The 57,671-nt window shown below is 36.5% G+C and carries 51 protein-coding genes, 1 pseudogene and 2 riboswitches (1 of these 54 running past the window's edge); of the genes and pseudogenes, 22 read left to right on the top strand and 30 right to left on the bottom strand.

What is annotated here, in order from left to right; genetic code table 11:
- The 3 genes from thiB to rluD form a co-directional block, all read right to left on the bottom strand.
- Positions 1-785 carry the 5' portion of a thiamine ABC transporter substrate binding subunit gene (thiB, locus tag ACYIAJ_RS07845; protein WP_483559001.1) on the bottom strand. 172 nt of this gene lie to the left of the window's left edge, so 785 of the gene's 957 nt are visible here — the first part of the coding sequence; it begins with the start codon at positions 783-785; its stop codon lies off the left edge, out of view.
- A gap of 88 nt (positions 786-873) precedes the next feature.
- A riboswitch (TPP riboswitch) is annotated at positions 874-982 on the bottom strand.
- A 558-nt stretch (positions 983-1,540) separates the two neighbouring features.
- Complete coding sequence (gene pgeF / locus ACYIAJ_RS07840; protein ID WP_483559003.1) at positions 1,541-2,305, bottom strand: peptidoglycan editing factor PgeF; 765 nt, start codon at positions 2,303-2,305, stop codon at positions 1,541-1,543.
- Positions 2,306-2,313: 8 nt separating this feature from the next.
- Positions 2,314-3,288, bottom strand: a complete 975-nt coding sequence (gene rluD, locus ACYIAJ_RS07835; protein WP_483558833.1) for a 23S rRNA pseudouridine(1911/1915/1917) synthase RluD — start codon at positions 3,286-3,288, stop codon at positions 2,314-2,316.
- A gap of 92 nt (positions 3,289-3,380) precedes the next feature.
- Here rluD and bamD point away from each other — a divergent pair, with 92 nt between their 5' ends.
- The 6 genes from bamD (at position 3,381) to infA (ending at position 9,700) form a co-directional block, all read left to right on the top strand.
- Positions 3,381-4,175 carry an outer membrane protein assembly factor BamD gene (gene bamD / locus ACYIAJ_RS07830; RefSeq protein ID WP_483558834.1) on the top strand — a complete coding sequence of 265 codons (795 nt, stop codon included), beginning with the start codon at positions 3,381-3,383 and terminating at the stop codon, positions 4,173-4,175.
- Between the two features lie 309 nt (positions 4,176-4,484).
- On the top strand, positions 4,485-7,067 hold the full coding sequence (leuS, locus tag ACYIAJ_RS07825; RefSeq protein WP_483558836.1) for a leucine--tRNA ligase: 2,583 nt from the start codon (positions 4,485-4,487) through the stop codon (positions 7,065-7,067).
- A gap of 35 nt (positions 7,068-7,102) precedes the next feature.
- Entirely contained in the window at positions 7,103-7,594 is a 492-nt protein-coding gene (gene lptE / locus ACYIAJ_RS07820; RefSeq protein WP_483558838.1) for an LPS assembly lipoprotein LptE, read from the top strand.
- A gap of 7 nt (positions 7,595-7,601) precedes the next feature.
- Positions 7,602-8,606 carry a DNA polymerase III subunit delta gene (gene holA, locus ACYIAJ_RS07815; protein ID WP_483558840.1) on the top strand — a complete coding sequence of 335 codons (1,005 nt, stop codon included), beginning with the start codon at positions 7,602-7,604 and terminating at the stop codon, positions 8,604-8,606.
- On the top strand, positions 8,600-9,253 hold the full coding sequence (gene nadD / locus ACYIAJ_RS07810) for a nicotinate-nucleotide adenylyltransferase (RefSeq protein WP_483558841.1): 654 nt from the start codon (positions 8,600-8,602) through the stop codon (positions 9,251-9,253). Before holA ends, nadD begins: the two co-directional genes overlap by 7 nt.
- Before the next feature lie 228 nt (positions 9,254-9,481).
- Positions 9,482-9,700 (top strand): translation initiation factor IF-1, encoded by a 219-nt coding sequence (infA, locus tag ACYIAJ_RS07805; RefSeq protein WP_025315083.1) that lies wholly within the window; start codon positions 9,482-9,484, stop codon positions 9,698-9,700.
- A 119-nt stretch (positions 9,701-9,819) separates the two neighbouring features.
- Here the strand turns inward: infA and ACYIAJ_RS07800 are convergent, their stop codons facing one another.
- Together ACYIAJ_RS07800 and ACYIAJ_RS07795 are read right to left on the bottom strand one after the other, a co-directional pair.
- Complete coding sequence (locus ACYIAJ_RS07800) at positions 9,820-11,268, bottom strand: amino acid permease (protein WP_483559005.1); 1,449 nt, start codon at positions 11,266-11,268, stop codon at positions 9,820-9,822.
- Positions 11,269-11,478: 210 nt separating this feature from the next.
- The gene (locus ACYIAJ_RS07795) at positions 11,479-11,745 is read right to left on the bottom strand and encodes a YkgJ family cysteine cluster protein (protein ID WP_483558843.1); all 267 of its coding nucleotides are present in this window, start codon (positions 11,743-11,745) and stop codon (positions 11,479-11,481) included.
- Between the two features lie 114 nt (positions 11,746-11,859).
- On the opposite strand from ACYIAJ_RS07795, the gene yeiP reads away from it, so the two are divergent.
- The 4 genes from yeiP to ACYIAJ_RS07775 all read left to right on the top strand — a co-directional run bounded on the left by yeiP (position 11,860) and on the right by ACYIAJ_RS07775 (position 15,662).
- Positions 11,860-12,432 (top strand): elongation factor P-like protein YeiP, encoded by a 573-nt coding sequence (yeiP, locus tag ACYIAJ_RS07790; RefSeq protein ID WP_085246635.1) that lies wholly within the window; start codon positions 11,860-11,862, stop codon positions 12,430-12,432.
- Positions 12,433-12,446: 14 nt separating this feature from the next.
- Positions 12,447-13,343 (top strand): tRNA 2-thiocytidine(32) synthetase TtcA, encoded by an 897-nt coding sequence (gene ttcA, locus ACYIAJ_RS07785; protein ID WP_483558845.1) that lies wholly within the window; start codon positions 12,447-12,449, stop codon positions 13,341-13,343.
- Positions 13,344-13,600: 257 nt separating this feature from the next.
- Positions 13,601-14,428 carry an MBL fold metallo-hydrolase gene (locus ACYIAJ_RS07780; RefSeq protein WP_483558847.1) on the top strand — a complete coding sequence of 276 codons (828 nt, stop codon included), beginning with the start codon at positions 13,601-13,603 and terminating at the stop codon, positions 14,426-14,428.
- 13 nt (positions 14,429-14,441) lie between these two features.
- A complete protein-coding gene (locus tag ACYIAJ_RS07775; RefSeq protein WP_483558849.1) occupies positions 14,442-15,662 on the top strand; it encodes an MFS transporter in 1,221 nt (406 codons plus the stop codon).
- Positions 15,663-15,728: 66 nt separating this feature from the next.
- Here ACYIAJ_RS07775 and ACYIAJ_RS07770 read toward each other — a convergent pair whose 3' ends face one another.
- From ACYIAJ_RS07770 to coaA, 10 genes are all read right to left on the bottom strand, one after another.
- Positions 15,729-17,891: an extracellular solute-binding protein gene (locus tag ACYIAJ_RS07770; protein WP_483558851.1), complete on the bottom strand. Its 2,163-nt coding sequence runs from the start codon at positions 17,889-17,891 to the stop codon at positions 15,729-15,731.
- A gap of 61 nt (positions 17,892-17,952) precedes the next feature.
- Positions 17,953-20,796, bottom strand: coding sequence for a bifunctional [glutamate--ammonia ligase]-adenylyl-L-tyrosine phosphorylase/[glutamate--ammonia-ligase] adenylyltransferase (gene glnE / locus ACYIAJ_RS07765; protein ID WP_483558853.1), 2,844 nt, complete (start codon positions 20,794-20,796; stop codon positions 17,953-17,955).
- A 91-nt stretch (positions 20,797-20,887) separates the two neighbouring features.
- Positions 20,888-21,832 carry a CYTH domain-containing protein gene (locus tag ACYIAJ_RS07760; protein ID WP_483558855.1) on the bottom strand — a complete coding sequence of 315 codons (945 nt, stop codon included), beginning with the start codon at positions 21,830-21,832 and terminating at the stop codon, positions 20,888-20,890.
- A 735-nt stretch (positions 21,833-22,567) separates the two neighbouring features.
- Positions 22,568-24,262 carry a hypothetical protein gene (locus tag ACYIAJ_RS07755; RefSeq protein ID WP_483564606.1) on the bottom strand — a complete coding sequence of 565 codons (1,695 nt, stop codon included), beginning with the start codon at positions 24,260-24,262 and terminating at the stop codon, positions 22,568-22,570.
- A 374-nt stretch (positions 24,263-24,636) separates the two neighbouring features.
- Complete coding sequence (locus ACYIAJ_RS07750) at positions 24,637-26,262, bottom strand: hypothetical protein (RefSeq protein WP_483564605.1); 1,626 nt, start codon at positions 26,260-26,262, stop codon at positions 24,637-24,639.
- Between the two features lie 312 nt (positions 26,263-26,574).
- Positions 26,575-27,261 carry a 7-cyano-7-deazaguanine/7-aminomethyl-7-deazaguanine transporter gene (locus ACYIAJ_RS07745; protein WP_483558860.1) on the bottom strand — a complete coding sequence of 229 codons (687 nt, stop codon included), beginning with the start codon at positions 27,259-27,261 and terminating at the stop codon, positions 26,575-26,577.
- 46 nt (positions 27,262-27,307) lie between these two features.
- Positions 27,308-27,964, bottom strand: coding sequence for a 7-cyano-7-deazaguanine synthase QueC (gene queC, locus ACYIAJ_RS07740; protein WP_483558862.1), 657 nt, complete (start codon positions 27,962-27,964; stop codon positions 27,308-27,310).
- Between the two features lie 29 nt (positions 27,965-27,993).
- Positions 27,994-28,467, bottom strand: coding sequence for a preQ(1) synthase (gene queF, locus ACYIAJ_RS07735; protein ID WP_483558864.1), 474 nt, complete (start codon positions 28,465-28,467; stop codon positions 27,994-27,996).
- A 3-nt stretch (positions 28,468-28,470) separates the two neighbouring features.
- Positions 28,471-28,515, bottom strand: a riboswitch (PreQ1 riboswitch).
- 156 nt (positions 28,516-28,671) lie between these two features.
- Positions 28,672-29,100 carry a DUF1090 domain-containing protein gene (locus ACYIAJ_RS07730; protein ID WP_483558866.1) on the bottom strand — a complete coding sequence of 143 codons (429 nt, stop codon included), beginning with the start codon at positions 29,098-29,100 and terminating at the stop codon, positions 28,672-28,674.
- Between the two features lie 18 nt (positions 29,101-29,118).
- Positions 29,119-30,054, bottom strand: a complete 936-nt coding sequence (gene coaA, locus ACYIAJ_RS07725; RefSeq protein WP_483558868.1) for a type I pantothenate kinase — start codon at positions 30,052-30,054, stop codon at positions 29,119-29,121.
- 170 nt (positions 30,055-30,224) lie between these two features.
- On the opposite strand from coaA, the gene yihI reads away from it, so the two are divergent.
- The 3 genes from yihI to ACYIAJ_RS07710 all read left to right on the top strand — a co-directional run bounded on the left by yihI (position 30,225) and on the right by ACYIAJ_RS07710 (position 33,419).
- Positions 30,225-30,719, top strand: a complete 495-nt coding sequence (gene yihI, locus ACYIAJ_RS07720; RefSeq protein WP_483558869.1) for a Der GTPase-activating protein YihI — start codon at positions 30,225-30,227, stop codon at positions 30,717-30,719.
- A 322-nt stretch (positions 30,720-31,041) separates the two neighbouring features.
- The gene (gene hemN / locus ACYIAJ_RS07715; protein ID WP_483564604.1) at positions 31,042-32,412 is read left to right on the top strand and encodes an oxygen-independent coproporphyrinogen III oxidase; all 1,371 of its coding nucleotides are present in this window, start codon (positions 31,042-31,044) and stop codon (positions 32,410-32,412) included.
- A gap of 197 nt (positions 32,413-32,609) precedes the next feature.
- Positions 32,610-33,419 carry a hypothetical protein gene (locus ACYIAJ_RS07710; RefSeq protein WP_483558873.1) on the top strand — a complete coding sequence of 270 codons (810 nt, stop codon included), beginning with the start codon at positions 32,610-32,612 and terminating at the stop codon, positions 33,417-33,419.
- A 114-nt stretch (positions 33,420-33,533) separates the two neighbouring features.
- On the opposite strand, the gene rsmC is transcribed toward ACYIAJ_RS07710, so the two are convergent.
- Positions 33,534-34,574 carry a 16S rRNA (guanine(1207)-N(2))-methyltransferase RsmC gene (gene rsmC / locus ACYIAJ_RS07705; RefSeq protein WP_483558874.1) on the bottom strand — a complete coding sequence of 347 codons (1,041 nt, stop codon included), beginning with the start codon at positions 34,572-34,574 and terminating at the stop codon, positions 33,534-33,536.
- An 88-nt stretch (positions 34,575-34,662) separates the two neighbouring features.
- Between rsmC and ACYIAJ_RS07700 the strand changes: the two genes are divergently transcribed.
- The 6 genes from ACYIAJ_RS07700 (at position 34,663) to cyaY (ending at position 37,978) form a co-directional block, all read left to right on the top strand.
- Positions 34,663-35,070, top strand: coding sequence for a DNA polymerase III subunit psi (locus ACYIAJ_RS07700; protein ID WP_483558875.1), 408 nt, complete (start codon positions 34,663-34,665; stop codon positions 35,068-35,070).
- Entirely contained in the window at positions 35,039-35,500 is a 462-nt protein-coding gene (rimI, locus tag ACYIAJ_RS07695; RefSeq protein ID WP_483558877.1) for a ribosomal protein S18-alanine N-acetyltransferase, read from the top strand. Before ACYIAJ_RS07700 ends, rimI begins: the two co-directional genes overlap by 32 nt.
- A gap of 34 nt (positions 35,501-35,534) precedes the next feature.
- Positions 35,535-36,170 carry a thiamine diphosphokinase gene (locus tag ACYIAJ_RS07690; protein ID WP_483558879.1) on the top strand — a complete coding sequence of 212 codons (636 nt, stop codon included), beginning with the start codon at positions 35,535-35,537 and terminating at the stop codon, positions 36,168-36,170.
- Between the two features lie 79 nt (positions 36,171-36,249).
- Positions 36,250-37,053, top strand: a complete 804-nt coding sequence (locus ACYIAJ_RS07685; protein WP_483558881.1) for a hypothetical protein — start codon at positions 36,250-36,252, stop codon at positions 37,051-37,053.
- A complete protein-coding gene (locus ACYIAJ_RS07680) occupies positions 37,054-37,563 on the top strand; it encodes a surface-adhesin E family protein (RefSeq protein ID WP_483558883.1) in 510 nt (169 codons plus the stop codon). It abuts the gene before it with no gap.
- A 103-nt stretch (positions 37,564-37,666) separates the two neighbouring features.
- A complete protein-coding gene (gene cyaY, locus ACYIAJ_RS07675; RefSeq protein ID WP_483558885.1) occupies positions 37,667-37,978 on the top strand; it encodes an iron donor protein CyaY in 312 nt (103 codons plus the stop codon).
- A gap of 78 nt (positions 37,979-38,056) precedes the next feature.
- On the opposite strand, the gene uvrD is transcribed toward cyaY, so the two are convergent.
- From uvrD to pmbA, 12 genes are all read right to left on the bottom strand, one after another.
- Positions 38,057-40,255, bottom strand: a complete 2,199-nt coding sequence (uvrD, locus tag ACYIAJ_RS07670; RefSeq protein WP_483559007.1) for a DNA helicase II — start codon at positions 40,253-40,255, stop codon at positions 38,057-38,059.
- A 225-nt stretch (positions 40,256-40,480) separates the two neighbouring features.
- The gene (gene yigB, locus ACYIAJ_RS07665; protein WP_483558887.1) at positions 40,481-41,194 is read right to left on the bottom strand and encodes a 5-amino-6-(5-phospho-D-ribitylamino)uracil phosphatase YigB; all 714 of its coding nucleotides are present in this window, start codon (positions 41,192-41,194) and stop codon (positions 40,481-40,483) included.
- Positions 41,195-41,196: 2 nt separating this feature from the next.
- Positions 41,197-42,117, bottom strand: a complete 921-nt coding sequence (xerC, locus tag ACYIAJ_RS07660; protein WP_483558889.1) for a tyrosine recombinase XerC — start codon at positions 42,115-42,117, stop codon at positions 41,197-41,199.
- Positions 42,118-42,126: 9 nt separating this feature from the next.
- Positions 42,127-42,861 (bottom strand): DUF484 family protein, encoded by a 735-nt coding sequence (locus ACYIAJ_RS07655; protein ID WP_483558890.1) that lies wholly within the window; start codon positions 42,859-42,861, stop codon positions 42,127-42,129.
- A gap of 169 nt (positions 42,862-43,030) precedes the next feature.
- Entirely contained in the window at positions 43,031-43,855 is an 825-nt protein-coding gene (gene dapF, locus ACYIAJ_RS07650; RefSeq protein WP_483564603.1) for a diaminopimelate epimerase, read from the bottom strand.
- A gap of 135 nt (positions 43,856-43,990) precedes the next feature.
- Entirely contained in the window at positions 43,991-45,244 is a 1,254-nt protein-coding gene (gene lysA, locus ACYIAJ_RS07645; protein ID WP_483564602.1) for a diaminopimelate decarboxylase, read from the bottom strand.
- Between the two features lie 12 nt (positions 45,245-45,256).
- Positions 45,257-45,424: an LPS translocon maturation chaperone LptM gene (gene lptM, locus ACYIAJ_RS07640; protein WP_483558896.1), complete on the bottom strand. Its 168-nt coding sequence runs from the start codon at positions 45,422-45,424 to the stop codon at positions 45,257-45,259.
- A gap of 235 nt (positions 45,425-45,659) precedes the next feature.
- Positions 45,660-47,753 carry an ATP-dependent DNA helicase RecG gene (gene recG, locus ACYIAJ_RS07635; protein ID WP_483558897.1) on the bottom strand — a complete coding sequence of 698 codons (2,094 nt, stop codon included), beginning with the start codon at positions 47,751-47,753 and terminating at the stop codon, positions 45,660-45,662.
- Between the two features lie 5 nt (positions 47,754-47,758).
- Positions 47,759-49,867: a bifunctional GTP diphosphokinase/guanosine-3',5'-bis pyrophosphate 3'-pyrophosphohydrolase gene (gene spoT, locus ACYIAJ_RS07630; protein ID WP_483558899.1), complete on the bottom strand. Its 2,109-nt coding sequence runs from the start codon at positions 49,865-49,867 to the stop codon at positions 47,759-47,761.
- 23 nt (positions 49,868-49,890) lie between these two features.
- Complete coding sequence (gene rpoZ / locus ACYIAJ_RS07625; RefSeq protein ID WP_091345929.1) at positions 49,891-50,181, bottom strand: DNA-directed RNA polymerase subunit omega; 291 nt, start codon at positions 50,179-50,181, stop codon at positions 49,891-49,893.
- A 159-nt stretch (positions 50,182-50,340) separates the two neighbouring features.
- Positions 50,341-52,083: a SulP family inorganic anion transporter gene (locus ACYIAJ_RS07620; protein WP_483558900.1), complete on the bottom strand. Its 1,743-nt coding sequence runs from the start codon at positions 52,081-52,083 to the stop codon at positions 50,341-50,343.
- An 8-nt stretch (positions 52,084-52,091) separates the two neighbouring features.
- The gene (gene pmbA, locus ACYIAJ_RS07615; protein WP_483558902.1) at positions 52,092-53,444 is read right to left on the bottom strand and encodes a metalloprotease PmbA; all 1,353 of its coding nucleotides are present in this window, start codon (positions 53,442-53,444) and stop codon (positions 52,092-52,094) included.
- 77 nt (positions 53,445-53,521) lie between these two features.
- Here pmbA and yjgA point away from each other — a divergent pair, with 77 nt between their 5' ends.
- The 3 genes from yjgA to cspE all read left to right on the top strand — a co-directional run bounded on the left by yjgA (position 53,522) and on the right by cspE (position 55,381).
- Complete coding sequence (gene yjgA / locus ACYIAJ_RS07610; protein WP_483558904.1) at positions 53,522-54,058, top strand: ribosome biogenesis factor YjgA; 537 nt, start codon at positions 53,522-53,524, stop codon at positions 54,056-54,058.
- A gap of 64 nt (positions 54,059-54,122) precedes the next feature.
- Positions 54,123-54,653: an inorganic diphosphatase gene (gene ppa, locus ACYIAJ_RS07605; RefSeq protein WP_483564601.1), complete on the top strand. Its 531-nt coding sequence runs from the start codon at positions 54,123-54,125 to the stop codon at positions 54,651-54,653.
- A 518-nt stretch (positions 54,654-55,171) separates the two neighbouring features.
- Positions 55,172-55,381, top strand: coding sequence for a transcription antiterminator/RNA stability regulator CspE (gene cspE, locus ACYIAJ_RS07600; RefSeq protein WP_025315032.1), 210 nt, complete (start codon positions 55,172-55,174; stop codon positions 55,379-55,381).
- 137 nt (positions 55,382-55,518) lie between these two features.
- On the opposite strand, the gene gapA is transcribed toward cspE, so the two are convergent.
- Positions 55,519-56,517, bottom strand: a complete 999-nt coding sequence (gene gapA / locus ACYIAJ_RS07595; RefSeq protein ID WP_091345936.1) for a glyceraldehyde-3-phosphate dehydrogenase — start codon at positions 56,515-56,517, stop codon at positions 55,519-55,521.
- 690 nt (positions 56,518-57,207) lie between these two features.
- Positions 57,208-57,671: pseudogene (locus tag ACYIAJ_RS07590) on the bottom strand (hypothetical protein); the annotation flags it as partial.

The raw sequence follows: 57,671 nt of genomic DNA, 5'->3' as shown, positions 1-57,671 counted from the left end.
ATTTCAGGGGTTAATAGATATCGCAAAAATGAACGTGCAAGTTCTGGTTGTTGACTATACTTAGTAATGCCCACAACTTCAACTTGGCGGTAATGGCCTTCATCAAAAATAGCCGCCGCATAACGATGATCATTATCATTCATAATATGCGCAACAGGTGAAGTGCTATAACTAAGCACAAAATCGGCCTCTCCTTTCAAAAATAGACCATAAGCTTCGCTCCAACCTTTGGTCACTGTCACGGTATTATTAGCTATTTTTTGCCAAGCAGATGCAGCATCATCACCGTATATCTTCTTCACCCAAAATAATAAACCTAACCCTGGTGTACTGGTTCTTGGATCTTGATAAATAATATTCCAGTTGGCTTGATTATCAACTAGCTCGTGCATACTCCTTGGTGGATGATTAATTTTTTGTTGATTATAAATAAATGCAAAATAGCCAAAATCATAAGGCATAAAATCACTATCCCACCAGTCGGTATTTAAATTATTGGGCTTACTAATTTTATGAGGAATAACAATACCCGCCTGTTTGGCTTGGTCTAAAAGGTTATTGTCTAACCCTAAAATCACATCGGCATTGGTTCTATCGCCCTCAAGACGAATTCGATTTAAAACCGCTACGCCATCGCCTAATGCAACAATTTCAAGTTGGCAATCGCACTGCGCTTCAAACCCCTGTTTAATCGCCTGACCAGGTCCCCATTCTGAAATAAACGAATTGTAACTATAAACGGTTAATGTAGGTTTTTCGTTGGTAGCATTGGCGTTATTGAGCATAAAAAGCGCAAACAAGCCTAAAGGTAATAAGACATTTTTAAAAAACATTTTGCCTCCAAAATAGCAAATAAAAGACAAAAGGTTTGAGCAGGTATAATAACTCAAATCCCTCCGCTGGCATGATCCAGTTCAGGTTCGACGGGTTATGTTAGCCAATCTAACATTCTCAGCCCTACTGGGCACCCCGTTGAGAACGCCGAGTAGTTTAGAGGTTAGAGTGGGGATTGTAAATAACGAAAGTGATAAAGGGGGTGGTTTGTGTTTTTTTTAAGCATCAAAATAAAAATATGATTAAAATCGATATCTTTTTCAGACGTTTTTTTAGTTAGTTAAATGGTTCTTATTATGGTTCCCTATTCGTAGTTTTGTTGATTTGTCAGATGTTGGCACCTTGTCAAGTTTGTGTAAACGATTGATTTTCCTTAAAAACACCAAACAAAAAACTTCAATAAAATCAATACCTTTCCTGACTGATTTTTAGCAAAAAAACTTGCGTAAAAATCAATCAAGGCTATTAAGTTTGTCTTGTTCTGGTGTCAGAATAATGCCAACAACAGAGTAAGGTCACCACACCAAACAAGGATGTTTGGTGTGGCTATACTTCATCGGGAACACAAATTTGTTTGAAGCGAAGTTGAACATATGAGCAAAGCAAAAGTGACCTCTTAGAGGCGAGTATCAAGATGATACAAGTAACTATAAAAAGACCACATCATACAGCCTTGCGTTGTTTTTTAAGGAGTTTGGCAAAAAACTCACTCAAACCAAATCATCGATGCCATCCGCCCTGTTTTATTTTCACGACGGTATGAAAAAAACTTGTCTTGTTCAGTATAAGTACAAAAATCACCTCCAAAAATCTTAGTTACTCCTATTGACTGTAAGCGTTGTTTAGCAATTAAGTAAAGGTCGGCTAAGTATTTTTGTTCAGCAGGGTTGATTAATTTAAAAGCAATTTTTGCATTGCGGTCGATTTTTTCAAATTGTTCCTTGACGTCAATACCAACTTCAAACTTTTTGGCGCTGATTGCTGGCCCAAGCCATGCGATGATGTTTGACCGTGGCGAGGCAAATTTTTTGACGGTTTCTTCCAGTATTCCATTACATAATCCTCGCCATCCTGCATGTGCTGCCGCAACTTCGTCACCATTGGTTGTACAAAACAAGACTGGCATACAATCGGCAGTGAGTACGACGCAAACTTGTTTGGGTTGATGGGTATAAGATGCGTCGGCTTCTATGGTTTGGTTAGGAATGTTGCCTGTTGCTGTTTGTAAAGCGATTTGCGATATATCCAGCGTTATGGTGCTGTGGGTTTGAGTTAACCAATAGGGTTCGCTAGGTATCTGTTCGGTTTGTATTAGGCGCTGACGGTTTTGCGCTATGTGTTCTAAATTGTCGCCTGTTCGACTCCCCATATTTAAGCTCGCAAATGGCGCCATGCTGACACCGCCTATTCGTGTTGTAGTGAAAGCTCGGACGTTTTTGGGCGCTATCCAATACGGGTAAATCGATTTTATCATGTTGATTACCAATCTAGTTCATCTTTGTGTTGTTCGGTGTCTTCTTGCAAGGCTTGAATTAGTGTCTGCATGTCTTGCGGTATTGGTGCATTCCATTGCATGAGTTCGCCTGTGATGGGGTGATACAGGCTTAACATAGTGGCATGTAGTGCTTGACGGTCAAAGTCGCGCAAGGTTTGAATAAACGATTCGCTTGCGCCTTTGGGCGGTCTTGGGCGTCCACCATAAAGTGGATCGCCAATTAATGGATGAGCAATATGTGCCATATGTACACGAATTTGGTGAGTTCGACCTGTTTCTAAGCGTAAACGTAATCGGGTATGTAAGCGGTACTTTTCCATCACTCGGTAGTGTGTAACCGCTGGTTTGCCGGTCGGGAATACCGCCATGTGGGTACGTTTGGTCGGGTGGCGAGTGATGGGTTGATCAACCGTACCCCCTGCGGTGATAATGCCCATAGCAACTGCTTCATATTCACGGGTGATTTCTCGGTGTTGAAGCGCATCAACTAAATGTGTTTGGGCGTTAATGGTTTTAGCAACAACCATCAGGCCAGTGGTATCTTTGTCAAGTCGATGAACAATACCAGCTCGCGGTACACGCGCTATGTCCGGATGATAATGTAATAAAGCATTTAATACCGTTCCATCAGGATTGCCGGCACCAGGGTGTACGACTAAATCACGCGGTTTGTTGATAACTAAGATGTCGTCATCTTCATAAACAATATCGAGTTTTATGTCTTCAGCCTGGTGATAGGTTTCTTCTTCGATTTCGGCATTGATTGTGATTTTTTCACCACCTAAGACCTTTTCTTTTGGTTTGTTAACTATATTGTTATTAACAGTGACTTTATTATTGACGATCCAATCTTTTATTCTTGATCGTGAATAATCGGGGAAAAGTGCTGACAACGCTTGATCTAAGCGCATTCCTAATTGGTGTTGTTCAATTTCGGTTGATAATTTTAACTCATGCATGTGTAATTTATCTATTTTAAGCTGTTTTGTTTTAGAGTATTATATACCAATCATCGCCTTTTATGTTTAATTATATTTGGATTGAAAACTGAATGAAATTGCGCTTACACTCTTTGTTAGCTATCGCTTTAACTGGCATGCTAATTGGTTGTACTTCTTCTAAGCCAGATGTTGAAAATGTACCCGAAATTGAGCTTTACAATAAAGCTAAATCAGAGCTTGAAAATGGGAATATTAAATCCAGTATTAAAGTATTAGAGTCATTGGATAAAAATTATCCATTCGGTCCTTATTCACAACAAGTGCAGCTTGATTTGATTTATGCTTATTATAAGTCTGCCGATTTGCCGTTGGCGATTGCCTCAATTGACCGATTTTTAAAATTGAATCCAACACATCAAAATATTGACTGGGTTATTTATATGCGTGGCCTTTCAAATATGGCGCAAGATGACAATATGATCCAAGGTTGGTTTAATGTTGATCGTTCAGATCGCGATGCTAATTACGCGGCAGCTGCGTTTAAGGATTTTACGTATTTAGTGTCTAGCTTTCCAAGTAGTCAGTATGCCGCCGATGCACAAAAGCGTCTTGTATTTTTGAAAAACAGATTAGCGCGCTATCAGTTAAAAGTAGCTCAGTTTTATACTAAACGCGGTGCTTATGTAGCGGTAATTAACCGCGTGACTGACATGCTATCGATGTTCCCAGATACCGATTCGACTAAAGAAGCCTTGCTGTTAATGCGTAATGCCTATAACGAATTAGGGTTAGTCAACGAAACACAAAAAGTCGATCAACTCATTCAAGCCAACCTTGAAAACATGCCAAAAGAAGAGCAACGTTCATTTTTATCACGCTTTACTAGCGTTTTTAATGGTGGTTAGGCTGTTTTAGATTTGAGTTCCAACCATTAATAATTCTGTATAACATTAATTGCTATTTAAGTTTGATTAAATGGCAATTAATTAGCAAACTCAAATGGAACATTATTAGCTGAAGCTTCAGAAATATTGATTCCATTGTTGTAGGTATTAGAGAAAACAATATGTGGAATAAAAAAGTTATTATCTAATACTCTATAGTCATATTTTAAACTAACTCTTGATTCACATATCGTTTGTAAAACGTGTAAATAACCAATACAATTAGCAACATATTTTTATTAGCAATAGTAGATAGGACATTAACTCGTCATGCAAGAACAATACCGCCCAGATGAAATTGAAGCCACAGTGCAAAAACACTGGCAAGACAATAAAACTTTTCACGTTACCGAAGATCCATCAAAAGAAAAATATTACTGTTTATCGATGCTACCTTACCCATCTGGGCGTTTGCATCTTGGTCATGTTCGCAATTACACCATTGGCGATACCATTTCACGTTACCAACGCTTAAACGGTAAAAATGTACTACAACCAATTGGTTGGGATGCATTTGGTTTACCTGCTGAAGGGGCTGCTGTTAAAAATAATACTGCACCGGCAAAATGGACCTACGAAAATATTGCCTATATGAAAAAACAATTACAGCTTTTAGGCTTCGGTTATGATTGGGATCGCGAAGTGACAACTTGCCGCCCAGAATATTACAAATGGGAACAATGGTTTTTTACCAAGTTATACGAAAAAGGTCTAGTTTATAAAAAAACATCTGCGGTTAACTGGTGTCCAAATGACCAAACCGTACTTGCTAATGAGCAAGTGGTTGAAGGCTGTTGTTGGCGTTGTAGCACCCCCGTTGAACGCAAAGAGATCCCACAGTGGTTTATTAAAATCACCGAATATGCCGAAGAGCTACTTAATGATTTAGATACCTTAGAGAGCTGGCCAGAACAAGTTAAAACCATGCAACGTAACTGGATTGGTCGCTCTGAAGGGGTTGAATTTGATTTTGCTGTTGAAAATTATGCCGATAAATTACGTGTTTATACAACGCGCCCTGATACTTTAATGGGGGTTAGCTTTGTGTCAGTTGCAGCAGAACATCCTCTTGCACAATTAGCTGCAAAAAATGATGCAAAAATTGCTGAGTTTGTTGCTGAATGTAAAAACACCAAAACCGCCGAAGCCGATATGGCAACAATGGAAAAGAAAGGCATTGCAACTGGCTTTTATGCTATCCATCCATTAACAGGCAAAAAAGTCCCTGTTTGGATTGCTAACTTTGTGCTAATTGAATATGGTACAGGTGCGGTCATGGCTGTGCCGGGTCACGATGAGCGCGATTATGAGTTTGCCTCAAAATACAATTTACCAATTAATCCTGTTATTTTAACTCAAGACGGCAATGCGCCCGACTTATCTGAAAAAGCATATACTGAACATGGCAAATTATTTAATTCTGGCGAGTTTGATGGTCTGGATTTTGATCAAGCGTTTAATGCAGTTGCCGATAAATTAATTGCGCTAGGTATTGGTCAACGTAAAGTTAATTACCGTTTGCGTGATTGGGGAGTTTCCCGCCAACGTTATTGGGGGGCGCCTATCCCAATGGTGACGCTTGAAGACGGTACAACGATTCCAACACCAGAAGATCAGTTACCGGTTATTTTGCCAGAAGACGTCGAAATGAACGGTATCACTAGTCCAATTAAAGCCGATCCTAACTGGGCAAAAACAACGGTGAACGGTCAGCCTGCTCTACGTGAAACCGATACGTTTGATACCTTTATGGAGTCATCTTGGTATTATGCCCGTTATACTTGTCCACAATTTGACGAAGGTATGTTAGACGAAAAAGCGGCTAATTATTGGTTACCTGTTGATCAGTATGTCGGTGGTATTGAGCATGCGATTATGCATTTGCTTTATTTTAGATTTTTCCATAAATTAATGCGTGATTTTGGTTTAGTATCGTCCGATGAGCCAGCAAAACGCTTACTATGCCAAGGCATGGTACTCGCCGATGCATTTTATTATACCAGCCCAACCAATGAACGTATTTGGGTTTCACCAACCGACGTCACTATTGAACGTGATGAAAAAGGTCGCATTGCTAAAGCCGTTGATAAACATGGCAATGAGCTAGTCCATGCGGGTATGACGAAGATGTCAAAATCCAAAAACAATGGAATCGACCCTCAAGAAATGGTTGAAAAATACGGTGCTGATACGGTTCGATTGTTTATGATGTTTGCTTCGCCAGCAGATATGACTTTGGAATGGCAAGAATCTGGCGTTGAAGGTGCCAACCGATTTATTAAACGTGTGTGGCGTTTAGTGTATGAACATGCACAAAAAGGTCAAACCGCTAAACTTAATGTTGCCTCTTTGGATAGTGAGCAAAAATCATTACGCCGTGAGCTACATAAAACCATTGCTAAAGTGAGTGATGATATTGGACGCCGCCAAACGTTTAATACCGCTATTGCCGCTGTCATGGAGTTTATGAACCGCTTACAAAAAGCACCACAAGAAACCGAGCAAGATCGTGCACTCATGAGTGAAGCATTAAATGCGATTGTTCGTTTACTTTACCCTATGATGCCACACGCTTGTTTTGTTATGTGGCAAGCTTTAGGTCATAGCGAATCTATTGATAACACAACTTGGCCTGTTGCTGACCAATCAGCAATGATTGAAGATGAAAAACTTATTGTTGTGCAAATCAATGGTAAAGTCCGTGGTAAATTTACGGTGCCAGCTGATGCTGATCAAGATTTTGTTGTATCACAAGCGAAACAAGAACCCAATATTCAAAAATACTTGAGCGATGTTACTATCCGTAAAGTGATTTACGTTCCGGGTAAATTATTAAATCTTGTTGTGAGTTAAGATTGTTTGATAACTAAATTTAGGCGATTATAGATATGAAAAAGTATGTAGCATTATTTATGTTATTAGCGATATCCTTAACAGGATGTGGATTTCACTTACAGCATGAAACAGAAGTCCCGACGCGCTTTAAGACAATTTCTTATACTAGCTATGACCCTTATGGGCGATTGTCTCGTAATATTAAAGAGTTATTACACGATAACAAAGTGACGTTAACAAATAATGCAACAGCTCAAGTGCCATCACTTAGGATGGTAAGTGAAAATCTAAGCCGCAATACCATTTCGATTTATCAAGATGGTAAAGCTGCCGAATATCAATTGGTATTAACCGTTGAAGCACAAGTAGTTATTGAAGGTCAACAAATATATCCAATCAATGTTCGTATATTTAGGACGTTTTTTGATAACCCATCGCAAGCATTAGCAAAAACAGTCGAGCAAGATTTAATCGAAGATGAGATGTTTAAACAAGCCGCTAAGCAAGTCATCCGTAAATTAAAATCGATTGATGCGGTAAATTAAAGTTGTCATGATTAAAATTAATGCCGATCAAATTAGCCATAAATTGGGATCACCCTATTATTTGATTTTAGGTAGTGATCCTTATTTACAACATTATGTTCAAACCGAATTACGAAAGGCCTTTACTCATGCTGGCTTTGATGAACAACTGACGTTTGTGATTGATAATCAGACCGACTGGACAGCTATTTTAGATAGCTGTCAGGCGATGAATCTGTTTTCTAGCCAGACCTTGATTTTTCTTGATTTTGGTGAGGGTGCATTGAATGCAGGGATCACCGCCAAACTCAATACGTTAAGCGAAGTTTTAACGCCCGATATTGCACTGGTAATTACCCTTAATAAAATCACAAAAGCACAAGAAAATGCTGCTTGGTATAAGGCACTATCAGATAAGCTTGTGGTTGTTAACTGTGTTACACCTGATACTTTGCAGTTACCTCAATGGATTAAAAATCATTTGCAGCAACAACAAATAACCATTGAGCCCAAAGCAATAGAACTGCTTTGTTATTATTATGAGGGGAATTTGCTGGCATTAACGCAAATTATCGCACAATTAAAGCTGTTATACCCAGATCAAAATATTTCTTATGATGAAGTTGAAAGTAATATTAACGATTCGGCTATATTTACCCCATTTCATTGGACTGATGCAATGATTGCCAATAAAACTAAGCGGGCTATTCATATTTTACAACAATTGAAGATGAATGAGTTTGAGCCATTATTTTTATTGCGGATTATCCAACGCGAGCTGATATTGTTGATTAATTTAAAAAAAGGCTTGCAACAAAAATCACTAAAACAAGTCTTTGATGAGTATAAAGTCTGGCAAAATAAAAGAACCATTTATACCAATTATCTAAACCGTTGCGATCTGAAAAGCCTGTTTAATCTACTAGCAAAGCTGACCGAAATAGAAATCAGCTTAAAACATGATAATCAAGCGCGAATATGGGATGACATGTTTAGTTTATCGATACAGTTTATGGGATTAGATAAATGTTAACTGCCTTATTAGGGGGAACTTTTGATCCAATTCATTATGGACATCTTCGCCCTGCTATTTCGTTAGCTAGCGAAGTTGGGTTAAAACAAATTAGTTTATTGCCCAACCATATTCCGCCCCATAAACCACAGCCCGAAGCGAGTACCGAGCAACGTTTGGCGATGTTAAAATTAGCTATTGAAAATTTACCGTTATTTGCATTAGATTTAAGAGAGCTTTTACCTAAAGCTTCAACCCGCCCTTCTTATACCATTGAAACGCTTCAAGCGTGGCGACAAGAAAATGGGGATAGTGAAGGATTAGCTTTTATTATGGGGCAAGATTCATTATTGAGTTTGCCAACCTGGCATAAATGGAAAACGTTACTTAATTACTGCCACTTGCTAATTTGCCGTAGACCAGGTTATGCTGAGCATACCGATAATATTGAACTACAACAATGGATTGATGAACATCAAACCCAAAAAGTTCAAGATTTACATGATTTACCGCAAGGATATATCTTTTTTGCGCACACCCCACTTGAAGATATTTCAGCGACTGAAATCAGGCAAAATATCAACAATCAAAACTGCTGTGAAAATCTATTGCCACCGAAAGTATGGCATTATATTCATCAGCAAGGGCTTTATAACGCAAAGAAATAATATAAAGGGCTTTACATCTGGCAGTTTTTTCGGCATTATTTCGCCGCTGTGTTTATATATTTTAAATTCAGTTTTTTTTGTGTTTATACTTAACTTTGCTTAGTCATCTAATACAACATCAATCAGATGGTAATAGCACGTTATTGTTTTGCCGTTAAACACTTAAACGTAGCAAAACAGTTAGTCAGTTAAATATATTTAATTTGTATTTATTATTAAGAGGCCCCAATGGCAAAAGAAGATAACATTGAAATGCAAGGTACTATACTTGATACACTTCCAAACACGATGTTTCGTGTTGAACTTGAAAATGGTCATGTCGTTACTGCACATATTTCTGGTAAGATGCGAAAAAACTATATTCGTATTTTAACTGGCGATAAAGTTACTGTTGAAATGACACCTTATGATCTGTCTAAAGCACGTATCATCTTCCGTAGTCGCTAATATCGTTATCAAAATAAACTATTTAAAATTATATAACAGTTTATTTCTCTCTTTTTTAATAAAAAAATCCGTCGACATTTGTCGACGGAAAAGTGAAGAATTGGAACTAAACTAGCGAATTAATCCTCTCTGGAAAAATCCATCTGTTTATATTTAACCCATTTTGTCTTTTTAACTATCTTGTAGCCAAAGTAAATCATTAAAAATAATGGGATACCAATATAGGTCGCGATCACACCCTTCCAATCAATGGTATCTTGCAAGAAAGCTTCGTAATTTTGACCAAGCGTAATAATTAAGCATAATACAAAAGCGAAAATAGGGCCAAATGGGAAATAGCTTGATTTATATGGTAATTGATCAACATCATTACCTTGAATAAAGTAACCCTTTCTAAAACGATAATGGCTAATTGCAATACCTAGCCAAGCAATAAAGCCTGTCATACCTGACATATTAAGTAACCATAAATAAACAGCCTGATCTTTATACATCGAGGTTAAGAAACAAAGCATGGCCACAAATGTTGTTGCTAACAACGCAGCACGAGGCACACCTGACGATGATAATTTTGCAAAGATTTTAGGCGCTTTACCTTCTTTAGCAAGAGCATAAAGCATACGCGTTGAAGCATAAAGCCCTGAGTTACCGGCTGATAATACCGATGTTAAAATAACTGCATTCATAAATGCCGCCGCAGATAATAATCCCGCATTCTGGAATACTAGGGTAAACGGACTTACGCTAATGTCGGTTTCGTTATTACGCAACAAGTTAGGATCGGTATAAGGAATAATCATGCTGATAACAAAAATCGCAAGGATATAAAACAGTAGTATTCGCCAAAACACTTGGCGCATAGCTTTAGGTATGTTTTTTTCTGGATCTTTTGATTCACCAGCGGCAATCCCAATAAGTTCCGTGCCTTGGAATGAAAATCCAACCACCATCGCCACACCAATCATTGCTGAAAATCCGCCAGCAAAAGGCGCTTCTTCAATTGTCCAATTTTGCCAACCAGCCCCTTCGATGCCTCGAAAGATGCCAATAATCATTAATAAACCAACTACAATAAAAATAATCACAGTAACAACTTTAATTAATGAAAACCAAAATTCTGCTTCACCAAAACCTTTAACTGAGATATAGTTTAAGCAAAAGATGATGCTTAAAAATAATAAGCTCCATAACCAACTATAAGGTCCTGCATCAAACCAATAAGAGATAACTAATTGAGCTGCAACTAAGTCTACAGCAACCGTAATTGCCCAGTTGTACCAATAGTTCCAGCCAATGGCAAAACCAAACGCTTCATCGACATAACGTGAACCGTAAGTTGCAAAAGTACCTGAAACAGGTAAATAAGCTGCTAGCTCACCAAGACTGGTCATTAAAAAATACACCATCACACCTATAATGGCATACGAAAGCAATGCCCCCCCAGGACCTGCCTGAGCAACGGTTGCACCTGATGCGACAAAGAGCCCAGTTCCGATCGAGCCTCCAATAGCTATCATGGTTAAATGGCGGGCTTTTAAATCTCGTTTTAATTTGTTTTTCATAATTATTTTCTTCTGTCTAAAGAGATTAAGTTTGATAGTAAAATTAATCAATTAATTAATTAATGTGCTTATAAAGCTATATATAACGACCAATCAAACTTAAAAATTATTGATATCTATCATTGGATAATGAAGTGCGGGGAGTTTATCAAAAAAAATACTATGCGAGATAAATAATTCTAATAATCTAACTGTTTTGTTAAGTTTAAGCAATACTTAACCTTTAGTTAGCTGTTCTAATTGAGTTAAATAATTTAACGCTTGTGTTCGATTATTACCGCACATTTCGAAACAAGGTTTTAACCGACCACAAACCGAAGGCCTTGATGGGTGCAAAAATAACTTACATTGATAATTATTATCTAAATGAATGCAAGCAACGCCAGCAGGCTTCCCTTTAGGCATACCAGGAATAGTTGATGAAATCGATGGCGCAATACAACAAGCACCACAGTTTTGCCTGCATTTGAATAAATCTGCCATAGTTTTTCTTTAATTTAAGGCGCTTGAATAAATTTTGATGGTGACAATAGCAAGTTAGCGGTAAAATAGCGAGCTAATTTTTAACTCTTTTATTAATTGTGAAGAATAAATATTATGGCTAAAGCAAATGAAATAAAACGTGGCGATGCTGTCACCTATAATGGTAAATTATTATTGGTTAAAGATATTGATGTTCAAAGCCCAAGTGCTCGTGGTGCAAGTACACTTTATAAAATGCGTTTTACCGATGTCAAAAATGGCGGTAAAGTTGAAGAGCGTTTTAAAGGTGATGATATCCTCGAAACGATTGAACTATCGCGCCGTCCAGTTAGTTTTTCGTATATTGATGGTGATGAATATGTGTTTATGGATAATGAAGATTATACCCCGTATATCTTCAAAAAAGAGCAAATTGAAGATGAATTACTGTTTATTCCAGAAGGTGGCATGAATGGTATTCAAGTCCTAATGGCAGATGGCGAAGTGCTTGCTTTAGAATTACCGCAAACGGTTGATCTCGAAATTGTTGAAACATCGCCAAGTATTAAAGGTGCTTCAGCTAGTGCACGAACTAAACCAGCTACGTTATCAACCGGACTTGTTATCCAAGTTCCTGAATATATTGATAACCACGAAAAAGTTAAAATCCATATTGCTGAACGCCGTTATATGAGCCGTGCCGAGTAACCAACAAAACTGTAATGAATATATATAATCAAAATAAACTACACAAACGATTGCGTCGCTTGACTGGCGAGGCAATTGCTGACTTTAATATGATAGAAGCAGGTGATCGTATTATGGTCTGCTTATCAGGCGGTAAAGATAGTTATACTTTGCTTGATATCCTGATTAACTTGAAAATCAGCGCCCCCATAAACTTTGAACTAATTGCCGTTAATTTAGATCAAAAGCAGCCAGGTTTCCCCGAACACGTTTTGCCTCAATATTTACAATCCCTAGGTATTGAATACAAAATCGTGCAAGAAAATACCTATGGTATTGTCAAAGAAAAGATCCCAGAAGGTAAAACAACTTGCTCGCTTTGTTCACGGCTGCGCCGAGGAATATTATACCGCACAGCTACCGAACTTGGCGCAACAAAAATAGCCCTTGGCCATCATCGTGATGACATTTTAGAAACACTGTTTTTAAATATGTTCTATGGCGGTAAACTCAAAGCAATGCCACCGAAGCTAATGAATGATTCAGGCGAACATATCATTATCCGACCACTGGCTTATTGCAAAGAAAAAGACATCGCCAAATACGCTGAAATTAAACAATTTCCGATTATTCCTTGTAATCTTTGTGGCTCACAACCCAACTTACAAAGGCAGGTAATTAAAGAAATGCTCAATGAATGGGATAAAAAGTTCCCTGGACGCATTGAAACCATGTTCCGAGCAACACAAAATATCACCCTATCCCATCTGTGTGATACCAATTTGTTTGATTTTAAAGGAATTAAAAAAGGTGATCTTGCTGTTAATGGTGGCGATATCGCTTTTGACCGCGAAGATATGGTGCCAACCGTTGGCTTTGATGCTTCAGAGCTTGAAGAACAAGATATGATTTTATGGAAGGAAGCAAAATAGCTAATCCAATCAATAAAGTTTATTGTTCCGCTAAATAACTTTCAAAATTAACCCAGTCTCAAAAGTTATCGGTGAATTTTTTTAATTCACCGATAATATCCCCCCTAAAATTTATGATCTTGCTCACGCATTAGTAAAAAACCACGTTTTTTTATTGTAGAATTATGTATCGTAAAATAAAATTGAAACGTTCCAATTTTAATAAATAGATAAAAACAAAACTCGATAGTGGCAAACTAAACTTATAGGAGAACAATGTGAAACTACAATTTTTGGGAACGGCTGCATCCGAAGGTATTCCCAATCCTTTTTGTAAATGCCAAATATGCGAAAAATCGCGCATTATAAAAGGAAAAAACATACGCACGCGTAGTTCTGTTGTCATTGATGACATAATGCAAATTGATTTTGCTCCAGAATTTAGCTATCAAGTGATGCGTGAAAATATCGATGTCACCAAAATAAAAGATCTGCTGTTCACTCATACTCACCCTGATCACTTCAATGTAGGGGATTTGTTTAGCCGTATGGTGGACTATGGATTTAATATCACCCATCCACTTTATGTGTACGGTAATGATATTGCAATCAATGGTTGCTTAGATGTATTACCAGGATATAGCCACGAACGTTTTGTGTTCAACTTATTAGTACCATATCAATCGGTTATAACATCGGCCGGATATACAGTTACACCACTACTTGCTAATCATGCTAAATGGGAATTTTGCTATATCTATTTAATTGAAAAAGACGGCAAAACCATACTTCACGGTCATGATTCGGGATATTTCCCTGAACTAACTTGGCAATGGTTAAAAAACAGTGGTAAAAAAATCGATTTAGCGATTTTTGAATGTACTTATGGATATAAACAAAATCATCGTACTAATAATCATATGAGTATTGAATCAGTAATATCGGCACAAAAACGAATGCTTGATGAAGGAAATTTTCATAGTAGTACGCAACTCATCACTTCTCATCACTCTCACAGCAGTGGCTTTATGCACGATGAATTAGTTGAGATTTTTAAACCTTACAATATTGAAGTTGCTTACGACGGCTTAATAAAAATAATTTAATAGGGAACTTACTATGTTCAAAATACCTCGTTTACTAATAATGATGTTTTTACAATATTTTGTGCAAGGTGCATGGAATATGGTTATTGGTGCGGTACTTTCCGCTTATGAGTTAAAAGAGATCGTTGGTTCAACTTATTCTGTATTAGGAATTGCAACCATTATTTCACCACTATTTATTGGTATGATTGCAGATCGATTTATTGCCTCACAAAAGATGATGGGGATACTACACATTATTAATGCAGGTGTACTATTTTTAATTCCTAATTTTGTTGAAAGTAGCAATACTGTTGGCTTTTTAATTATGATCTTTATTGTTGGATTACTCTTTTATCCAACTACGGCGTTAGCCAATAGTGTCAGTTTTAGGCATATTGATGGTGTACGTTGGTTCCCGATCATTCGTGTGTTTGGCACCATTGGTTTTATGGTTGTCGGTTTTATTCTTGGCTATACTGGTTTTTCAACATCAATTAACTCATTTTTACTTGCAGCTGGGGCTTCGATCGTATATGGTGTTTACTGCTTTACCCTACCAAACACGCCACCAACAAGCAAAAATAAGAAATTTTCAATCCGCGATGCGCTGTGTTTAGATGCATTATCATTATTTAAAGATAAATATTTCACCATCTTTATGTTATCAACCTTTATACTGATGATAACAAAAACTGCTTATAGTGCTTACTTGCCGGTATATTTACCAGTACTTGGTCTTGAACCAGCATCAATGATGCAAATTGCTATCGCCACCGAAGTTTTATTTATGTTCCTTTTATCATTCTTATTGGGACGCTTTGGCTTTAAAAAGATTATTTTGTTCGGTGCCATTTGCTGGGTCATTCGTAGTTTAATGTTATCTTTCGCTGCGACTACTGATAGTGGTACACTCTTTTATGTTATTGTTGCATTATTGTTACAAGGAGCTTGTTGGGACTTCTTCTTTACCGCTGGAGATATTTATGTCGATAAAAAAGCAGGCCCTGAAATTAAAGCTCAAGCTCAAGGTTTACGTCTTATTATATCCAATGGGTTTGGTCTATTTATGGCGGCATCAGTATGCGGATTTATCAATAACCGAGTAGTTACGGCAAAAACCTTACCAAATGCAGGTCCACAATGGCAAGAGTTTTGGATCTACCCAGCTGCTGTAGCCGCTGTCGTTGCTGTTGGTTTTTGGTTTTTCTTTAGAGATAAAGATATTATTACAACATCTAAAACCACTTCATAATTAAAACACAATAAATAAAGTAAATATTGATATAACAAATGCCATACTGCTAATATATTAACCTTATTAGCAGTATTCTTTTTTTATATGAGAGTTAATTTTTAAAACAACCTGCTCGGAACTATATTGTCCTTTAATCCACTTTGATAAATAATGACCAATAATATGTTCAATATGTCTTAAATTAATAGCTTGATTACCTATATAGTTTTCTCGTTTTCCATTGGCATACTGTAATTGTGCTAATTTCAACCAAGGATAACTTTTTATAATGCGTTGGTTTTGAAGAATACTATTTTGTGCGGTTGTACCGCCTAATAATGCAATTTGCTCACTGATTTCTTTAGAATAAATCCAATCAAAAAATAGTGTCGCCGAAACTGTTTTTTTACTATATTTTGAAATACCTAATGAGCCACCACCAAATAGTGGACTATTACCAGGCACTTGAGCATACCCCACTAATGGCAAAATATTTCGATGATTGATATAACTGAATAAATTAACATAGACCATTATCATAGCCAACCGACCTTGCTCAAATTGATTAACTGACTCTTGCCACCATGCCGTATCTACTTTGTTTGCAATCTGCATAAAAGACTGTAATTGTGTCAATGTTTTAACAGCTATTGAACAATCCAAACCTAATTGTTGATTGCTAAATAGCCCACCTCCCTGAGCGTAATAACGTACTAGAAATTCAGATGCAATAATTTCGTCATTACCTAAGGTTATGCAACTACCAAATTCTATTGGTGATTCAGGATTTTGTGCTTGATTAAAAAAGCCAGCAATTTGATTAAATTGTTTAAAATCAACAGGTACATCTAAATGTTGACGATATTTTTCAAAATAGGTTCGTTTAATTAAGGGATCTTCAAACAGATCTTTACGATAAAATAACATCTGCACGCTGGGATCAAAAGGCAGTGCATAAGCCGTATTATTCACATAACTATATCGTTTAACAATGTCAGGTAAATAGCGACTGAATAAATTAGTTAAGTTAAGATTTAAATCAAATAATGGTTTAAATACCTTTGGGGCAAACCAAGGCAATCCTGCCATATCAATACGAATAATATCAATTTGTTTATATTGCTCAAGCTTATTGAGAATATGATAAATTTTATCAAACGGTTCGATAATTAAATTAACTTTTATTCCGCTCATTTTTTCAAAATGTGGAAGTAACTTTTTTACAGCCTCGGTTGATGGACTAGGTATAATTAATACATTGATTTGCTCATTGCTATTAAATTTGGTATTAGCAACCTGATCAGACAATAAGAAAAAGCCTTTATTATCTAATTTAGAAACTGGCTCTCCTTTGATTAAGCTAATGATTTGCTGGCTTAACATACCATAATTCATATGATATTGATAAAAATTGTTTTCATAAAAAAAACTATCATCAGTAAGCGTATAAATAGGCGGACAAAGTTGCAAGCTACCAAAATAACTAGCATTCCGTAAATAACGCGCACGCTCAATATCCATGGTAATAAGCGCATCAAAAGGTTCAGATTCTTTTGTAAAAAAACTGAAAGACAAATTATAAGTCGTATTTGACGGAATTGATTCAATACTTTTTAATTCAATAGGATAATGTTGTGCATTAAAAGCTTTTTGCAGACCTTTTTTAAAAGATTGTGCATGAGTATGATGATCAGAATTACTCAGTAAACCAATACGTTTATAATCATGTTTCATTATCTGACTAGCAATATCAGCGCCAGCCTTCTCATAATCCAACGTAATAAATTGCACAGCCGATTCAGGTTGGCGATAAACAAAAATAATTTTTTCTTTAGCTATTTTTATTTTTTGATAATAACTATTGGCATTGTCTAAAGTACTAACGGCTATCACTGCATAATCGCGCTTAACAGCTATCTGTTCAATAAGTTTTTGTTCTAGCTCTCTGGAATCATAAGTTAGGTATAACGTTAATTCATAACCAAGTTGATTTAAATCATGAAATAATCCATCATAAAGATTAGCATATTGTTGAGATGAGATATTAGGCAAAACAACCGAAATCGTCTTTGCCGCACCTTCTTTTAGTATTTTTGCTTGTAAGTTAAGCTGATACCCTAGCTTTTGAGCAGCATCTTCCACTAATTTAATTTTTTTAACACTAACATTTCCACGACCATTAAGTACATTTGAAACCGTACCATGAGATACCCCTGCTTGTTTAGCTATATCTTTGATCGTTGTCATTTAGTTTTAAACTCCAAAATTAAACAAATTTTTTTACCAAATTAAGCTGCTAACACAAATATCAGGTTAACCACTTTTGCCAGCTCTGATTAACAATATGTCTTTCTTGCTTAAAACACGAGTTCTCAATCGTGCTTGGTAAAACTTGCAGTGCTAATTGATGGATTTCGTTACGCATATCAATATAAGCTTTAGTTAACTGCTGGGCTTCTTCGTTATCCATAATTTGGTAATTTGCCGCGAGTTCTAAAATGCGGACATTGTCGCTCCATGTTGTCATTTTGGGATATTGATAGGCATAATTAAGCACTAGATATTGCGATAAAAACTCAATATCACCAATACCACCCTCATCAATTTTTAAGTTAAATAAATTGTTTTGAGTGCTACCTAGATGTACTCTCATTTTTTCACGCATTTCACGCACTTCTTTTTTTAATACAACTTCATCACGCTTTTTACAAAGTACATTATGCCGAATTTGGTTAAAGCGTTTGATTAATTCACCTTCACCATATACAGCTCGAGCACGCACCAAGGCTTGATGTTCCCATGTCCAAGCTTCATTCATTTGGTAATCTTCAAACGAATCTAAACTACAAGCAAGAAGCCCTGCATCGCCTTGAGGACGAAGTCTAACATCAACTTCATATAAAATACCAAAGCTAGTACGCACATTAAATAGATGGATGATACGTTGCACAAGGCGTAAATAAAATTGACGACTGTCGATCTGCTTATCACCATTGGTCACACTATTAGCTGGGCAATTATGTAAAAAGACTAAATCAAGGTCCGAACCATAACCCAATTCCCAGCCACCTAATTTACCATAGGCAACCACAACTAGTCCTTTATCATTATCGGCTAAATATTCCGGTCTTCCATAACGAGCAACCATTTGATTCCAAGCCATTTGTACCACAAAATCTAATAAGGATTCAGCCACATAAGTTAGATGATCGCTAACTTTCATCGTGGTTAACACATGCTCAACATCAGCGGCGGCGATATGCAGTAATTGCATCTGCTTAAATTGGCGTAATGCTTCAAGCTGTTGCTCCTCATCATCCAACTGAATGCGTAATAAATACTGATAAAGCTGACTTTTATACTCATTAGGTGCAACGGTTTGGTACAGCGAATTGATATCAATAAGCTCATCTAACAATATAGGATAATGAGCAAGTTGATCGCTAATCATTGGCGATGCGCTACATAGACGAATTAATTGCTTTAAAGCGGTTGAATATTCAAGTAACAGCTCTAAATAAGTGGTACGACTTACAATATTCACTAGCAATGGCAAAATCCTTGCTAGCACCATTGTTGCTTGCTTTTCGCTACAGACAGATTCTAACAAGCGTGGCATTAACTGATCGAGGATTTCACGCCCCCGTACGCCAATGGTACGTTTACCTATATCATCACGAAATTGCACTAACATTTGGTAGATCTGCGTAACTTCTGTTTCTGAATAGGTAGGTAATATTACACTAACATCGCTTATTTGAAGATCAGGCACCCAAAGATCGTCAAATTGATCGTTATAAGGCTTTGTGGTTGAGGTAGATTCTGATTCGTTTTCGCCAATAAGTTCATTAAAAATTTGGCGATTATATTCCATTCGTCCAGATAAATCTTTTTCAAAATCATGCCAATTGTCAAAACCCATACTGGTGGCTAAGCGAATTTGATCAAGTGCATCGTCTGGTAATGTTTGAGTCTGTTCATCGGCAATGGCTTGTAGAAGATTTTCACAACGGCGCAAAAATAGATAATTTTCTCGTAACAATGATACTTCGTTCGATTCAAGTAGTCCTTCTTGTTCAATCACATGAAGCGCATTTAATAGCGAACGAGTTTGTAACCTAACCACTCGCCCACCGCGAATAAGTTGAAACACCTGTACAATAAACTCTATTTCACGAATGCCACCAGCGCCAAGCTTGATATTATTTTTTAAACCACGGCGACGTACTTCACGTTCAATCATGCTTTTCATATTACGCAATGATTGTAAAACACTAAAATCAATATAGCGGCGATAAACAAAAGGCTTCAGCATTTGATACAGTTCGCATACATAAGGGGCGCTCTGATCGCCAAGCACTTTAGCTTTAACCATGGCATAACGCTCCCAATCTCGACCTTGCTCTTGATAATAATCCTCCATGGCAGAAAAGCTAAGCACCAAAGGCCCACCATCGCCAAGCGGACGCAAGCGCATATCAACACGATAGACAAAGCCATCTTCAGTGATCTGATCAAGCGATTTAATTAAGCGTTGACCTAATCGAGTAAAAAAGACAGCATTATCAAGCTCCCGCCGACCGCCTTGGGTTTGCCCATGCTCGGGATAAGTAAAAATCAAGTCAATATCGGACGAAAAGTTCAGCTCCCCGCCACCTAATTTCCCCATACCTAAAATCAGTAAAGGTTGTGCTTGGCCTTGAGCATTGCAAGGGGTTCCCCACTCTTTGCAACTAAGTTGATACAACCAATTACGCGCAGTGACAATGATCACTTCGGCCAATTCGGTCAGTTGCAATAAAATCTGCTCATCATTGCTTATTCTAGCCAATTGTGACCACGCAAGGCGCACCAGCATAAAATGTCGAAATAACCGCAGTTTTTTCATAAAAATAGCTTCATCGGTCACATCTGCCAATTGCGCATCTAACCAAGATTGATAAAATGGCCTTTCATCTGCTTGCGGTGGATTTTGTACTATGTCAGCAAACCAGTTAGGGAATCGGTTAAAAGCATCAACCAAAAAATCACTCTGCACCAAAATATCAAGGTGAGCTTGCACTTGAGCTAGATTGCATTGTTGAAGTTGAGTGGTGACTTTTTGCTTTTGTTGTTCAAACAAAGAAGAAAACGACGAGTTAAATTCTGACATAGGCAAGCTCTCTTAGAAATTAGTACTCTAAATAGCATCAGCAAAACAAGGTTATATTATAAATGACTTTTGCTACTGATATAGTTATTCCTTACAAATAATGCATACTGGCTATCAGCATCAATTTTAATTTGGTATTTATCTCACTAAAAGCAAACGCTTTTATTGAACTAATAGATAATAATGCCGTTTGCCATTGGGCAAATTCCGGTTCGTGAGATAGTGGTTTATTGGTTAACTCATCATTTACCTGATTTAATGTTTGCAGGTAGTATGCTAAATCATCCACTTCTAACGCATATTCTTCGTTTTGTTGCCAAAACTCGAGCAACTCAGCTAAATCACATTGGCTTGAAAGCACATAAACGCATTTTTTAGGTGCCAGATTGTTCAGTAATCGATAACCTCTAGAAGCTTTACTTTGTGAAAATAGATGCAAATTAAATCGAGTTAGCTCAATAGCAAAATTTAGTAAATCTTGTTTATTACCTTGTTTGATTTCCAGTTCAACTTCTTTAATGAGGATAGACTGATTATTTGAGCTGATTTGCCCTTGATCTAACGCAACTTCAATTTCGCTATTGGCAAACGAAATTAACCACGCTTGTCGTTCAAAATCGGTGGTAAAGAGAGGTTGTAAATCCCGTTGTAGTAGAGCAACATCACAGCCATTTGGTAATGCATGGCAAGGCAATACGGTTAAATCGGGGACAGAATCAGGTAAATCAACATTAAATTCTGCACGCTCATGCAACCCCGCAATCGATTTTTTGTCACGTTTTAATGTGATTTCAAAACGTTTCACTAAACCATCATCACTCCCCCTTACGCGAAGTCCACAACCATGATTACGTAAATAATGATCGTTGGTGTCATAATAAGTATTGGTTAAATTTAGCTTTGTAAAACTTCGTTTTGTTGATGATATTGCCGAAAATTCGGCTTTGTCACAATCTAACCATTGTTCTAAAAAAGATTTAAAACTAGCTATATCGCTGGTATTGATTTCAAACTTTAATTCGATTTCGTTACTCATTGTTCTGTTTTATATTGGTTATTTTGCTATATCATATATTGAATAATTTAAGAAATATACTTAAACATGCATTAAGTGTGGGGGGATAGATGTTTGTGGTTTTGTTGATTTGTTGTATGTCGGCGTTTTGCTTAGGTTACATAAGCGGTTGATTTTCTTTAAAAACACAAAAAAACAAAAACTTCAATAAAATCAATACCTTTCCTGACCACTTTTTGGATGTAATTACATTGCTTTTTAACAAAAAACAATTCACCAAAAAACACTTAAGATTATGTTATTTGTCTTATTCCGGCGTCAGAATGTGTCGACAACAGAGCGAGGCTATTCTCCGTCTGGAACGACAAATTTGTCTGGAACAAATTTGAACATCTGAGCAAAGCGAAGATGGCCTCGAAGAGGCGAGTATCAGGATGATACGAGTAATCATAGCCGGTACGCACCGGCGTCGGGCAGCCGTAGGCCACATTCTGTAGCCAAAGCGCGGGATTGCTAAGGGAATTCGCTCTAATTCCCTTAGCTCGGACGTGGTCACTGCAGCTATTTTGTTCACCCAAGGTCAAAACGTCCGAAACCTTGCTGTACTATAAATAGACCACAAATTTAAACCGCAACAGCGCAACCCTAAGGAAAAATGCTCCCAACTTACACGGGGCTTTATTCTTTGTTAGATTATCCTCTATTTACACCATAACCGCCCCCGCTGCCCAAGGATTAAGGGCTAAGAAATAAAAACTAAGGTGCGGTGCAAACAGCATAGTAGCTGAAGCTAGCCCTGAGCCCGTTAACGGCGCCGCTGTCCGAGTAGACATTGAAGCCATTACCACCTGAGGCATCGCCCGTCCAGTAGCTGCCGGGGACGAAGTCAGCATCAGCGTAGATACCCATGCTGCCCCACTCCGTGAAAAAACCAGCACCTATGTGACGTTGGTAAATATTATTACTAGACGACGGCGTGGCACCTACTACGCCTTGACAATATGAACCTGAATTAAAACCAGAACAAGTCGCATTAGTTAAATCCCTAACCTCTGACAAACGATACCCCAAACTTCTACACCAAGAGGATTGGTTAGACTGATTACGCACACTAACACCACGATGGACGAACCACTGCTTTAACACAAATCCATACCTCACCTCATTACCTCGACTATCTCTACCGACTAACTCAAACGTCTGTGGCAAAGATGGCACAATCAATGGATTAGGAGTAGCTGACTGTAACTGAGAGCTATCCGCCCTAGGACCGCTTAACGTTACCCGTGTTACATAACTGGATTTATCTCTAATCCATTCATCGGCTTGTAGAATATTTCCATGTGGGTCTGTGAATGCACCAGAACGCGGCTTTGTCCAACTTACCGTTGCTCTTATACTACCATTCGTGACAACACACCACGTCAACTGACTTCCACCTACTCCACCTATGTCTAAATCAAAATACAACCCATCAGCCCCCGTTGTCGGAAAGTTTCGGTTGTAAGATGATGGACTTGTTGACTGAACTAAAAAACCCTTAACGGGACTCCATATGTTAGCTGGACCTGCGTAGCGAGGATTATCATTAGAAACGATGTCAGTAGTACCACCCATTAACAAATTCGGCCTTGCGTAACAAACACGAGCAACAGTGTTATACGGATTGATATAATAATCCACCGTAGCTCCACCGAAATTACTACTCCTTGGCACCCCATACAGGGTAGTTAAACTTCCCCCTGTACTTACTAACCTTACCCTATAAGGAGCATTACATATATCCAATGCATCACTACGATTAACCGTATTCCCATCCTTATCCGTAAACGATACCGATATACTCCCTGTAGCAGTAATACCACTTGTACCCTGTCCATCCCCATCATCATCCCCCCAATAATTATACCTAGTGATTAAATCACTTAAATTCACTGAACTAGTTGATGATGGGACTATCATATCTATATCATCCAGAGTATTCCCTGCATAAGGCAATCTTATTGGATTTGATACACTTGATGTATTAGTAGACGGCGTGATGACTTGACCATCCTGCAACCTTATAGACAACAAACTATCCGTTGATGTGCTCCTTGTTCGACCACCGTCGAACGTTAAATACGGCGCAGTACCCTCTATTTCCTTTGATGTATTTGCCGTCAATGCCATAGAACACTGCGAATACGACAATAAGAGCAGCAACGCAAAGAACAACGGCAATTTAGGTAATCTAAATAATTTAAGTAAGTCTGGTAATTTAGATAGAAAAGATAAGTGTCTCGGCCTTGGCGATAACTCTGCCGATAAACACGGCGACTTCGCTAAGTGCAATGATTTTGATAATTTAGGTGATAAAAATAAGAACTGAGTCTGATTTAGGCTACAGTGAAATTGAAAAAGATTTAGGGCGTAGGTTTGGCATGCCAGATGCCAGATGCCAGATGCCATGCATGGTAGCGCATTTCGATTATCCTGTCAAGTAATTTTTTGTTTTATTTAAATTTTTTAAAACTGACTGCTTAACTGGTGAGCTCTCTCTTGTTTTGAAAGAGATTGAATTATAACCGGTTGATTAATAATGCGCTAGTTTTTTTGTTAAATGTTTGTAAAGTTTTGTTAAGAACAAGGTTGAGCTTTTGTTAGCATTTTTTGGGAAATGGGTTTAGTTATTAGGAATCGATAGCACTGTTGTGGTAGTTAATCACAACAGTGCCACTCCAACTAACTGGCTTGAGGCTTAACATTGGGGGGCTTGGTTCTTTGGTTGATTGATCTCTATTTACACATAAACACCCCACAGTCCAAGGATTAAGAACTAAACACTAAGGTACGGTGCAAAAAGCATAGCCTCCTCCGGAAATATTGTACTGATTCACATAACCTTCTCTGCGAATATATAAGTGGACTGTATTTGATATTGCATCACTGGTCCAGATGTCACCACGACCAAAACCAGCAGCATCACCGTAATAGGATACATCGCTCCACTCACTTAAAAACCCAGCGCCTATTCGACGCTGGTAATATAGAGTGCCTGACGACGGTGTGGAGCCATCTATACCTCCTACACATGGAAAATAAGAATTATGTATACCACATTTCGCATTGCTTAAATCCCTTATTTGCGAAAAACGATACCCTAAACTACTACACCAAGTTGTTTGCTCAGGAACAGTAGTATATTTCTCTCCCCGATGGACAAACCACTGCTTCAACTCAAATCCATATTTAACGACCACATTACCATTACTATCCCTCCCCTCCAACTCAAATACCTGTGGCAAAGATGGAACTATAAGTTGACTAGGATTACTTGATTGTATTTTAGCACTATCCGCCCTAGGACCATGTAACGTTACCCGCGTTACATTTTGGGATTTATCAGTAATCCAATCATCGTATGTAGTGTAACCCGAGCACCATCGGCATGGGATGGTGAATGAGTCTGAACGAGGTCTTACCCAACTCACCGTTGCTGTTATATCAGTACCATTGGTGACCGTAGACCAAGTTAGTTGACTTGCATCGGCTCCACCAACATCTAAATCAAAATACAATCCATCAGCACCCGTAGTGGGGAAATTGAGACTATAAGACGATGGATTAATTGACTGCGTTAAAAAACCATTAGCAGGATCCCATATGTTAGATGGACCAGCAAAGCGGGGGTTATCGCCATAGGAATTAGTGCCACCAAATACCAAACGTGGCCTTGCATAACAAACTTTAGGCTGTTGTGAATTCGGATTGATATGATATGATACCGTACTTCCACTAAAAGTACTTCTATTTGGTACACCATACTCTGTAGCTAAACTACCATCTGTACTACTTAATGTTACTTTATAAGGTGCCTTACAAATATTTAATGTATCATTACGACTAATGGCTTTACCGTTTTTATCCGTAAACGATACTGATATACTCCCCGTTGCAGTAACACCATTAGCTCCCAGTCTATCTCCATCATCATCTCCCCAATTACCTTGAGTTACCAAGCTACTTATACTCACAGAGTTGGTTGATGGTGGGACTATCATTTCAATATTAGCAAGAGTATCACCTGCATTAGGTAAATGAATTGGCGTCATCACTGAGTTATTATTTTGTGGAGTGAGAACTTGACCGTCCGATAACTTAATACTTAATAAATCATCAGTTGTAGTTAATTTAGTGACGCCACCATCAAGCGTCAAATACGGCGCAGAGCCATTAATAACCTGTGAAGTCCGAGACAACAACGCCTGTGAACTCACTGAATATGGCAATAACAACAATGGTGCAAAAACTATGGCTGATTTGGATAACAAGTTGGAAATCGACGGCAATTTTGGTGATTTCGCTAGATTTGATGATAAAAAGCAAAATGGAGTTTGTTTTTGATTACGCTGAAACTTAAATAGATTTAAGGTATAGCACTGCCAATGCCTGTTATAATGATAGCACACAATATCCGACCTCCTGTTAATTTGTGTTTTATTTTTATAGTTGTTCGTTTTTTTAATGAGCTGTATTTTGCTAAAAAATCATCAAAATTATAGCTAACTAAATACTAAAGCGCCAATTTTTGGCAAAATTTCCTAAAAACCTAGCGCAGGATGCAGAATGAAGCCTTCGGCTGCCCGACGCCGGATAAAAGGCTATATTAACCTTTGGATGTTGTGAGATATTGGTGTGTTTTTTCAGTATTAAACATAAAACTCATCTAAAAATAATAAATGAGTTTATGTTTATTTAGGTAAGTAACTAAAATTTAGATTTTAATGATTAATTGTTTTGGGCGCTGAAACTAATTTTTTTAGAATAAAATTTAAAATCACTCCATAAAGAGGCAAAAAGAATAATCCACAAATCAGAATTTTAAAGCTATAGTCCATTAACGAAATTTCGGTCCAATGATTTGCCATAAATTCATCGCTACTTTGATAAAATGCGATAGCAAAAAAGACAATAGTATCAATACCATTACCAAAGATTGCTGATGCTGTTGGTGCAACCCACCATGATTTATTTTTTCTTAAATAGTTAAAAACAGTGATATCCATCAATTGCCCAACCAGATAAGCGGCAAAACTCGCTAGCGCTATTCGAAATACAAAGCTATTAAATTCAGTCAATGCCGACAAGCCAACCCAATGTGTCTCAAAAAATAATACCGAAATAAGGTATGAAAATAGCAATGCGGGGATCATCACCACAAAAATGATCTTTCTTGCCAAACTTGCACCATAAATTCGAATGGTCAAATCGGTGGTTAAAAAGATAAACGGAAAAGTGAAAGCCCCCCATGTGGTGTGAAAACCAAAAATATCAAATGGGATTTGGACTAAATAATTGCTTGAAGCAATAACTAAAATATGGAAAAAAGCCAACCAGTAAAGCGCTTTTTGCTGTTGCCCACGGGTAAAGTTTTTTTCTATCGATTCGAAATGATTCTTTAAGTACATCTTTTTTCCTTTTTAATGGGGTGAGAGAACCCAGTTATTAATAAATCTATCTAGCCCTAGCCATATATTCTTGCAAGCCCTTATCGCGCAGCAAACAGCTAGGACACTTGCCACATCCCCCTTCAACCCCGTAATAACAGGTGTGGGTATGTTGTTGGACATAATCAAGATAGCCCAGTTTATCGGCTATTTCCCATGTTTGTGCTTTGGTCAAATACATCAGTGGTGTAATAAGATTAAACGCATAATCCATGGCTAAATTCATCGATACATTCATTGATTTAATAAAGATATCACGACAATCTGGATAACCACTAAAGTCGGTTTCACAAACTCCAATAATAATGTCAGAAATGCCCTGCTGCTTGGCATGGCATCCAGCTAATAGTAAAAAGAGCATATTACGCCCATCCACAAAGGTATTAGGATAATCGCCATCTTGAGCTGCTTTAATTTCTTGTGAGTCGTCGATGAGCGCATTATTCGTGGTTTGTTTGATAACTGATGTATCAATGACAGTTTGCTTTATACCTAAATCTTTAGCGATCCATTTGGCTTTTTCAAGCTCAATGGCATGACGTTGACCATAATGAAAGCTGATTGCCTGAACATTTTCACGTCCATAATCGGCAATGGCTTGCAGTAAGCAGGTAGTTGAATCTTGCCCGCCAGAAAATATAACGAGTGCTTTACGAGTTTGCATTAACGGTTCCTGTTTGGATGGATTATAAATTAGCGATTATCCACTTTTTCTGGATACATATCGTGATTAGCTAATCGATTTGCCGCAACTTGTTGCCAATGGGTACCTGATTTGCCATAGTTGGCATAAGGATCAATCGAAATACCACCGCGTGGTGTAAATTTGCCCCAAACTTCAATATATTTAGGATCCATTAATTTAATTAGATCTTTCATGATGATATTAATACAATCTTCGTGATAATCACCATGATTACGAAAGCTAAATAAATAAAGCTTTAGCGATTTACTTTCAACCATTTTGATATTGGGTATGTACGAAATATAAATCGTTGCAAAATCAGGCTGACCAGTGATAGGGCAAAGGCTAGTAAACTCTGGGCAATTAAATTTAACAAAATAGTCGTTATTCGGATGTTTATTATCGAACGTTTCGAGTATTTCAGGACAATAGGTTGTAGGATAGCGAACAGACTGATCGCCTAGTAGTGTAATTTTATTCATGATGTTTCCTTAGTTTTTTAGCGTGGGAGGTTTACGAACCACGTAACAAGCCGCACACCATACTCTTTTTAAATATAAAAGTCTAGTGTGACAAAGAATACAAAATATCAAACTAACCTCATCAACAGTAACTATTGATGGGGTTAATGATAAAAACATAGTGGAAAGGCAATCGACGCGGGTGAATAATCTACTTGTTACCGCTTATCTTAATTTTAATTCTTGATAAAATTTAGCTAATTCAGTTTTTGCTTCATTGAGTTCTTGTTCGGCCTCGGATAATTTTGCTTGTTGTTTGGCAATTTTGTGTTCATCACCTTTTGTTTTTGCCTGATTTAATTCTTGGGTTCTTTTGACAACTTTATCTGTCTTTTCTTGAATTTTTTTATTATATTTTTCTTCTAACTTATCATTTGAACAATAATTATTGACATCATGTAATGCCTTTTCAAGCCCTTGAACTTGATGAGAGTTATTATTTTTTTTAGCATAATCAATCTGTGATTCAATATTTTGTTTTTTGCTTTCACACGTTAATCCTTCAGAATGTTCTGAAGCATAAGCGCCAAGCGAAAATAAACCCACAAAAGTAATAATGGTTACTTTAGTTATTACTTGAATTACTGACTTCATATCAATCCCCCCTTTACCTTATTTTCTTAACTGAACCAAATCCACTTTATGATCTTTACCTTTAGTCAGGATTAAACTCGCCCTTTCTCTTGTAGGTAAGATGTTTTCAACCAAATTTAATTCATTAATTTCATGCCAAAGGCGATTAGCAATGTTGACGGCCTCTTGTTCTGGCAGTTTTGAGTAGTGGTTAAAGTAAGAGTTGGGATCACTAAATGCACCAGCTCTAAATTTTAAAAAGCGGTTCACATACCAATCATGTAATAACGAAACCTCGGCATCAACATAAATGGAAAAATCGACATAATCAGAAACAAAAACACGGTTATTTGCTTGCGGATAATTCAAGGTGCTTTGTAGTACATTTAATCCTTCAAGAATCAAAATATCTGGACTATCAATCACCATTTCTTCACCTTCGACAATATCATAAACCAGATGAGAATACACCGGTGCTTTAACGTTAGCTTGTCCTGACTTTATATCCGCAACAAAATTGATCAGTTTTTTAATATCATATGATTGTGGAAAGCCTTTTTTGTTCATTATTCCACGTTCTTCAAGGCATTTATTGGGGTATAAAAATCCATCGGTTGTCACTAAAGCTACTTTACGATGCTCTGGCCAACGCGTTAACAATGCCTGCAATACCCTTGCTGTTGTGCTTTTGCCTACTGCAACGCTACCGGCAATACCGATAATATAAGGGATTTTGTGACTTTTGCCTAAAAACTTAGAAAGTACCGCCTGCCGGCTAAAGCTATTACTAATATAATAATTAAGTAACCTTGATAAAGGTAAATAGATGTCACTGACTTCATCCATCGATAAGTCTTCATTAATGCCTTGTAAAGAAGTTAACTCGTCAGGGGTTAACGTCATCGGTACAGCATTACGCAAACTTGCCCATTCTTGACGGTTAAATTGCATATAAGGGCTCAAATGATTTTTCATTTTATTTTGTTCTCTAATTCGATCTGACAAATTTATTGGGCTCAGATTATACATAAATCTCTTTTTTTACAATCTTAAATTAGCATGGCTGCTTCATCATAGCTATATTTAAGACTTACTGATAAAATACGCTGGTTAAATGATTAACCCTAATATTAAACAGAGATTGTATGTTAAAGAATAAATCGAAACAAAAAACTAAAAAAAGCCGTCAAGAGATTAATGAAGAGTCTCGTGAGCTAAAGCGCAAACGTAAGCACAAAGGCTTACCAAGTGGCTCTCGCTTTAATAATCAAGATAATAACAAAAATAAAAATTCGACAAGCAAAAGCAAAGATCCACGCATTGGCAGTAAAAAACCGATTTCATTAGTTGTTGAAAGTGCTAGCAATGCAATAAAACCCGTTAAACAACCAAAACCGGCTAAAACAGTTTTATCGCCACAACAAGAATTAGAACAATTAGAAAACGATCCAAAATTAGATATGTTACTGGATCTAGTCGAGCAAAATGCCAAACTCACTAAAGATCAACAAACTTATCTTGATAGCAAATTAAATCGTATTGATGAGTTGATGCAAGAGCTGGGTTATACTGATGATGATTTCGAAGATGAAGACGAAAAGAAAGAAGATATCGTTAGTTTATTAAAACGAAACTCATAAGAGACAACTGTCATTAGTACTTATGAGTATCTTCTCAATGCAAGCAGAAATACGATCCTAATCATTTAATTTCTGCTCATAATTTAAAATTAAAAACTATTATTTTTTATAAAATCTATTAATAACTTAAAAAGCGAGCGAATCATAATGCCAATATTAATTATGTTAAGTTTATATTTTGGGTTATTAATCTGCACATTGTTATATTTAAATAAAACTAATCGAATTAAAATTAAAACAAAAATCAGAAACCAACAAAAACAACCATTAAAAATTCACAAAAATAACAACATTAAACACAGCCCTAAACGGAAGCAAAAGCATGACTGATATGCAATTATGGGATCAGGCGTTAATTGAAAAATATAACTATTCTGGTCCAAGATATACCTCTTACCCTACTGCACTTGAATTTAATGAAAATTTTAATGAGCAAGATTTTTTATCGGCAGCAGCACGTTACACAACAAAGCCATTATCGCTTTATGTGCATATTCCGTTTTGCCATAAGCTTTGTTATTTTTGCGGTTGTAATAAACTCATTACTCGCCAAACGCAAAAAGTCACCAAATACTTAGATATTTTAGATATTGAAATTGCCAAGCGTGCCAAATTGTTTAACAATCGAACAGTAACCCAAATGCACTGGGGTGGCGGTACGCCGACTTTTTTAACTGATGATGAAATCACTCGACTAATAACTTCGCTAAAAAAGCATTTCAATTTTGCCGATAACGCTGAACTTTCGATCGAAATCGATCCGCGAGAAATTACCCCACAAACTATTGATCATTTAGCTCACGTTGGATTTAATCGTTTAAGCATGGGAATTCAAGATTTTAATCATGAAATTCAAAATCTAATTAATCGCGAGCAAGATGAAACATTAATACGTTCTCTTATTAATCAAGCTCGCAAAAATAATTTTGACTCAATTAGTTTAGATCTCATTTATGGCTTACCGAAACAAACAGTTACTAGTTTTACCGAAACGCTCAACAAAGTGATTGATATCTCGCCCGATCGTTTAAGTGTATTTAATTACGCCCACTTGCCGAGCCGTTTTGCAGCACAACGTAAAATTAAAGATGCTGATTTACCTAATGCTAATCAAAAATTACAGATTTTATACACAAGTATTCAAAAACTAACCGAAGCGGGATATCAATTTATCGGCATGGATCATTTTGCCAAACCTACTGATGAATTAGCGATTGCTCAACAAGAAAATCAGCTACACCGTAATTTTCAGGGTTACACAACGCAAGGAGATGCGGATTTACTTGGGCTGGGTGTGTCAGCCATTAGTATGTTAGGTGATAGTTATGCGCAAAACCAAAAAGATCTTAGAGCTTATCAAAGTCAAGTTGAACAAAAAGGTCATGGGTTATGGAAAGGATTTAATTTAAATCAAGATGATATCATTCGTCGAGATGTAATCAAGCAGCTTATTTGCCACTTTTATTTAGATAAAAAAGCAATAGAAGAACAATTTCATATCCAGTTCGATAACTATTTTGCTGAAGACTTAAAATTACTCGCCCCATTGCAACAAGATGGATTAGTCACAGTAAATGACAAGATAATTAAAGTTCAACCTAAAGGGCATTTATTGGTACGCAATATTTGCATGTGCTTTGATATTTATATGCGAAAAATGGCAAGGCAGCAACAGTTTTCCAGAGTTATTTAATTTGATATCGTTTTTCAAATTACTGAAACAACGCGAGTGATTCCTATAAAATAAATATTATGATAAGATTTTGTCCAAATTAATAAAAGAAAGTAATAACTTGTTAATTTATTGTGTTATTAAAGGTTAGCCTTTAATAACACAATTTTATTCTTTAAACATGAAATTTTATTTTTAATAAGGAGTATATTTATAAAATGGGATTGACGAATAAATTAGTGGAAGTATTTCCAACTCGCCCTTTAAAAGTTATGAAACTAAAGCAAGAAGGCTCATTCCATCAAATAAGAAGAATAAGTGCAGCAATAATTTTATTTGTGTTAGCTGTGTTTATAGGCATAAGAAATTATCCTGGATTAATTGATGATTATAAAATATCACGGAATCCAGTTGTGGTTAACTATGACGTAGAAGGAACATGTCGTGCAAAACGTTCGGTTGATAACTGTTCAGTGAAAATTACCACTGATACAGGACAAGTTATTGAGCGTGATTATACTTTCATTGGAGGGAAAAAAGGAAATTATCAAGTTGTAACTATAGCTTCGGCCGATGATCCATCTCTAGTAACAATCGATTTAGCTATTGAGAATATGCGAACTGTATTTGTGGCTACTACTGGTCTTATTCTTTTGTTGTTGTTGGTTACATGGATGAGTTTAGGATGTTTCTTAAGAACACATAAAATGACAAAAGTTATCAAGGAAATTAACGGGCAAAAATTAACACCTGTTATTGTGCCAGTTAAATTAGTTTCTTATGGTAAAACAGTAACAGCTTTATATCGTGCAAACAATGCACAAGGAATAAATGCTAAATATGCAGCCAATTTTAATAAAGACTCAAACGGTGGACCAATCATTATAGGTGATAGGATTAGAAATAAATGTAATGTGTTGGCCGTAGTCGGAGAAAGCAACTCTGTTCCTATTCTTCTTGATCAAGAATTTACGCGCTGTGATTTTACCTATAATGAAATGCAGGCATTAAAAGAAGCTCTCTCTTAATCCAGATATGATATCAAGAATAGTGAAATCAGTTTAAGTTTAAATATTTAAATTTTATACATAGGGCGATAACATCGCCCTATTTTTTTAAACAAAATAAACAAACTGCACTTATTAATGGCTTGCTAGATAAACCTTAAATTTTGTCGTTTGGGCAATCACTTCAACGCTTTTGAATGTTTCATCTAAAATGGTTTGATACGGTAAAAATGAATTTGCCACAATGCACAAATAGCCATTTAATTTTAGGTGTTTTTTCGCTTCTTTGATTAACGTATTAACGGCCGTGTAATCAGTCTGTTTACCGTCATGAAAAGGTGGATTCGAAACAATAAGATGATATTTATCATTTAGATTTGAAAAAACGTCACTCGCTACAACTGTGGCATTAACATGATTACGGTTTAACGTGGCTTTACTTGATTCAATTGCTGCACTGCTTACATCAGATAACGTTAATGTAATATCAGGATATAATTTACCTAGCACCGTGGATAAGATGCCTGAACCACACCCCACATCTAATACATTACCTTTAATAATATCAGTACGATCCATCAATGCATTTAAGAGTAATTCACTACCGGTATCTAACCCTTTTTGGCTAAAAACACCGGGTAAACTTTTGATTTCAATATTTTGATTTTCAATAGTTAAATGATAACTTAACCACCACTCATCAAGATCAAAGGCCAAACGGCTATCCGCCTGAAAATGATATAGGCCACAACGCCTTGCACTATCGATTTTTTGAATTGTCCCAAAATCACTCAATAAAGCTTCCACGCTTTTTACACCTGTTCTATTTTCACCAATGATAAAAATATCACTGCCTTTTGGCATATTATGCAATAAATAAGAGAGTTGAAACTGCGCTTCGCTTTTTGTTTTTGGCCAATAGTAAATTAGCGTATCCATACCGGCATAGAGTTCTGCTTCTGGCAATAATGAAAAATAAGTATTCTTGCCACGAGCACTATTTTTTAAACGCAAATAAGTATGAAATTGCGTGCAATGAATCTTAACTTGATTTGCTGACATGATAGCGGGATAACTGTCTTGAATATCACCAACGATGATCACATTTTTATCGTTAAATAATGTTTGATGACGTTCAAGTACTTGACTTGCTGGCGTAAAAGCAGATGTTGCCATATTTCCTCAATGAAAAACCTTTATAAATTGATGCGTTGATTATACAATTAACTATCTTTAATCTCTAATAAAAAACAGTAAGTCAATAATGACACAACAAGATTGGTACCTCAAGCAGTGTAATATAACGCAATATGTTTTGCGCAACACAAATGTCTTTAAAGGCGAAATCGCTACCCATATCAGCGATAATATCCGGCTAATTGTCGTTGCCAAAGAGCAGCCAACCCAAAAAATCTATCTGGATATATTAAATGCGATCCGTCTTACTCAAGATCAGGTGCTAGTATTAACACCATCTCAACTTATTGTATCTGCCAGTGATATTAAAACGGTAATTTGGTTTATCGATATAACGCCTGAAGAATCTTGGCAAAACCCATTAACGATTCAAACCACTAGCTTAGATCAACTTGCAAAAACACCACAACAAAAACGCCTACTTTGGCAACAGTTATGTCAATATGAAAACTATTTCCATCCTAACCGAACATGATTTAGCAAAAGCTTTTGAATTAGAACAAATCTGTCACGCCATTCCTTGGTCAAAACAGACGTTCTTTTCAAACCAAGGTGATTGCTACTTAAATTTTAAAATAGCTATTGATGACCAAATCGTGGGGTTTTGCATCTGCCAACAAGTTGCTGATGAAGCAAATCTATTTAATATTGCCATACACCCCAATTTTAGAAAACAGGGGCTAGCAAAGGCTTTGCTCAACCATTTGATAGACAGGTTAATAACCATAAAATCGCCCTGCCCTATTTCAACGCTTTGGCTTGAAGTCAGACAATCAAATAGCCCTGCAATCAAGTTATATCATGCGCTTGGGTTTAATCAAATAACGGTTAGAAAAAATTATTACCCAACAACCGGCGGTAAACAAGAAGATGCGATTATCATGGCTTATACGTTAGCTTTGTAATTAACCAATCAGGTAAATCAAAAAAGGAAAGCCGATGTCACAAAATAAAGCTTTACTCTTTGTCAATGGTGAGCCGCCATTGTATGACTTTAGCAATTTAGAAAAGTACACCTATATCGCTTGTACAGATGGCGCTTATCATAATTATTTGTCGGCATTATCAATCGAGCCTGATTTTATTATTGGAGATTTAGACAGTTATCATGTTAACAAAACAATTCCGTCTAAAACCAAAATCATTCATACTCCCGACCAAAATAAGACTGATTTTGAAAAGGCTATTTTATTCTTAGCTTGTAAAGGGATAACAGAATTTGATGTTTATGGTGCTTGTGGCCGTGCTAGCGATCACTTTTTGGGCAATATTTCTGTTGCAATGAAATATTATCATCAATATCGAATCACTTTTTACGATAACTATTGCCATTTCTTTTTTGCCAAGTATGATCAAGAAATTACCAATGTAAAAGATCGTATTATTTCACTAATGCCACTTTCTCAAGTGACACAATTGACCATCACGGGCTTTCAATATCCTTTGATTGACCAAACGCTATCGTTAGGTGGACAGGTTAGTTTACGAAATAAAGCGATCAATAATTTAGTTCACATATCTTTTAAGGAGGGACACCTAATGATTTTTATTGAAAATTTACATAATGTTAATTGATATTGACATTAGCCTTTACATTACTTTACAATGATTCACCAAAATAATAAGCATAATTACTGGTCAAAGGATATTCGCCATGCTTTTAAAAAAAATTTCTGTCCTTGTTTGTGCCTCATTTGTTTCCTGTGTGTCTTTTGCACAAATGGATAATGCACAAAACGAAACAGATAACGTAATCGACACATTTTTTCAATGTGACAATCAGTTTTACGAACAGCTTGCCAAACATCAAGAATCAATAAATCAATACGTTGATTTAGCAACCACACCCGATAATGTAACTTATATCCCTGTTGAATCTATTCAAAAAAATGATAAAAACAAAGTTCTATTTAAAAAACCATTGGAGTATCGAGGTTTAAAAATTACTGGCTATCAAAGCATCTATATTCCTACCACTTTATCTGGTCAATATTTGTACTGGGGATTCATTTTTGATAATAAAGAAGACGAAATTAAAAACGCTTTAAATAATATTAACTGGTTGCCATACAACACCAATGTTTATATCGCAAATGCTAAGATTTATGATCTAAACGCAAAAGTAACAGAATGGCAAGATGACCTTTATGCCATTGATGGCGTTGCGCCAAGATTTGGTACCATTAATAAAGCACTTTATTTAGAAGACGTTACCGATAATCAAAGTAGTATTTTCTGTTCTATCCAAGGTGATTTAAAAAAAGAAATCCTTATCGAAGCCCGTCCGGATCTAAAACCAATCATCGAAAAACAAGAAGCTGAACAACAAGAACGCATTAAAGCATATAAAGAGAAGAAGCAAAAAGAAGAAGCAGAAAAAGAAAAGTTACAGCAACAACAATCTCAACCACAAACCAATACGACAGAAACTACTTCAAAAGATGGAGATAATATTTAAATGAAAAAGGCCAGTTTATTCTTAATTCTCTTTTCTTTTGTAACATTTGCTCATGCAGTTGAAGAAAAAAACAACACCGATGCTAAAACAAATACAGCAGCTGAAAGTTTGAAAGATCCAAGAGTAGGTAAGCAATTTATTCCTACTTCCAAATCTAACGAAGATAATATCATTGGTTATTCATTTTTAGATAGGCAATCAATCAAACCGCATCCTTTCAATGAACGAATTCGTGTATTTAGTGAAGTGACTAATTATAGTCCTCAATTAGTACAAAAAAATGATGATGGTACTGAAACACCATATAATTCCATCAAAATTGATTATTATGCCAATTGTGACAAAATGGAGTTAGCAAAAGGTAAACTAAGAACAATCAAAAATAACTTTGGCGATGGCGAATTAGTTAATACCATTGAAATGCCAAACCGCTGGGTAGCGATAACTCAAGACAACGAACAATATAAGTTATTTGTTATTGCTTGTTCTTTACCGCTTGTTAATAAATAATTATTAGATCCACACCCTATTTTACTCTTGCCACCTTGCTGTGGCAGAGTATATCCGTTTATGCTACTATCACTCTATTATTTATTTGAATGATGATACCTTTATGAATATCACACAATTCCATACGCTTGCTGATCAGTTATTTAATAAAATCGAACTGTTTTTGGATGATTATGCAGATGAATATGACATCGATTTAGACTATGAAACCAATGGTAATGTTATTACCGTTAGTTTTCCCAACGGTAGTAAAATCATTGTTAATACTCAAGAACCACTTTTGCAGGTTTGGCTAGCCACACGAAAACAAGGTTATCATTTTGACTATGTTAATGATAATTGGATCTGTAATCGAACTAACGAAACATTTGACCGAATTTTTTCTGAATCAGTAGTAGAGCAAGCCACTCAATAGCATACACAAAAAACGGGAATTAATTTAACCATTAATTCCCGTTTGATCACGTCATGATACAAGCTAACCGAATAAAAGCTACAATAAAGTAAGATTTGCTAATTTAACCACCAGCCATTTAATACCTTCATTGACAAAAGCTATTTGAGCTCGCTTATGATCACCTTCACCATCGATACAAACAATGGTTCCTTCACCAAAACGATTATGTAATACTTTACGACCTAACTTATAACCATCATCAATTTGGCGAGCCTTTTTAGGATAAGCTTTTTTATAGTCACGATATTCGTTTCGATCAGACGATTTAATAGCACCTCGATGGCTGATCTCGTTTAATGCATCCACCGGTAATTCGGATAAAAACCGTGAAGGCAAATTACGCTCTTCACGACCATATAGACGCCTTATCTCTGCTAATGACAGTGTTAGGCGTTTACGTGCTCGAGTGATACCGACATATGCAAGACGTCTTTCTTCTTCCAATTTTTCGGAATCTTGCGCTGAACGCTGATCTGGGAATATGCCGTCTTCTAATCCAACGATAAACACATTATCGAATTCAAGCCCTTTAGCTGAATGCAGTGTCATCAATTGTACGGAATCTTGTTCATTAACTAAATCTCGGCTTTCTAGTGAAGTATAAGCTAAAAAAGACTCTAAAATAGTTAATGGTTTACCTGTTTTACTATCTTCAATAACAGTATTTTCGTTAGAATGATAAAACTGTTCAGCAGCTGAGACCAATTCTTCAAGATTTTCTAACCTTGATTGCCCTTTTATACCGGGTTCTTGCTCATACATCTGCAATATACCCGATAATTTAATAATAAGATCAAGTTGTTTGTAAATTGGTTGTGATTCTATTTTATCAAAAATAAATTCCATCAGTTCTAAAAAGCGACTCAAACTTAAGCATTGTCTTTCGCTCAATTCGTTGGTTTGAATTAGCATTAAACAAGCATCCCACAATGAAATGCCATGCTGCTTGGATACAGATCTAACTCTATCTAGCGTAATACTACCGATACCTCGTGTTGGCGTATTAATTGCTGCTTCAAAAGCCATATCATTATTATGGTCATGCAATAGTCGTAAATAGGCAAGCGCTAATTTAACTTCTTGCCGTTCATAAAAACGAATAGAGCCATAAATTTGGTAAGGTAATCCCGCTTGTAATAATGTATCTTCAAGTATGCGTGATTGTATATTGCTTCGGTACAAAATAGCGCAACTTGAGTAATTGTCACCTTCTTGATGGCGTTTTTTTATTTGATTTGTAACAAACCTTGCTTCATCAACATCATTATAGCCAACATAAAGCAAAATCTGTTCGCCATCGCCACTTTCTGTCCATAAGTTTTTACCCAACCGCTTGGTATTTTGCGCTATCAACTTATTTGCTGCGTCTAAAATATTACTCGTTGAACGATAATTTTGCTCTAATCTAATAATTTCAGTTTCAGGGTAATCATTGATAAATAATTGAAGGTTATCTGCATTGGCACCACGCCAACTATAGATAGATTGGTCATCATCCCCCACAATCATCACATTAGCGGTATTGCCAGTTAGCTTTTGTAACAAGCGATACTGGATCTTATTGGTATCTTGAAATTCATCAATTAAAATATTACAAAAACGATGATGACAATACTTCAATACTTCTTCGTCTCGACAAAGTAGTTCATAAGTTCTTAGAATTAATTCTGAAAAATCAAGGTAACCGAGTTTATCACAAATAACTTGGTAGTCATGATAAATCGTTTGCCACATGACTTGTTTAGGATCTTCAGGAACAATATCATCCGCACGAAGTCCTTTTTCTTTTTGAGCAGAAATAAAAGCAGCACACTGTTTAGCTGACCATTGTTTTTCATCAATCTTTAGTTCACGAAAAATCCGCTTGATAAGCCGAACTTGGTCTTCGGTATCAATCAGTTGAAAATTAGGCGGCAATTTAGCCTGCTCTGAAAACATACGTAATAACCGATGAGTCAACCCATGGAAGGTACCCACCCACATACCATTAAAATAACCTTCACCGACTAATGCTTGAATACGTTCTTGCATTTCTGCCGCGGCTTTATTGGTAAATGTAACGGCAAAAATAGAACCCGGCGAATAATGCTTTTCAAGACAAAGCCAAGCAATACGATGAACTAAAACGCGAGTTTTACCACTTCCTGCACCGGCAAGAACAATGGTGTATTGGTTATCAGTGGTGGCAGCATTTTGTTGTTCTGCATTCAGGTCCTTTAATAATGATTTATTCATTTCCATTATATTCAAACCTATTTTAATAATAAAAAATGCTAACAAGCATTAATATTGAAAATGTTAATATTTTCATCATATCCCGAGATGTTTTTTGTTGACCGTGATCAAATAGAATATAAAGGTAAGAACAAAGCCATCGAGCGCAGCATACCCCCAAAGCTCAACAAAACTTAACTTATCTTTACTTTAGTTTACTATTTGTTTATGCGGATAAAGGTAAAATTATAACAGATTATCTAATTCTGGCAATTGAGTTATTTCGACGTGAGGTATACACCTTGCATCATCAAGCTGTAAAATATCACGCTCATAAATATTAATAAAGCAAGCTAAAAAGCCATTATTGATGGCACCATTAACATCCGTCAATAAATTATCTCCCACATGTAAGATATGGTGTGATGGAATAGATAGTTTGTGACAAGCCAATTCAAAAATCTCAGGAAAGGGTTTGGAACGCCCGTGTTCACCACCACGTAGTGAAAATTGAAAATAATCGCCTAGACCAATTTGGTTAATATCAACATTACCATTAGTGATCACAGCCAAAGAATATTTGGTGGCTAATTTGCTTAATAATGTATGAGTTGACTTTGGGACTTGAATCTTGTGTCGCCAAAAATTGAAACAAGCAATTGATTCATCGATTACATCTGCAAATTTTTGCACTGGTATATTAGTTTTACTTAACAACGATTTGATAGTTTGAATTCGCCAAACAATCACATCGTGATAAATTTCGGGATTAGACACAAGCACGGCGTGCTTTTCAGCAAAATATGCTGATATCGTTAGCGTGCGTAATTGTTCATAACCTTGAAGCGTTTTGACCATTTCTTCTTCTGCTTTTTCAACGATCATGCTGTTATCGTATAACGTATCATCAAGATCGAAAGTTAATGCTTTAATCGTATTAATAGATCGATAAAAGTGCATCGTTATTTTCCTCTTTTTGCTCTTGGATGTGCTGAATCATAAACTTCAGATAGATGTGAGAAATCCAAATGAGTATAAACTTGAGTTGTTGATAAATCAGCGTGACCTAGCAACTCTTGGACTGCACGCAAATCTCGACTTGATTCAAGCATATGTGTGGCAAATGAATGGCGTAGTTTATGAGGATGAACATGACTGCTTAAACCTTGTTTAACGCCCCATTGTGCAAATCTTTTTTCAACATTACGTGGAGAAATTCGTCTGCCTAACTTTGAAATAAACAAGGCGTCGTCTTGCGGAGCAAAACAATTCCGCATTGACAGCCAATGTTTAATCCATTTAATAGATTCTCGACCTAATGGCAGTTTTCGTTCTTTATTGCCCTTACCCATTACGCGAATTTCGCCATCGGTGAGATTTAATTCCCGACAATCAAGACTAACTAATTCAGAAAGACGCAACCCCGACCCATACATGACTTCAAGCATTGCTCTATCACGGACTGAAAGTGGATCGTTATAATTAATATCAAGCAACTGATTAATTTCATCAATATCAATATTTTTAGGCAGATGCTGACCTAATTTTGGATTTAATACTCCTCGAGCTGGGTTAGCGGTAAGAAGCGAATTTTTTACCATCCAATCACAAAAACTACGCAAAGCCGATAGCCTTAATGATAAACTTCTTGCTTGTAATCCTGTTTGCTTACTACGACTAATTAACACTCTTACTGCCGATGAATCTAGATCTTGCCACGTTGAAATTTCAATCTCTTTTGCCAATGAAATAAGTGCATAAAGCTGGCGTCGATAATTGATTTGAGTATTTAAACTGAGTTGTTTTTCTGATTTTAGATAATTTAAAAACTGATCAACAGGTAGAGTTAAGATAGTATGATCAATTTCGTTAGCCTGAACCATGACATTTCCTTATTTTTTTCGCATAATCCATCGGCTAATTAAAATAGGTAAAATTTCACTCGTTTTTTCAAGTAACAATGTACCTTGTCCAGCTTGATAATGTTCTGGATTAGCGCTAGTAAACATTAACAGCCCCAAATCACCAAATTGCCCCAATAAAGATAAAGCCACCGACCCTACATAACCATGTTCAGGTAATAAAAAATCAAGCTCCGTTGAATTTAATGTACCTAAATATTGTTGACTATACTGTAAATGTCTAACACGAATAAAATCAAATTGTGATGAATTTAAAGCTAAGTGATGGTAATTTGACGGTGCACTAAGCAGCCATTTGTCGTCAAAGAGATATAAATAAGCACCGCTAAGCCCTAACGATTTTGCCCATGTATTTAATAATACAATCAATTGATTGAGATCCTGCGCTTTAATCAATTCAATTTGTAAATCCATCAGTTGGCTAAACAACAACTCGTTAGCGCTGGCATGTTCCATCAATAATGAGATTTCGCATTCTAATTGATTAATTTTGTTGCGCTGACGAGCCATATTCCATTCAGGTAACGAAATAATCCCTCTCACAGGATGAGGCACTCGCATACTCTCAACATGCCGTGCATTTCGCATAAAAAAATCAGGATTATCAATAAGATATTGACTTACAACTTCGTCATTTAATTTTACTGATGAAGACTGTTGTCGAGCTTTTTTTGCTCTTAAGTTTCGTGTATTTTTACCAACCATATTAACGTCTACTTTATTATCGTATTATGTTACTACTACTTTTTGGGTTTGATTAATGCGTTGAAAACACAAATAAAAACTTCAATAAAATCAATACCTTTCCTGACCGATTTTTGCTTTATAATTTTTTATCAACAAATGCTAACATTTATTGGTGATGATATTAAAGTTAAGTCGCAATAAAACCATCATACACATGTGTAGCCGGTCCCGTCATATAAAGAGGTTGATTACCACCTTTCCATTCAATCAATAATTTACCTCCAGGCAAATTAACATTAACACGTTGGTTTAATAACCCTTGATTGATGCCAACTGCAACCGCTGCACAGGCACCTGTACCACAAGCTTGTGTTTCGCCAACTCCTCGTTCAAATACCCGTAAGTTAATATTATCACGATCAATAATATGCATAAACCCAATATTGGCACGTTCAGGAAAACGTTCATGTTGTTCTAATAGTGGACCAAGCGTTGCAACTTCTGCCGTTACAATATTATCAACTTGAATCACACAGTGAGGATTGCCCATAGATGCAACACCACATAATACGGTCTGTTCTTGTGCGCGAATGATATAAGTTTTTTCTTCTTTAATAGCCTTGAAAGGAATTTTATTGGGTTCAAATATAGGCTCCCCCATATTCACACGTACTGTATCATCGTCATTGATAGTTAAAACAATATTACCTTTCATGGTGCTAACTTTTAATACGCGTTTTCGACTCAGGCCTTTTAAACGAACAAAACGCGCAAAACAACGAGCCCCATTACCACATTGCTCAACCTCAGAACCATCGGAATTAAAGATACGATAATGAAAATCACTCTCTGGCACATAAGGCGGTTCAACAATAAGGAGCTGATCAAATCCAACACCCGTATACCTATCTGCCATACGTTTAATCATTTCTGTCGAAAGATGAACATTTTGCGTCACGGCATCAATAACCATAAAATCATTTCCGAGTCCATGCATTTTTGAAAAGTTCATCGTTAATTTACCTTCTACTGTAACAGGTTATTATTTATTTTCTTTTTTTCTAGTGTTTAGCTTTGAATATTAACCAGCATCCACTTAAATCGGAAATGCGATTATCATTAAGCATTTCGATACAATTTATCAAGATTATAAAACCACTTCACCGCGCCATAAATCTTCGAAAGATTCACGCTCACGGATTAATTTATGTTGTTGTTCATCAATGAGCATCACTTCAGCAGGCCTTGGATGGCTGTTGTAATTCGATGCCATACTAAAGCCATAAGCACCAGCGCTACAAATGACCAACAAATCATCTTGCTTAACCGAAAGCTGGCGCTGATAAGCCAGTACATCGCTTGATTCACATATTGGCCCAACAACATTGTATACAAAAGATTCATCGCCAGCTTGTGGTTGTTTTTCGGGCAATATGTTCATCCAAGCATCGTAAAGTGCTGGACGGATCAAGTCATTCATCCCCGCATCAACAATCGCAAAATGGTTATCATCTTGGTGTTTGGTATATTCTACTTTAGTAATTAACACACCTGAATTGGCAACAATAGATCGTCCGGGCTCAAACAAAATTTCAATATCGGGATAATTAGCTAATTTATTTTTTAACTCAGTCACAAGTTGTGATGCTGTTGGTGGTTGCTCGTTATCATAGCACACGCCTAAACCACCGCCTAAATCGATATGTTCAATAACAATATTATCCGATTGTAGTTTATCCACTAAGGCGAGTATGCGATCGGCAGCATCAAGAAATGGCGATAGTTGAGTTAGCTGTGAACCAATATGACAATCAATACCAACAATATTAATATTAACCAATGATCGTGCCTTTCGGTAAACATCTAACGCTAACTCATAGCTAATCCCAAATTTATTTTCGCGTAGACCTGTTGAGATATAAGGATGTGTTTTAGCGTCTACATCGGGATTGATTCTTAATGAAATCGGTGCTGTTTTATTTAATCGTTTGGCAACTTCATCAATTCGATCCAATTCGGCTTCAGATTCAACATTGAAGCATTTAATGCCAACTTCAAGCGCACGTTCAATTTCAACGATTGATTTAGCAACACCAGAAAAAACGATTTTTTTAGGATCGGCACCCGCTTTTAATACTCGCTCTAACTCACCTTGTGAAACAATATCAAAACCAGCGCCCAGTTTTACCAGTAAATTTAAAACAGCTAAATTACTATTAGCTTTAACCGCATAACAAACCAAATGCTTATTATTGGTCAAAGCCTGTTCATAGGCTAAAAACTGTTTACTTATATGATCGGCCGAATAAACATATAACGGCGTACCATACTGCTTAGCAAGATCAGCTATCGCTATTTGATTGGCAAATAAATGATCATGTTGATAATTTAAAAAATCCATCGCTTTATTCCATTATGCAGTTTTAATCAATATATCAGATTGAATTGGAGCAGTTTTTGTTAGTTTGGTTTGTTGCGTTTGTGCCTTTTCAACTGGCTGATAAAGCGGGCCCTTTAATCCACATCCCACTAATGCCAAAGTAACAAAAAAGATAGAGAGTGATTTTATCGTTGATTTCATACAATATTCGCAATTTTTTTCATTTTTTATGATGCTATCTATATTACACGATAGCCATAACAGTGCAAAGCGCAAATAATCATGTCTAACCAAACAGATATAAAAATGGGTAAACTTATAAAGTTAAAAATTCAAGACTAAAACCATACATCAATTGCGCAATTAACTGTTTTATAACAATGAGTTGGATTGATAACAATATCAAAACATCTTGTCAAATCAACCTATCTAAAGCTTACGCATTAATATATTTTTCACGATTTGGCAGCCAACAATCAACTAATTGCACTGCGCTTTGTGGGTAGTTTTTTTGGATATCATAAGAGGCTTGCTGTACTTCGCTAATCAAATGCTGGTCGCGAATCAGATCTACCACCTTAAAATTAGCCATTCCCATTTGTCGTGTCCCTAATATTTCACCACCACCTCGAAGTTCAAGATCTTTTTGGGCAATAACAAAGCCATCATTACTTTCACGCATAACCTTCATGCGTGCTTGGGCTATTTTGCTTAAAGGCGCTTGATACATCAACACACAATGAGACACCGCCGAACCACGTCCAACCCGTCCACGCAACTGATGCAATTGGGCTAAACCTAACCGTTCTGCATTTTCGATAATCATTAAGCTAGCATTAGGTACATCAACACCGACCTCAATGACCGTTGTGGCAACAAGCAGTTGAATTTTTCCAGATTTAAAGTCTTGCATGACTGATTGTTTTAAATCAGATTTCATTTTGCCATGCACTAACGCAATGCTTAAATGAGGTAAGCGCGCTTGTAATTCAGCAACCAACATTTCAGCCGCTTGCGCATCAAGCGTTTCGGACTCTTCAACCAAAGTACACACCCAATATACTTGGCGATTGTCTAAACAGGCTTGATTTACACGTTCAATGATCTCATCTCGGCGAGTATTAGGTATAACAACTGTAGTAATAGGCGTTCGTCCCGGTGGTAATTCATCAATAATTGAAATATCGAGATCGGCATAAACTGTCATGGCTAATGTTCTGGGAATAGGTGTTGCAGTCATAATTAATTGATGTGGATAAAGATGATCTTTAATTCCTTTTTCCCAAAGACTTAAGCGCTGATTAACACCAAAACGATGCTGCTCATCAATAATCACCAAACCTAATGAATTAAATTGCACTTTATCAACAAATACCGCGTGCGTTCCAATTAACATGGTAATTTCACCATTTAAAATACGCTCATAACGCTGCCGCTTATTTTTGGCAGTTAAACTCCCAGATAACCAATCAACAGAAATACCAAGAGGATCAAACCATTGTTTAAAATTGTGATAATGCTGTTCTGCTAATATTTCAGTCGGCGCCATTAAGACCACTTGGTTACCGTTTTCAATCGCATTTAATGCGGCTAATGCAGCAACTAACGTTTTACCAGAGCCCACATCACCTTGAACTAATCGCATCATGGGCACAGATTTGGTCATATCTTGATAAATATCTTGCACAACTCGTTGTTGAGCGCGAGTTGGCGTAAAAGGCAATGATGATAAAAACGGCTTAATCAAGCTTTGATTTGGAAGAAACTGATGCGATTGCTGGTTTTGGTTATGTTTTTTTATCATCAACATACTCAAATGGTACGCAATCAATTCTTCAAAGATAAATCGTTTAATCGCAGGGTGTTCGCCCGATTCTAACTGCGCAATTTGAGTATCAATCGGTGGATTATGAATAGTATTTAAACACTCTAATGCGGACAAAAAACGACAAGCTAGTTGTGGTGGTAAAATTTCCTCTGGAGGATTGTTTTTCAAAAACAATAACGCCGTCATAATCGACCGTCGAATCACTGTTTGAGATAATCCATAGGTGGTTGAATAAATAGGCGTATATTTTTCTTCATCATCATCTAAAGTGACGCTTTTATCATTCTGATTGGTTTTAAGTTTAAATTGAGGATGAATAATTTCAAGGTGGTTTTTTCCGCGTTTTATTTCACCATAAGCACTGACCCATTTTCCTTTTATTAACGAAGCTTTCATGCCCGCAGTAAAATGCATAAATCGTAATAAAGCAATGCCTGAATGGTCTTGAACATAGCAAACGAGCATTTGCCGACGGCTAAATGTCACTTCGCTTTTGACAATCACACCTTCTATTGTCGTAAATTCACCGATAACAGCATCACCAATAGCACAAGAAGAAGTGCGATCTTCATAACGCAAAGGGAAATGCAATAGCAAATCTTTGGCGGTATAAATCCCTAATGTATTGAATTTTTTTTCTAAACTTGCCCCAATCCCCGTTAATTTTATTAACGGCAAATGGTCTAGAAAGCGATTTATCATAATGACTAATTTATATTTCGTACAACACTTACTACATCAGGCTGAAGTGATATTTTGCGAATTAATTCATTAAGTTGCTGAGTATTTTTTACTTCTATCTGCAAGATAATAGTATAAATTTGCCTATCTTTTTCTTCAGTATTTAGCCATTGCAAATGGGTATTTTCATCATTAATAATTGAAAGAATATCAGCTAAAGAGCCTTGCGTATTTAAAATATCAACCCAAATTTCGGCAACAAAGCGTTGAGAAATATCAGGTGCCCATTTAAGCGAAATATATTTTTCCGGGTTATGTTGATACCCCGTAATATTTCGGCAAGATTCATGATGCACTGTCAGTCCTTTTTCAGGGCTAACATGCCCAACAATGGGGTCGTTGGGGATAGGATGACAGCACTTAGAAAACGTAACCAAAACGCCTTCACTGCCAGTAATAACAAGTGTTTTGTTTGGCTCTGCTTTATTTGCCAATAGCGATTTATGTTCTAAACCTTTTGCAATAAAATGACTCATAATATTGCCTAGCCCAATTTCGGCTAAGACGTCATCAAAAGTGGGCAATTGTGCTAATTCAACTACTCGAGCTTTTTGACTCGATGATAGCCCATTAATACCGCCAGATTTAACTAACGAAAGATTAAGTAAACGCCGACCTAATTCAACAGCATCATCACGTTTAAGTGTTTTAAGCGCATGACGAATACGCAATTTTGCTTTAGCACTCACTACAAAATTTAACCAATTAGCATTAGGTCGCCCTTCTGGTGAGGTAATAATTTCAACCGTCTGACCACTGCTTAAGGGCTGTGATAGTGGATAAGGTTTACGATCAACTATCGCACCAATACATTGATAACCAATGTCCGAATGAACCGCATAAGCAAGATCAACTGCAGTCGCCCCTTCAGGCAACTGAACAATACGTCCTTTAGGGGTAAAAACATAAATCTCTTTAGGAAATAAGTCTGATTTTACGTTTTCGATAAATTCAAAAGAATTCCCTACACTTTGTTGTAGTTCTAGCAAGCTTTGCATCCAGCGCTGTGCTTTAATTTGCGTTGTAGTATTGTTTAATTCGTCAGTTTCGTTGTATACCCAATGCGCAGCAACACCCATTTCTGCCATTTGATCCATATCTTCAGTACGAATTTGCACTTCAACTGGTGTGCCATGTGGTCCAATTAATGATGAATGTAATGACTGATACCCATTTGCCTTAGGAATCGCTATATAGTCTTTAAAGCGATTAAGTCGAGGTTTATATAAATTATGCACCAGCCCAAGCGCACGATAACAAGTATCAACATCTTTAACCACAATTCTAAAAGTGTAAATATCCATAATGGAATGAAACTGCTGCTCACGCAGTTTCATCTTTTGATAAATCACATAAATATTTTTTTCGATACCTGTGACATTGGCATCAATATTTGCATCAAGTAATCGCTGCTTTATTTCAGACAAAATCTGTTGAATAAGTTCTTTTCGGGTATTACGTGCTGTTTTAATCACTTTTTCAATTACTTTAGCACGATTGGGATGCATTGCTGTAAAGCCCAAAATCTCAAGTTCAGTTTTTATATGATGAATGCCTAAACGATGAGCCAAAGGGGCATAAATTTCGAGGGTTTCTTTAGCAATGCGGCGACGTTTGTCAGGTCTTAAAGCCGACAGTGTGCGCATATTATGAGTACGATCGGCAAGTTTAATTAAAATCACGCGCACATCTTCGGTCATGGCAAGAACCATTTTCCGAAAATTTTCAGCTTGCGCCTCTTGCCTGTTACGGAATTTTAATTTATCAAGTTTAGAGACACCTTCTACTAAAACAGCGACATGATTACCAAATTTGTTTGTAATATCTTGAAAAGTGACTGGAGTATCTTCAATAGTGTCATGTAAAAGTGCGGCAATAATGGTCTCATAATCAAGCCGCATCTCAGCTAAATTTGTTGCCACTGCAACAGGGTGAGTTATATAAGGTTCACCACTACATCGGAATTGCCCTTCATGAGCATTTTTAGCAAAAAGATAAGCATCTTGTATCAATTCGACTTGTTTAAGAGGAAGATAGGATGCTACAAGCTCTTTTAAGCTATCAAAATATTGCATAAGCAATTCCAGTCAAGCTAAGCTTATTCGTACGATGGCGTGTTTTCGAGAAGAATCGACTCATGAAGCGTTGCACGCACTTCAGCTTCTTCATCTTGGCGTGCTTGGAAATCGGCAACATCAAGAATTTGCTTATTGACAAGACCTTCTTCAATTTCACGCAAAGCAACAACGGTTTCTTTGTCGTTTTCTTCCGGAACCAGTGGTGATTTATTTTCAACTTGTAGTTGACGAGCGCGTCTTGCTGCTACAATAACGAGATCAAAGCGATTACCAATTTTTTCTACTGCATCTTGAACAGTTACACGTGCCATTTTTACCTCTAAAATTGTTTACTAAAATGCTTCATTTGAAAGATCTAGTATTCTACTTAAATTTGTAGGGCATTGTCTATATTAATATTGGTTTATCTATCGAAATGAAGGGATATTTAGATAAATAAAAAAAAACAAATCTTCCATATTAAATCACCATTATGATAACTGATCATATTCATCGTTAATCTTATTATCCATATGCTCCTTACTTTGAACCAATCTAACCGCAAAATAAAGATCATAAGCAAACTCAATATATTCCTCATCAAGCTTAATATTCATTTTTTTAAACCAGTTTTTGAGCGTTTTACGTCGACCAGATAAAATTAGAATAATGTTTCTTACTTTTAAAGACTTCACCAATTCATCAATTCCCGACAACACACTAACGTCTTTATAAGTAAAACAAGGAATCGCATCAACAATCACATAGTTTATAGGTTCTTGAGCTTCGTCAACATAACTAATAATTCTTCGTTTAAAATACGCAATATTGAAATACGTCAATGGAGAATTAAATCGATAAATCATCGTATTATTGAGTGGTTTTACATCTTGGCTTATTGAATGAATTCGACCACTTTCATCAACGCCTAGTAATTGATCGTTTGGCCTAAATACACGACGTAAAAACAAAAATAGCCCTAATAACACTGCTAACGCCATACCAGGAATAATACCAATAACCAGTACTGACACAAGTGTTGTCAAACTTAAATAAAACGCATCTCGATCAAATTTAAAAAAGCGGATGATCGTTTGAAAATTGATTAATGAAATTGAAGAATAAATTAAAATCACCCCTAATACGCAAGTTGGAATAAATTGCAAAGGAGAAAGAAAAAACAACACAACTATACCAATTAACATTGCAGCAATAATCGAAACGAGCTGAGTTTTTCCCCCATTAGCATCATTCACAGCAGTTCTTGATGAAGTGCCACTAACCACAAAACCTTGAGATAATCCTGCTACAATATTGGCAATACCTAACGCTTTAAATTCGACATCAGCATTGGTTTCATAGTTATTTTTAGAGGCAAAACTACGTACAGTTATCATCATACTCACAAAACAGATGATGGCAATATTAAGTGAAGGGACAACTAAATCACGCATTAAACCTTTATCAAAATCAAGCCATGATTCAGCAGGAATAAAATCACTACTCACATTACCAATAATACGGATATTAAAATACTCAAAATTAAACAGCCATGAAAAAAACGTCATCACAATAACGGCTAACAACGGTGCTGGATATTGAGGCTTTAAACGCTTTAAAACAATTAAAATTAATAACGTAAAAAATGAAACCAGTGCAGTACCTATATGGATTTGTAGTATTTTAAAGGGAAAATACACAATTCGCTCAATCAAATAAGAATAGTCATAACTAAAGCCCAATGTTTTAGCTAACTGATCAACCATAATGGTGATTGAAATACCGTTAAGCAAACCAATTAAAATGGGCTGGCTTAGTAAGTCGGCTAAAGCGCCAAGATGTAGCTTTCCTGCAATGATACACCAAATACCAATCATGATTGTTAATATCACAACTAATTGCCAACGCAAGATTGGATCATTTGCCGCTAACGGTAATACAACAGCCGCAACCACAGCACAAGTAGCCGTATCAGGCCCAACAATAAGTTGCTTAGAAGAACCAAAAAGCGCATACACAATTAAAGGCAAAATGGTCGAATACAATCCTGCTATAGCACCAACGCCAGTCAATTCAGCATAAGCAATTGACACGGGTAATGAAACAGCGGCAACCGATAGACCAGCCTTAATATCAAAACCAAAATACTCGCGTTTATACTGTAATAAACTACTTAATCCAGGCATCCATGAAGTTATTTTTTGAAAAAAAGCACTGTGAAAAAATCTGCCCATACTGATCCTTATTTTCCGGCTATGCTCATATTATCAATCAAAATTGAGCCACATTGAATATTCGTTCTTGTTTCGACATCATTACCAATTGCCACAATATTTTTATACATATCTTTAAGATTGCCAGCAATAGTAATTTCGCTAACCGGATATTGAATTTGTCCGTTTTCAACCCAAAACCCAGTGGCTCCGCGTGAATAATCGCCTGTCACACCATTAACACCTTGCCCCATTAATGAAGTCACTACAAGACCTTTATCCAATTTTTTAAGCATACCATCAAAACCCGCATTATTTTGGCTTGGTGATACAAACCAATTATGAATTCCACCTGCATGCCCAGTCGATGTTAAGCCCAATTTACGCGCAGAATAGTTACCTAACAAATAAGTTTGCAACACGCCTTGTTCAACAATATTACGTTGAACTGTTTTGGTACCTTCATTATCAAAAGGTGACGACCCAACGCCTTTTAGAATATGAGGATCTTCATAAATGGTTAGCCACTTAGGAAAGACAGCTTGCCCAACACTATTTAATAAAAACGAAGATTTCCGATAGATTGCACCGCCACTTATGGCGCCTACTAAATGCCTAATTAGCCCAACGGCAACTTCGGCACTAAATAGCACTGGCGCTTGCATTGTTGCGATTTGTTTAGCGCCTAAATGTGAAATCGCTCTGTCGGCCGCCTGCCTACCAACCCAATTTGCTGATTTTAACTCACTAAAATCGCGTGATGAAGTATAAGCATAATTACTTTCCATCTGCCCTGCTTGTTCAGCAATAACAGAGCATGAAAGTGAATGTGAACTTGCGCAATAACCTTGTAACATTCCTAAACTATTGCCATACACATAAACACCATAGCGACTACTAAAATAACCGCCATCAGTATTAATTAATTTTGAATGATTGAGCGCGGTTAACTCGGCTTGTTTGGCCTGCTCAATAGCATTATCAACATTCAAATCACTTGGGTAAAATAAATCTAAATCGGGTGGATTAAATGCCATTTGGCTTGCATCGCCCAAACCAGAGCAAGGATCGGGTGAGGTATATTGCATAATATTAATTGCCATATCCACAGTCTGCAAAATAGCCTGTTCGGATAAGTCATTAGTTGATGCACTGCCTTTACTTTGATTTTGATAAACAGTTATTGATAGCGCACCATCACTATTAAACTCAACATTTTCAGTTTCGCCACGACGCGTACTTACACTAATACCCGTTGATTGATTTATCGATACCTCAACAGCATCAACACGTGACTTTGCTTGATTAATAGCATTAGCGACAATTGTTGATAAATGTTCTTTTTGGTTTAAGGCTTCTTTTTTAATCTGTTCAATACTCATTTTATTATTTTCTACAATTCTGCTAGTGATAAGTTATAATAAGCCAGAATTGAATATTAGTTAACAAAAGAAATAACATGAATCACAATCAAGAGACAAATCTAGAACCAAACTTTGCTATTGACAATGAAGACGAGGAAATCATTTACGTTAGCAAAAGTGAAATCAAACGCGATGCCGAAGCCCTCAAAAAATTAGGTATTGAGCTTGTCAATTTAAGCAGAAACGAACTAGAAAAAATCCCTCTGGATGAAGATCTTATTTATGCCATTGAACTTGCGCAAAAGATAAAAAAAGAAGGGTATCGCAGACAAATTCAATATATTGGCAAGCTTTTACGTAGCCGAGATATTGAACCTATTAGCCAAGCGCTTGATAAGCTCAAAAATCGCCACAATCAACAAATTGCCCTATTTCACAAACTCGAAAAGCTACGCGATGACCTGATCGCAACTGGCGATGCTGAAACCATTATGGACTTATACCCAACAGCTGATCGCCAGCAACTGCGCACTTTAGCTCGCTTAGCTAAAAAAGAGCAAGAAGCCAATAAACCCGTCAAATCGGCAAGGCAAATTTTTCAATATTTAAAAGAATTGAGCGATACAGAATAATCTTTATAATGTGCGCTTATTGTTATTAACAAACACTATATAAACTTAGATAGAGGATACAAAAATGGGACTTTTAAATGTACCAGCAGGTAAAGAATTACCAGATGATATTTACGTTGTGATAGAAATTCCAGCTAATGCTGATCCAATAAAATATGAAGTCGATAAAGACACTGGTGCAGTATTTGTTGACCGTTTTATGGCAACAGCAATGTTTTATCCATGTAACTATGGTTATATTAATCACACATTATCATTAGATGGTGATCCAGTTGATGTATTAGTCCCAACACCATACCCACTACAACCGGGCTCTGTTATTCGTTGCCGCCCTGTTGGTGTATTAAAAATGACTGACGAAGCTGGCCAAGATGCAAAACTAGTTGCAGTGCCTCACAGCAAACTATCAAAAGAATACGATCATATTAAAGACGTTAATGATTTACCTGAATTACTTAAATCACAAATCAAACACTTTTTTGAACAATACAAAGCATTAGAAAAAGGTAAATGGGTTAAAGTTGACGGTTGGGATAACGCTGAGGCAGCTCGTAAAGAAATTATTGAATCATTTGAACGAGCCAAAAACAAATAAAATTAAGTAACAAAAAAACTTAAACAAAGCCATAAATACCATTTATGGCTTTTTATTTTGTATAAAAGCTGTTGATCTTTCATTATCAAGGTACAGATAAGTTAAATTATATCAGCATAGTCGGGTTAGCATATTGTATGATGTGGCTAAAAATGCAAAGGAGGATTATGATTAATACAAAAAATCAACAGCCTCTAATATATCGACTTTCGAAATAATTTAAAAGATTCAATTACACAACAATTTACTTTTTATTAATTAATAAATGACTATCTAAAAATTTAAGAAAAACTGCATTCTAAGTAAAAAAAAATTATTATTAACATCTTGCTTTCGATTATAATTTATGCGGTAATAGCAATGGGTAAACAACAAAGTAAAAAATTACGGAAACGATTCACCTTAATTAATGTAATCTTGAATACATGATTATAGTTTTGAGCTACATAATTGATACAATGTTAATACCCATACGAGCCGAAAGGCTAATTATTAATTATTGTTAGGATGTCTAGTAAATGAATAAGAAAACAGGCCAAGTGAAATGGTTTAATGAAAGTAAAGGTTTTGGTTTTATTACCCCTGCTGATGGAAGCAAAGATGTATTCGTTCATTTTTCTGCTATTTCAGGTGACGGTTTCAAAACCTTAGCTGAAGGGCAACAAGTTGAATTCGCTATCCAAGATAGCCCTCGTGGACCAGCCGCTGCTGAAGTTGTTGTTATCTAATAACTGAAGCTTTAAAAATTCATTTCCATACAGCAACGCCCATTCGCAAATGGGCGTTTTTTATATTCTAAAATTACTCAATTTAATGAATAAAAAAAGCGACCCTAAGGCCGCCTTTAAACAAAGCTAAATGCTAATTATTTTTTAGAAATAACAGCAATTAAGTCTAATACTTTGTTTGAATAACCCACTTCGTTGTCATACCAAGAAACAAGTTTCACAAAGTTATCGCTTAATTGGATACCAGCTTTAGCATCAAATACAGATGTACAAACTTCACCTAAGAAATCGGTAGAAACAACATCATCTTCAGTATAGCCAAGAACGCCTTTCATCGGGCCTTCAGCAGCTGCTTTGATTGCTTTACAGATATCTTCGTATTTAGCAGGTTTTGCTAAACGAGCTGTTAAGTCAACAACAGAAACGTCTGGAGTAGGAACACGGAAAGCCATACCTGTCAATTTACCATTTAATTCAGGAATAACTTTACCTACTGCTTTAGCAGCACCAGTTGATGAAGGGATGATGTTTTGAGCAGCACCACGACCACCACGCCAATCTTTATGAGATGGACCATCAACAGTTTTTTGAGTTGCTGTGGTTGCGTGAACAGTAGTCATTAACGCTTCAACAATACCAAAGTTGTCGTTGATAACTTTAGCTAAAGGCGCTAAACAGTTAGTAGTACATGATGCGTTAGAAACGATATCTTGACCTGCATAATCTTTATCATTAACACCGATAACAAACATTGGTGTGCTATCTTTTGAAGGACCCGTTAAAACAACTTTTTTAGCGCCAGCTTGGATGTGCTTACGCGCAGTTTCGTCAGTTAAGAATAAACCAGTTGCTTCAGCAACAACATCAACACCGACTTCGTTCCATTTCAAGTTTGCAGGATCGCGTTCAGCAGTAACACGGATTGCTTTACCGTTAACAACCAATTTACCGTCTTTAACTTCAACTGTACCGTCAAAACGACCGTGAGTTGAATCATATTTAAGCATATAAGCCATATATTCAACATCTAATAAATCGTTGATTGCAACAATTTCAATGTCTGAACGTTTTTGAGCAGCACGGAAAACAATACGGCCAATACGGCCAAATCCATTAATACCTACTTTGATTGTCATAACAATTACCTTCTTTTTTTGTGTTTTTAATGTTAAAAATCTTTCCTGTAAACTATCAAATTTTAAAGATTTATTCAAGAAGATTCCTAATAATTAAACACGAATTGATTAAATAGATTAGACCAAGTGTAGATAAGATAAATTATCGTAAATAAAATCATCGTGTTATTTAAAATAACGGCCCAGTATGATAAGACATACTATAGTTAAACATTATTGTAAAAAGTTTATATGCGCGATAGATTCAATCGGATAAAAAGCAGGCTGAAACATTTTCCTTTAAATATCTATTAAAACGACAAAAAACTATATTATATGCTAATAACCTAGCTTAGTTGTTGGCGCATTCTGATGCTGAAATAAGACAAATAAAATAAATTATTGTTTTTTTATGCTTTGCATTTTTTGATTGGGTGTTTTTTGTTAAAAAACACCAAAAAAAACTTTAATAAAATCAATACCTTTTCTGACCGATTTTTAATAAAAAATTGAATCCTTTTTTGAGAGTTAAAAGCGATTATTGCTTTGGTTGTTTGGATCTTATGTTGTTGTAGTAATTAACCACAACAACACAAGCCCAGTTTTACTGGTCCGCCCCAACTACGCGGAGGGCTGTTCTTTGTTAGATTATCCTATACCTGCACTATAACCCCCCCCGCGGCCCAAGGATTAAGAACTAAAAAATAAAAGCTAAGGTGTGGTACAAACAACCCAATAGCTGTAGCTGGAAAGGAAGTATCCGACGTTACCGAAGGTCGAGCCGACATAGAAGCCATTAATACCGAAAGCGTCGCTCGTCCAATAGGCGTCGTCGATGAAGCACAAATCAGCGTAGCGGGTCATGCTGCCCCACTCAGAGAAAAAACCAGCCCCCATGTGACGCATGTAATGATCCTCAAATGAGGATGGTAAGGCGCCATCTATGCCATTTCGACATGGGAAAAAAGGAAGCGCACCACACATCGCATTAGTTAAATCCTTAATCTGTGGCAAACGATAACCCAGACTTCCACACCAAGTGGATTGATTAGACAAGGTATCCCGTTTATTACCCCGATTGACGAACCACTGCTTTAACACAAATCCATACCGAACCTCATTACCTCGACCATCCCTACCGACCAACTCAAATGTCTGTGGCAAAGGTAGTACAC

It is taken from the genome of Gilliamella sp. X-46 (assembly GCF_057063525.1).
This window is presented reverse-complemented; position numbering and strand designations above follow the sequence as displayed.

What these genes read in the sequence shown, in the direction of transcription:
- rluD (WP_483558833.1), bottom strand. Translation starts at nt 3,288, where the DNA reads ATGCATGAGTTAAAATTATCAACCGAAATTGAACAACACCAATTAGGA.
- bamD (WP_483558834.1), top strand. Translation starts at nt 3,381, where the DNA reads ATGAAATTGCGCTTACACTCTTTGTTAGCTATCGCTTTAACTGGCATG.
- leuS (WP_483558836.1), top strand. Translation starts at nt 4,485, where the DNA reads ATGCAAGAACAATACCGCCCAGATGAAATTGAAGCCACAGTGCAAAAA.
- lptE (WP_483558838.1), top strand. Translation starts at nt 7,103, where the DNA reads ATGAAAAAGTATGTAGCATTATTTATGTTATTAGCGATATCCTTAACA.
- holA (WP_483558840.1), top strand. Translation starts at nt 7,602, where the DNA reads ATGATTAAAATTAATGCCGATCAAATTAGCCATAAATTGGGATCACCC.
- nadD (WP_483558841.1), top strand. Translation starts at nt 8,600, where the DNA reads ATGTTAACTGCCTTATTAGGGGGAACTTTTGATCCAATTCATTATGGA.
- infA (WP_025315083.1), top strand. Translation starts at nt 9,482, where the DNA reads ATGGCAAAAGAAGATAACATTGAAATGCAAGGTACTATACTTGATACA.
- ACYIAJ_RS07795 (WP_483558843.1), bottom strand. Translation starts at nt 11,745, where the DNA reads ATGGCAGATTTATTCAAATGCAGGCAAAACTGTGGTGCTTGTTGTATT.
- yeiP (WP_085246635.1), top strand. Translation starts at nt 11,860, where the DNA reads ATGGCTAAAGCAAATGAAATAAAACGTGGCGATGCTGTCACCTATAAT.
- ttcA (WP_483558845.1), top strand. Translation starts at nt 12,447, where the DNA reads ATGAATATATATAATCAAAATAAACTACACAAACGATTGCGTCGCTTG.
- ACYIAJ_RS07775 (WP_483558849.1), top strand. Translation starts at nt 14,442, where the DNA reads ATGTTCAAAATACCTCGTTTACTAATAATGATGTTTTTACAATATTTT.
- ACYIAJ_RS07770 (WP_483558851.1), bottom strand. Translation starts at nt 17,891, where the DNA reads ATGACAACGATCAAAGATATAGCTAAACAAGCAGGGGTATCTCATGGT.
- glnE (WP_483558853.1), bottom strand. Translation starts at nt 20,796, where the DNA reads ATGTCAGAATTTAACTCGTCGTTTTCTTCTTTGTTTGAACAACAAAAG.
- ACYIAJ_RS07760 (WP_483558855.1), bottom strand. Translation starts at nt 21,832, where the DNA reads ATGAGTAACGAAATCGAATTAAAGTTTGAAATCAATACCAGCGATATA.
- ACYIAJ_RS07755 (WP_483564606.1), bottom strand. Translation starts at nt 24,262, where the DNA reads ATGGCATCTGGCATCTGGCATCTGGCATGCCAAACCTACGCCCTAAAT.
- ACYIAJ_RS07745 (WP_483558860.1), bottom strand. Translation starts at nt 27,261, where the DNA reads ATGTACTTAAAGAATCATTTCGAATCGATAGAAAAAAACTTTACCCGT.
- queC (WP_483558862.1), bottom strand. Translation starts at nt 27,964, where the DNA reads ATGCAAACTCGTAAAGCACTCGTTATATTTTCTGGCGGGCAAGATTCA.
- queF (WP_483558864.1), bottom strand. Translation starts at nt 28,467, where the DNA reads ATGAATAAAATTACACTACTAGGCGATCAGTCTGTTCGCTATCCTACA.
- ACYIAJ_RS07730 (WP_483558866.1), bottom strand. Translation starts at nt 29,100, where the DNA reads ATGAAGTCAGTAATTCAAGTAATAACTAAAGTAACCATTATTACTTTT.
- coaA (WP_483558868.1), bottom strand. Translation starts at nt 30,054, where the DNA reads ATGAAAAATCATTTGAGCCCTTATATGCAATTTAACCGTCAAGAATGG.
- yihI (WP_483558869.1), top strand. Translation starts at nt 30,225, where the DNA reads ATGTTAAAGAATAAATCGAAACAAAAAACTAAAAAAAGCCGTCAAGAG.
- hemN (WP_483564604.1), top strand. Translation starts at nt 31,042, where the DNA reads ATGACTGATATGCAATTATGGGATCAGGCGTTAATTGAAAAATATAAC.
- ACYIAJ_RS07710 (WP_483558873.1), top strand. Translation starts at nt 32,610, where the DNA reads ATGGGATTGACGAATAAATTAGTGGAAGTATTTCCAACTCGCCCTTTA.
- rsmC (WP_483558874.1), bottom strand. Translation starts at nt 34,574, where the DNA reads ATGGCAACATCTGCTTTTACGCCAGCAAGTCAAGTACTTGAACGTCAT.
- ACYIAJ_RS07700 (WP_483558875.1), top strand. Translation starts at nt 34,663, where the DNA reads ATGACACAACAAGATTGGTACCTCAAGCAGTGTAATATAACGCAATAT.
- rimI (WP_483558877.1), top strand. Translation starts at nt 35,039, where the DNA reads ATGAAAACTATTTCCATCCTAACCGAACATGATTTAGCAAAAGCTTTT.
- ACYIAJ_RS07690 (WP_483558879.1), top strand. Translation starts at nt 35,535, where the DNA reads ATGTCACAAAATAAAGCTTTACTCTTTGTCAATGGTGAGCCGCCATTG.
- ACYIAJ_RS07685 (WP_483558881.1), top strand. Translation starts at nt 36,250, where the DNA reads ATGCTTTTAAAAAAAATTTCTGTCCTTGTTTGTGCCTCATTTGTTTCC.
- ACYIAJ_RS07680 (WP_483558883.1), top strand. Translation starts at nt 37,054, where the DNA reads ATGAAAAAGGCCAGTTTATTCTTAATTCTCTTTTCTTTTGTAACATTT.
- cyaY (WP_483558885.1), top strand. Translation starts at nt 37,667, where the DNA reads ATGAATATCACACAATTCCATACGCTTGCTGATCAGTTATTTAATAAA.
- uvrD (WP_483559007.1), bottom strand. Translation starts at nt 40,255, where the DNA reads ATGAATAAATCATTATTAAAGGACCTGAATGCAGAACAACAAAATGCT.
- yigB (WP_483558887.1), bottom strand. Translation starts at nt 41,194, where the DNA reads ATGCACTTTTATCGATCTATTAATACGATTAAAGCATTAACTTTCGAT.
- xerC (WP_483558889.1), bottom strand. Translation starts at nt 42,117, where the DNA reads ATGGTTCAGGCTAACGAAATTGATCATACTATCTTAACTCTACCTGTT.
- ACYIAJ_RS07655 (WP_483558890.1), bottom strand. Translation starts at nt 42,861, where the DNA reads ATGGTTGGTAAAAATACACGAAACTTAAGAGCAAAAAAAGCTCGACAA.
- dapF (WP_483564603.1), bottom strand. Translation starts at nt 43,855, where the DNA reads ATGAACTTTTCAAAAATGCATGGACTCGGAAATGATTTTATGGTTATT.
- lysA (WP_483564602.1), bottom strand. Translation starts at nt 45,244, where the DNA reads ATGGATTTTTTAAATTATCAACATGATCATTTATTTGCCAATCAAATA.
- lptM (WP_483558896.1), bottom strand. Translation starts at nt 45,424, where the DNA reads ATGAAATCAACGATAAAATCACTCTCTATCTTTTTTGTTACTTTGGCA.
- recG (WP_483558897.1), bottom strand. Translation starts at nt 47,753, where the DNA reads ATGATAAATCGCTTTCTAGACCATTTGCCGTTAATAAAATTAACGGGG.
- spoT (WP_483558899.1), bottom strand. Translation starts at nt 49,867, where the DNA reads ATGCAATATTTTGATAGCTTAAAAGAGCTTGTAGCATCCTATCTTCCT.
- rpoZ (WP_091345929.1), bottom strand. Translation starts at nt 50,181, where the DNA reads ATGGCACGTGTAACTGTTCAAGATGCAGTAGAAAAAATTGGTAATCGC.
- ACYIAJ_RS07620 (WP_483558900.1), bottom strand. Translation starts at nt 52,083, where the DNA reads ATGGGCAGATTTTTTCACAGTGCTTTTTTTCAAAAAATAACTTCATGG.
- pmbA (WP_483558902.1), bottom strand. Translation starts at nt 53,444, where the DNA reads ATGAGTATTGAACAGATTAAAAAAGAAGCCTTAAACCAAAAAGAACAT.
- yjgA (WP_483558904.1), top strand. Translation starts at nt 53,522, where the DNA reads ATGAATCACAATCAAGAGACAAATCTAGAACCAAACTTTGCTATTGAC.
- ppa (WP_483564601.1), top strand. Translation starts at nt 54,123, where the DNA reads ATGGGACTTTTAAATGTACCAGCAGGTAAAGAATTACCAGATGATATT.
- cspE (WP_025315032.1), top strand. Translation starts at nt 55,172, where the DNA reads ATGAATAAGAAAACAGGCCAAGTGAAATGGTTTAATGAAAGTAAAGGT.
- gapA (WP_091345936.1), bottom strand. Translation starts at nt 56,517, where the DNA reads ATGACAATCAAAGTAGGTATTAATGGATTTGGCCGTATTGGCCGTATT.